Origin of the sequence: Streptomyces sp. S3(2020), assembly GCF_013044505.1 — a bacterium.
In the GTDB taxonomy this organism is placed as follows: domain Bacteria; phylum Actinomycetota; class Actinomycetes; order Streptomycetales; family Streptomycetaceae; genus Streptomyces.
In genome coordinates, this window is record NZ_JABERD010000037.1 from 1 (window position 1) to 56,108 (window position 56,108).

At 70.2% G+C, this 56,108-nt stretch carries 54 protein-coding genes; 33 read left to right on the forward strand and 21 right to left on the reverse strand.

Annotated elements, in window-relative coordinates; translation table 11 throughout:
• Window positions 1–13: 13 nt before the first annotated feature.
• The 7 genes from HLK59_RS14765 to HLK59_RS14795 form a co-directional block, all read right to left on the reverse strand.
• Window positions 14–1,159: a M48 family metallopeptidase gene (locus HLK59_RS14765; RefSeq protein WP_206327137.1), complete on the reverse strand. Its 1,146-nt coding sequence runs from the start codon at window positions 1,157–1,159 to the stop codon at window positions 14–16.
• A gap of 393 nt (window positions 1,160–1,552) precedes the next feature.
• Window positions 1,553–2,161, reverse strand: a complete 609-nt coding sequence (locus HLK59_RS14770; protein WP_171141871.1) for a Uma2 family endonuclease — start codon at window positions 2,159–2,161, stop codon at window positions 1,553–1,555.
• Between the two features lie 166 nt (window positions 2,162–2,327).
• Window positions 2,328–3,089, reverse strand: a complete 762-nt coding sequence (locus tag HLK59_RS14775; protein ID WP_171141872.1) for a succinate dehydrogenase iron-sulfur subunit — start codon at window positions 3,087–3,089, stop codon at window positions 2,328–2,330.
• Window positions 3,089–4,843: a succinate dehydrogenase flavoprotein subunit gene (gene sdhA / locus HLK59_RS14780; RefSeq protein WP_171141873.1), complete on the reverse strand. Its 1,755-nt coding sequence runs from the start codon at window positions 4,841–4,843 to the stop codon at window positions 3,089–3,091. The genes HLK59_RS14775 and sdhA overlap by 1 nt, the downstream gene beginning before the upstream one ends.
• Before the next feature lie 32 nt (window positions 4,844–4,875).
• Window positions 4,876–5,364, reverse strand: a complete 489-nt coding sequence (locus HLK59_RS14785; RefSeq protein ID WP_171141874.1) for a succinate dehydrogenase hydrophobic membrane anchor subunit — start codon at window positions 5,362–5,364, stop codon at window positions 4,876–4,878.
• A 5-nt stretch (window positions 5,365–5,369) separates the two neighbouring features.
• Window positions 5,370–5,750: a succinate dehydrogenase, cytochrome b556 subunit gene (gene sdhC, locus HLK59_RS14790; protein ID WP_171141875.1), complete on the reverse strand. Its 381-nt coding sequence runs from the start codon at window positions 5,748–5,750 to the stop codon at window positions 5,370–5,372.
• Window positions 5,751–5,982: 232 nt separating this feature from the next.
• The gene (locus HLK59_RS14795; protein ID WP_171141876.1) at window positions 5,983–6,522 is read right to left on the reverse strand and encodes a 2-oxo-4-hydroxy-4-carboxy-5-ureidoimidazoline decarboxylase; all 540 of its coding nucleotides are present in this window, start codon (window positions 6,520–6,522) and stop codon (window positions 5,983–5,985) included.
• A 209-nt stretch (window positions 6,523–6,731) separates the two neighbouring features.
• Here HLK59_RS14795 and HLK59_RS14800 point away from each other — a divergent pair, with 209 nt between their 5' ends.
• The 4 genes from HLK59_RS14800 (at window position 6,732) to HLK59_RS14815 (ending at window position 11,368) form a co-directional block, all read left to right on the forward strand.
• Window positions 6,732–8,354, forward strand: coding sequence for a glycoside hydrolase family 20 protein (locus HLK59_RS14800; RefSeq protein ID WP_171141922.1), 1,623 nt, complete (start codon window positions 6,732–6,734; stop codon window positions 8,352–8,354).
• A gap of 117 nt (window positions 8,355–8,471) precedes the next feature.
• Window positions 8,472–9,158 carry a DUF4328 domain-containing protein gene (locus HLK59_RS14805; RefSeq protein ID WP_171141877.1) on the forward strand — a complete coding sequence of 229 codons (687 nt, stop codon included), beginning with the start codon at window positions 8,472–8,474 and terminating at the stop codon, window positions 9,156–9,158.
• A 1,082-nt stretch (window positions 9,159–10,240) separates the two neighbouring features.
• Window positions 10,241–10,744, forward strand: coding sequence for a hypothetical protein (locus HLK59_RS14810; protein WP_171141878.1), 504 nt, complete (start codon window positions 10,241–10,243; stop codon window positions 10,742–10,744).
• A gap of 75 nt (window positions 10,745–10,819) precedes the next feature.
• Window positions 10,820–11,368, forward strand: a complete 549-nt coding sequence (locus HLK59_RS14815; protein WP_171141879.1) for a hypothetical protein — start codon at window positions 10,820–10,822, stop codon at window positions 11,366–11,368.
• Window positions 11,369–11,446: 78 nt separating this feature from the next.
• Here the strand turns inward: HLK59_RS14815 and HLK59_RS14820 are convergent, their stop codons facing one another.
• Window positions 11,447–11,932: a DUF1877 family protein gene (locus tag HLK59_RS14820; RefSeq protein WP_171141880.1), complete on the reverse strand. Its 486-nt coding sequence runs from the start codon at window positions 11,930–11,932 to the stop codon at window positions 11,447–11,449.
• Between the two features lie 201 nt (window positions 11,933–12,133).
• Here HLK59_RS14820 and HLK59_RS14825 point away from each other — a divergent pair, with 201 nt between their 5' ends.
• The 7 genes from HLK59_RS14825 to HLK59_RS14855 all read left to right on the forward strand — a co-directional run bounded on the left by HLK59_RS14825 (window position 12,134) and on the right by HLK59_RS14855 (window position 16,945).
• Window positions 12,134–12,541, forward strand: a complete 408-nt coding sequence (locus tag HLK59_RS14825; protein WP_240982420.1) for a hypothetical protein — start codon at window positions 12,134–12,136, stop codon at window positions 12,539–12,541.
• 119 nt (window positions 12,542–12,660) lie between these two features.
• Entirely contained in the window at window positions 12,661–13,107 is a 447-nt protein-coding gene (locus tag HLK59_RS14830) for a hypothetical protein (protein WP_171141881.1), read from the forward strand.
• 206 nt (window positions 13,108–13,313) lie between these two features.
• Entirely contained in the window at window positions 13,314–13,931 is a 618-nt protein-coding gene (locus HLK59_RS14835) for an RNA polymerase sigma factor (RefSeq protein WP_171141882.1), read from the forward strand.
• Window positions 13,932–13,996: 65 nt separating this feature from the next.
• Window positions 13,997–14,650, forward strand: a complete 654-nt coding sequence (locus HLK59_RS14840) for a hypothetical protein (protein ID WP_171141883.1) — start codon at window positions 13,997–13,999, stop codon at window positions 14,648–14,650.
• 20 nt (window positions 14,651–14,670) lie between these two features.
• Window positions 14,671–14,928, forward strand: a complete 258-nt coding sequence (locus tag HLK59_RS14845) for a hypothetical protein (RefSeq protein WP_171141884.1) — start codon at window positions 14,671–14,673, stop codon at window positions 14,926–14,928.
• A 284-nt stretch (window positions 14,929–15,212) separates the two neighbouring features.
• On the forward strand, window positions 15,213–15,875 hold the full coding sequence (locus HLK59_RS14850; RefSeq protein WP_171141885.1) for an RNA polymerase sigma factor: 663 nt from the start codon (window positions 15,213–15,215) through the stop codon (window positions 15,873–15,875).
• Entirely contained in the window at window positions 15,875–16,945 is a 1,071-nt protein-coding gene (locus HLK59_RS14855) for a hypothetical protein (RefSeq protein ID WP_171141886.1), read from the forward strand. The genes HLK59_RS14850 and HLK59_RS14855 overlap by 1 nt, the downstream gene beginning before the upstream one ends.
• Before the next feature lie 199 nt (window positions 16,946–17,144).
• Here the strand turns inward: HLK59_RS14855 and HLK59_RS14860 are convergent, their stop codons facing one another.
• Window positions 17,145–17,945: a L,D-transpeptidase family protein gene (locus tag HLK59_RS14860; protein ID WP_171141924.1), complete on the reverse strand. Its 801-nt coding sequence runs from the start codon at window positions 17,943–17,945 to the stop codon at window positions 17,145–17,147.
• Between the two features lie 139 nt (window positions 17,946–18,084).
• On the opposite strand from HLK59_RS14860, the gene HLK59_RS14865 reads away from it, so the two are divergent.
• Together HLK59_RS14865 and leuE are read left to right on the forward strand one after the other, a co-directional pair.
• Window positions 18,085–19,665, forward strand: a complete 1,581-nt coding sequence (locus HLK59_RS14865; protein WP_171141887.1) for a methylmalonyl-CoA mutase family protein — start codon at window positions 18,085–18,087, stop codon at window positions 19,663–19,665.
• 18 nt (window positions 19,666–19,683) lie between these two features.
• Window positions 19,684–20,334 carry a leucine efflux protein LeuE gene (gene leuE / locus HLK59_RS14870; protein ID WP_171141888.1) on the forward strand — a complete coding sequence of 217 codons (651 nt, stop codon included), beginning with the start codon at window positions 19,684–19,686 and terminating at the stop codon, window positions 20,332–20,334.
• Between the two features lies 1 nt (window position 20,335).
• On the opposite strand, the gene HLK59_RS14875 is transcribed toward leuE, so the two are convergent.
• Entirely contained in the window at window positions 20,336–21,742 is a 1,407-nt protein-coding gene (locus tag HLK59_RS14875; protein ID WP_171141889.1) for an FAD-dependent oxidoreductase, read from the reverse strand.
• Window positions 21,743–21,812: 70 nt separating this feature from the next.
• Between HLK59_RS14875 and HLK59_RS14880 the strand changes: the two genes are divergently transcribed.
• Window positions 21,813–22,469 carry a TetR/AcrR family transcriptional regulator C-terminal domain-containing protein gene (locus HLK59_RS14880; protein WP_171141890.1) on the forward strand — a complete coding sequence of 219 codons (657 nt, stop codon included), beginning with the start codon at window positions 21,813–21,815 and terminating at the stop codon, window positions 22,467–22,469.
• A gap of 253 nt (window positions 22,470–22,722) precedes the next feature.
• On the opposite strand, the gene HLK59_RS14885 is transcribed toward HLK59_RS14880, so the two are convergent.
• Window positions 22,723–23,817, reverse strand: coding sequence for an acyltransferase (locus HLK59_RS14885; RefSeq protein WP_346779731.1), 1,095 nt, complete (start codon window positions 23,815–23,817; stop codon window positions 22,723–22,725).
• Window positions 23,818–24,061: 244 nt separating this feature from the next.
• Here HLK59_RS14885 and HLK59_RS14890 point away from each other — a divergent pair, with 244 nt between their 5' ends.
• A complete protein-coding gene (locus HLK59_RS14890; protein WP_171141892.1) occupies window positions 24,062–25,525 on the forward strand; it encodes a glycosyltransferase family 29 protein in 1,464 nt (487 codons plus the stop codon).
• Window positions 25,522–27,840, forward strand: a complete 2,319-nt coding sequence (locus tag HLK59_RS14895) for a glycosyltransferase (RefSeq protein ID WP_171141893.1) — start codon at window positions 25,522–25,524, stop codon at window positions 27,838–27,840. Before HLK59_RS14890 ends, HLK59_RS14895 begins: the two co-directional genes overlap by 4 nt.
• 37 nt (window positions 27,841–27,877) lie before the next feature.
• On the opposite strand, the gene HLK59_RS14900 is transcribed toward HLK59_RS14895, so the two are convergent.
• From HLK59_RS14900 to HLK59_RS14915, 4 genes are all read right to left on the reverse strand, one after another.
• Complete coding sequence (locus HLK59_RS14900) at window positions 27,878–28,186, reverse strand: DUF6193 family natural product biosynthesis protein (protein WP_171141894.1); 309 nt, start codon at window positions 28,184–28,186, stop codon at window positions 27,878–27,880.
• Between the two features lie 19 nt (window positions 28,187–28,205).
• Window positions 28,206–29,183 (reverse strand): hypothetical protein, encoded by a 978-nt coding sequence (locus HLK59_RS14905; RefSeq protein WP_171141895.1) that lies wholly within the window; start codon window positions 29,181–29,183, stop codon window positions 28,206–28,208.
• A gap of 138 nt (window positions 29,184–29,321) precedes the next feature.
• Window positions 29,322–30,677: an alpha-2,8-polysialyltransferase family protein gene (locus HLK59_RS14910; RefSeq protein WP_171141896.1), complete on the reverse strand. Its 1,356-nt coding sequence runs from the start codon at window positions 30,675–30,677 to the stop codon at window positions 29,322–29,324.
• Window positions 30,677–31,663, reverse strand: a complete 987-nt coding sequence (locus HLK59_RS14915) for a glycosyltransferase family 2 protein (RefSeq protein WP_171141897.1) — start codon at window positions 31,661–31,663, stop codon at window positions 30,677–30,679. Before HLK59_RS14915 ends, HLK59_RS14910 begins: the two co-directional genes overlap by 1 nt.
• 198 nt (window positions 31,664–31,861) lie before the next feature.
• On the opposite strand from HLK59_RS14915, the gene HLK59_RS14920 reads away from it, so the two are divergent.
• The 4 genes from HLK59_RS14920 to HLK59_RS14935 all read left to right on the forward strand — a co-directional run bounded on the left by HLK59_RS14920 (window position 31,862) and on the right by HLK59_RS14935 (window position 36,607).
• On the forward strand, window positions 31,862–33,190 hold the full coding sequence (locus HLK59_RS14920; protein WP_171141898.1) for a DUF6716 putative glycosyltransferase: 1,329 nt from the start codon (window positions 31,862–31,864) through the stop codon (window positions 33,188–33,190).
• 140 nt (window positions 33,191–33,330) lie between these two features.
• Window positions 33,331–34,551, forward strand: coding sequence for an N-acylneuraminate cytidylyltransferase (locus HLK59_RS14925; protein ID WP_171141899.1), 1,221 nt, complete (start codon window positions 33,331–33,333; stop codon window positions 34,549–34,551).
• Window positions 34,552–34,565: 14 nt separating this feature from the next.
• Window positions 34,566–35,507 (forward strand): N-acetylneuraminate synthase family protein, encoded by a 942-nt coding sequence (locus tag HLK59_RS14930; RefSeq protein WP_171141900.1) that lies wholly within the window; start codon window positions 34,566–34,568, stop codon window positions 35,505–35,507.
• A gap of 32 nt (window positions 35,508–35,539) precedes the next feature.
• The gene (locus HLK59_RS14935; protein WP_171141901.1) at window positions 35,540–36,607 is read left to right on the forward strand and encodes a hypothetical protein; all 1,068 of its coding nucleotides are present in this window, start codon (window positions 35,540–35,542) and stop codon (window positions 36,605–36,607) included.
• Between the two features lie 17 nt (window positions 36,608–36,624).
• On the opposite strand, the gene HLK59_RS14940 is transcribed toward HLK59_RS14935, so the two are convergent.
• A complete protein-coding gene (locus tag HLK59_RS14940) occupies window positions 36,625–37,287 on the reverse strand; it encodes a class I SAM-dependent methyltransferase (RefSeq protein ID WP_171141902.1) in 663 nt (220 codons plus the stop codon).
• Window positions 37,288–37,297: 10 nt separating this feature from the next.
• The gene (locus HLK59_RS14945) at window positions 37,298–37,570 is read right to left on the reverse strand and encodes a hypothetical protein (protein WP_171141903.1); all 273 of its coding nucleotides are present in this window, start codon (window positions 37,568–37,570) and stop codon (window positions 37,298–37,300) included.
• Between the two features lie 403 nt (window positions 37,571–37,973).
• Here HLK59_RS14945 and HLK59_RS14950 point away from each other — a divergent pair, with 403 nt between their 5' ends.
• From HLK59_RS14950 to HLK59_RS14990, 9 genes are all read left to right on the forward strand, one after another.
• Window positions 37,974–39,194, forward strand: a complete 1,221-nt coding sequence (locus HLK59_RS14950; RefSeq protein WP_171141904.1) for an amidohydrolase — start codon at window positions 37,974–37,976, stop codon at window positions 39,192–39,194.
• A gap of 285 nt (window positions 39,195–39,479) precedes the next feature.
• The gene (locus HLK59_RS14955; protein ID WP_346779730.1) at window positions 39,480–40,517 is read left to right on the forward strand and encodes a BMP family ABC transporter substrate-binding protein; all 1,038 of its coding nucleotides are present in this window, start codon (window positions 39,480–39,482) and stop codon (window positions 40,515–40,517) included.
• 243 nt (window positions 40,518–40,760) lie between these two features.
• Entirely contained in the window at window positions 40,761–41,813 is a 1,053-nt protein-coding gene (locus tag HLK59_RS14960; RefSeq protein ID WP_171141905.1) for a BMP family ABC transporter substrate-binding protein, read from the forward strand.
• A 358-nt stretch (window positions 41,814–42,171) separates the two neighbouring features.
• Window positions 42,172–43,782 (forward strand): ABC transporter ATP-binding protein, encoded by a 1,611-nt coding sequence (locus HLK59_RS14965; protein WP_346779732.1) that lies wholly within the window; start codon window positions 42,172–42,174, stop codon window positions 43,780–43,782.
• Entirely contained in the window at window positions 43,779–44,897 is a 1,119-nt protein-coding gene (locus HLK59_RS14970; protein ID WP_171141906.1) for an ABC transporter permease, read from the forward strand. The genes HLK59_RS14965 and HLK59_RS14970 overlap by 4 nt, the downstream gene beginning before the upstream one ends.
• A complete protein-coding gene (locus HLK59_RS14975) occupies window positions 44,897–46,159 on the forward strand; it encodes an ABC transporter permease (protein ID WP_171141907.1) in 1,263 nt (420 codons plus the stop codon). The genes HLK59_RS14970 and HLK59_RS14975 overlap by 1 nt, the downstream gene beginning before the upstream one ends.
• A complete protein-coding gene (locus HLK59_RS14980) occupies window positions 46,156–46,557 on the forward strand; it encodes a cytidine deaminase (protein WP_171141908.1) in 402 nt (133 codons plus the stop codon). The genes HLK59_RS14975 and HLK59_RS14980 overlap by 4 nt, the downstream gene beginning before the upstream one ends.
• An 83-nt stretch (window positions 46,558–46,640) precedes the next feature.
• Window positions 46,641–47,918, forward strand: coding sequence for a thymidine phosphorylase (locus HLK59_RS14985; protein ID WP_171141927.1), 1,278 nt, complete (start codon window positions 46,641–46,643; stop codon window positions 47,916–47,918).
• Window positions 47,919–47,993: 75 nt separating this feature from the next.
• Window positions 47,994–48,587: a Uma2 family endonuclease gene (locus HLK59_RS14990; RefSeq protein WP_171141909.1), complete on the forward strand. Its 594-nt coding sequence runs from the start codon at window positions 47,994–47,996 to the stop codon at window positions 48,585–48,587.
• 1 nt (window position 48,588) lies between these two features.
• Here the strand turns inward: HLK59_RS14990 and HLK59_RS14995 are convergent, their stop codons facing one another.
• Complete coding sequence (locus HLK59_RS14995; protein ID WP_171141910.1) at window positions 48,589–49,509, reverse strand: AEC family transporter; 921 nt, start codon at window positions 49,507–49,509, stop codon at window positions 48,589–48,591.
• Between the two features lie 158 nt (window positions 49,510–49,667).
• On the opposite strand from HLK59_RS14995, the gene HLK59_RS15000 reads away from it, so the two are divergent.
• On the forward strand, window positions 49,668–50,054 hold the full coding sequence (locus tag HLK59_RS15000) for an STAS domain-containing protein (RefSeq protein WP_171141911.1): 387 nt from the start codon (window positions 49,668–49,670) through the stop codon (window positions 50,052–50,054).
• Here the strand turns inward: HLK59_RS15000 and HLK59_RS15005 are convergent.
• Together HLK59_RS15005 and HLK59_RS15010 are read right to left on the reverse strand one after the other, a co-directional pair.
• Window positions 49,956–50,951 carry a sigma-70 family RNA polymerase sigma factor gene (locus HLK59_RS15005; protein WP_171141912.1) on the reverse strand — a complete coding sequence of 332 codons (996 nt, stop codon included), beginning with the start codon at window positions 50,949–50,951 and terminating at the stop codon, window positions 49,956–49,958. The two genes, HLK59_RS15000 and HLK59_RS15005, sit on opposite strands and share 99 nt — an antisense overlap.
• Window positions 50,952–51,157: 206 nt before the next feature.
• On the reverse strand, window positions 51,158–52,423 hold the full coding sequence (locus HLK59_RS15010) for an MFS transporter (protein WP_171141913.1): 1,266 nt from the start codon (window positions 52,421–52,423) through the stop codon (window positions 51,158–51,160).
• 63 nt (window positions 52,424–52,486) lie between these two features.
• Between HLK59_RS15010 and HLK59_RS15015 the strand changes: the two genes are divergently transcribed.
• Window positions 52,487–53,449, forward strand: a complete 963-nt coding sequence (locus HLK59_RS15015) for a LysR family transcriptional regulator (protein WP_171141914.1) — start codon at window positions 52,487–52,489, stop codon at window positions 53,447–53,449.
• 115 nt (window positions 53,450–53,564) lie between these two features.
• Here HLK59_RS15015 and HLK59_RS15020 read toward each other — a convergent pair whose 3' ends face one another.
• Window positions 53,565–54,326, reverse strand: a complete 762-nt coding sequence (locus HLK59_RS15020; protein WP_171141915.1) for an alpha/beta hydrolase — start codon at window positions 54,324–54,326, stop codon at window positions 53,565–53,567.
• A gap of 113 nt (window positions 54,327–54,439) precedes the next feature.
• Here HLK59_RS15020 and HLK59_RS15025 point away from each other — a divergent pair, with 113 nt between their 5' ends.
• Together HLK59_RS15025 and HLK59_RS15030 are read left to right on the forward strand one after the other, a co-directional pair.
• Window positions 54,440–55,603: an adenosine deaminase gene (locus HLK59_RS15025; RefSeq protein ID WP_171141916.1), complete on the forward strand. Its 1,164-nt coding sequence runs from the start codon at window positions 54,440–54,442 to the stop codon at window positions 55,601–55,603.
• A 140-nt stretch (window positions 55,604–55,743) separates the two neighbouring features.
• The gene (locus HLK59_RS15030; protein WP_171141917.1) at window positions 55,744–56,103 is read left to right on the forward strand and encodes an ATP-binding protein; all 360 of its coding nucleotides are present in this window, start codon (window positions 55,744–55,746) and stop codon (window positions 56,101–56,103) included.
• The last annotated feature ends 5 nt before the right edge of the window (window positions 56,104–56,108 follow it).

Here is a 56,108-nt window from a genome sequence, read left to right on the forward strand (position 1 = left end):
TGTTCTCTTGTTCTTAATACCGAGCCGTCGCACGCCGCGCCCTGCACAATCCTCGGGGCCGGCAGCGTACGATGTGTATAAGACACAGTTCCGGGACCGAGCGCAGATGGGCGGCGAGCGCCTCCCACAGCCCCTCCGCGTCCTTCGCGCTCACCCGTCCCCGGCTGCTCATCTGCCGGGCGTTGACCTCTCGGTACAGGGTCGTGTCGATGGATTCCACGACCAGAAGGTGGTCCATCAGCGCGGCCGCGGCCTCGGCGGAACCGATACGGGCCGCCGCCGCGTCCGCGAGGTACTCGCTGCGCTGGGAGGCGCGTGTGGTCAGGAGGTCGAGCAGCGTCACGAGACCTGTGATCAGCCAACGGGGCGGGAGATAGCACAGGTTGACGAAGAGTTCGGGGACGGTCGGGTTGCCGATCGGGGACAGGTGGTAGCGCCAGGTGGTGAGCGAGCCGTAGGCGGTGCCCACGACCATGCAGTGCCGGGTGTCCCCGTGGGTGAAGTGGCCGAACTCGTGGCCCAGGAGGGCGATCCGTTCCTGTGGGGACAGGACCTCCCACAGAGGCAGGCCCAGCGTGAGAACCCGACGGCGGACACCGAGGTGTGTGACGCTCGCGTTGGCCTGCGCGTCGAGGACGATGGTGTCCACGCTCCGGGTGCCCAGGGCTTCCGCGACCTCGTCGACCAGGGCGTACAACTCGGGTGCGACACTCCTGGGCACGACGTGGGCGTCCGCGGGCAGCCGGTTCGGTCTCGGGCGGAGCGTCGCCGCCAGTCCCAGCAGGAACAGCCCGGGCACCATGCCGAAACCGCCCCAGTCGCCGATCAGCAGCCACAGCCCGCCGACGAGCAGGGCCAGGGTCACCCCGTGCACCAGGAGCGCGATGGTGTACGCCAGTGCACCGGCCGCCGACCGCCCGGGCCGCTCGCGCTGCGGGTGTCCGGCCTCGGTGGCCAGGTCTCCCAGCAGCCGTTCGCCGTACTGCTGGGCCATCCGGCGCCGCCGCCGCTCCAACCTGCCCTGCTTCTCCTCGGCCGCCTCCTGCGGATCCACGTTCCAGTCACAGGCCGCGCACCACACGGTGAACCGGCGGTCCCCACGGACCTCCACCCCGCACTGCGGACACGGCTGGACGACCTGTTCCTCGACGGCACGCATCGGCGCACCCTCCCCCCTCCCGGCAGCCCCTCCCCAGAGGCTGCTGTGTACATGACGGGGGCAGTTGATCACAGCCGGGCGGGCCTGGCGAATCCCGTTCGGCGAGGCCCCACGGCCTCAGGCTCCGCGACCACCTCGGGCTCCGCGACCACCTCAGGCTGCTCGATGCCGTCGACGTAGACCGTGCCGCGGTTGTCGATGGCGTTCAGACGGAACCCTCAGGCGCAGACGAGTCCAGTAGCGATCCGGAGTGCACGGCCGTGGCCGCAGTGCTGCTGGGGGCGACCGTCAGAGTGCCGTCAGAGGGCAGCGGCTTTCCTCAGGAAGGGCATGGGGTCAGTGTGCAACTGATGTCACACAACTCACGTGCACCACAGGAGAGCTGGCTGGATCTCAGTCGCTCTTAGGCTGGCCTGCCTTCAGGATCTCCGCGACATCGAGCTTGACCTGTGCCCCAATGGAATCGGGCAAGGTGACCATCTCACCAGGGGAGTACAAGCGGTGGGTTGTGTACTCGTCATCGGCAGGGTCGGTGAGGACGTGTAGACGCTGGTGCTTGCGGTCGACGATCACGTAGACGGGCACATCGGCGTCGGCGTAGGCGCCGACCTTGTTGTGCAGGTCGGTCTTCCAATTGCTGGAGGTGACTTCCAGGACCATTCGGAAGGCGATGGAGTCGTAGCAGTTGCGCTCAATGTGGTGGTTGTCGATGTCCGCGTCGACGATGCAGAGGTCGGGGGTAGCGAAGTCCTCGGGAGCGTCGGGCAGCCAGATGCTGACATTCTGGAGGACCGCGGTATCGCCCCCGTGAAGTCCGGCCATGGCGAAGGGCAGTACAAGGCTGGTCAAAGCCCAGGCGTGGGCAGCGTCCGGGGACGGGGTCACGAGGATCTGGCCTCCGATGATCTCGACGCGATACCCCGGATGGCGTTCCATGATCTCTTCGGCCAGGGCCGTCAGCGAGATGTCGTCGTGCGGCTGCTCGACGGCTGCTGTGGACATCGGTGCCTCCTGTGGGTGGTGCCGAGAGCATCATCGTAGGCCGACCACCACCGGTATGTCCTTGACGATCACGTTCACCCAAACGGGTGTCCGCACGCCAGAGGGCCCCGCTCCCAACGGAAACGGGGCCCTTACAGCCGTACGGAAAGCCGTACCGAGAACGACCTCAGAACCGGCGCGTGATCAGTGCCTTCTTCACCTCGGCGATCGCCTTCGTGACCTCGATGCCGCGGGGGCAGGCGTCCGTGCAGTTGAAGGTGGTGCGGCAGCGCCAGACGCCGTCGCGGTCGTTGAGGATCTCCAGGCGCTGTTCGCCCGCCTCGTCACGGCTGTCGAAGATGAAGCGGTGGGCGTTGACGATGGCGGCCGGGCCGAAGTACTGGCCGTCGTTCCAGAAGACCGGGCAGGACGACGTGCACGCGGCGCAGAGGATGCACTTCGTGGTGTCGTCGAAGCGCTCGCGGTCCTCCGCCGTCTGGAGGCGTTCCCGCGTCGGTTCGTTCGTGTCCTTCGTGATGAGGAAGGGCATGACGTCGCGGTACGCCTGGAAGAACGGCTCCATGTCGACCACGAGGTCCTTCAGGACCGTCAGGCCCTTGATGGGCTCGACCGTGATCGGCTTCTCGGGGTTGATGTCCTTGATCAGCGTCTTGCAGGCAAGGCGGTTCTTGCCGTTGATCCGCATCGCGTCCGAGCCGCAGATGCCGTGGGCGCAGGAGCGGCGGAAGGTGAGCGTGCCGTCCAGGTCCCACTTGATCTTGTGGAGGCCGTCGAGGACGCGCTCCTTCGGGTCGATCTCCAGCTGGAAGTCTTCCCACGTCGCCTCGGCCGAGATCTCCGGGTTGAAGCGGCGGACCCGGAAGGTGACCGTGATGTAGGGGGAGGCTGCCGCTTCCGCCTCGACCTTGTCCAGAACAGGGGTTGCCATCAGTACTTACGCTCCATCGGCTGGTAGCGGGTCTGGACGACCGGCTTGTAGTCGAGACGGATCGACTCGGCGCCGTCGTCGCCCACCTCGCGGTACGCCATGGTGTGGCGCATGAAGTTGACGTCGTCGCGGTTGGGGTAGTCCTCGCGGTAGTGACCGCCGCGGGACTCCTTGCGGGCGAGGGCCGACACCGCCATGACCTCGGCGAGGTCGAGCAGGTTGCCGAGCTCGATCGCCTCAAGGAGGTCCGTGTTGAAGCGACGGCCCTTGTCCTGGATCGAGACGTTCTTGTAGCGCTCGCGCAGCTCCGCGATCTTCTCGACCGCCGTCTTGATCGTCTGCTCGGTGCGGAACACCATGACGTTGGCGTCCATGGTCTCCTGCAGCTCCTTGCGGAGCGTCGCCACCCGCTCGGTGCCGGTGGACGCGCGCAGGTTCTCCACCTGCGCGACCACGAGCTCCGCCGGGTCCTCCGGCAGCTCGACGTAGTCCGCCGTCTGGCTGTACTCCGCCGCCGCGATACCGGCCCGACGGCCGAACACGTTGATGTCCAGGAGGCTGTTCGTGCCGAGGCGGTTGGCGCCGTGGACCGACACACAGGCCACCTCGCCGGCCGCGTACAGGCCGGGGACGACCGTCGTGTTGTCGCTCAGGACCTCACCCTCGACGTTCGTCGGGATGCCGCCCATGGCGTAGTGCGCGGTGGGCTGGATCGGGATCGGGTCCGTGTACGGCTCGATACCGAGGTACGTGCGCGCGAACTCCGTGATGTCGGGCAGCTTGGCGTCCAGCTGCTCCGGCGGGAGGTGGGTGAGGTCCAGGTACACGTGGTCGCCCTCGGGGCCACAGCCACGGCCCTCGCGGATCTCCGTGTAGATGGAGCGGGACACGACGTCACGGGACGCGAGGTCCTTCATGACCGGCGCGTACTTCTCCATGAAGCGCTCGCCGTCCTTGTTGCGGAGGATGCCGCCCTCACCGCGGGCGCCCTCCGTCAGCAGGATGCCCATGCGCCAGATGCCGGTCGGGTGGAACTGGAAGAACTCCATGTCCTCCAGCGGCAGACCGCGACGGTAGACCGCCGCCTGGCCGTCACCCGTCAGCGTGTGCGCGTTCGACGTCACCTTGAAGAACTTGCCGGTGCCGCCGGACGCGTAGATCACGGCCTTCGCCTGGAAGACGTGGATCTCACCGGTCGCGAGCTCGTAGGCCACGACGCCCGCCGAGCGCTTGACGCCGTCGACCTCGGTGATCAGCTGGTCCAGGACGTAGAACTCGTTGAAGAACTCCACGCCCTCCTTGACGCAGTTCTGGTACAGCGTCTGGAGGATCATGTGGCCGGTGCGGTCCGCGGCGTAGCAGGACCGGCGGACCGGGGCCTCGCCGTGGTTGCGCGAGTGACCGCCGAAGCGGCGCTGGTCGATGGTGCCGTTCGGGGTGCGGTTGAACGGCAGGCCCATCTTCTCCAGGTCGAGGACGGCGTCGATGGCCTCCTTCGCCAGGATCTCGGCGGCGTCCTGGTCGACCAGGTAGTCACCGCCCTTGACCGTGTCGAAGGTGTGCCACTCCCAGTTGTCCTCCTCCACGTTGGCCAGCGCGGCGGCCATGCCGCCCTGCGCGGCGCCCGTGTGGGAGCGGGTGGGGTAGAGCTTCGTGAGCACGGCGGTACGGCTGCGCTTCGTCGACTCGATCGCGGCGCGCATGCCGGCGCCGCCCGCGCCGACGATGACGGTGTCGTACTTGTGGATCTTCATCAGGAAATTCCTCAGTCCCTCAGTCCCGTGGCCTAGCGGATGTTCGGGTCGAAGGTGAAGATCACCAGCGTGCCCAGCAGGATGGTGAACACCGTGGCGGTGTAGAGCAGGCCCTTGAGCCACAGCCGGGTGTTCGCGCGCTCCGCGTAGTCGTTGATGACCGTGCGCAGGCCGTTGGCGCCGTGCAGCATCGCGAGCCACAGCATCAGCAGGTCCCAGACCTGCCAGAACGGGGACGCCCAGCGGCCGGCCACGAAGGCGAAGCCGATCTTGGAGACGCCGCCGTCGAGCACCAGCTGGATCAGCAGGTGGCCGAGGACCAGGACGACCAGCACGATGCCGGACAGGCGCATGAACAGCCAGGCGGCCATCTCGAAGTTGCCCCGGGTGGACCGGGGGGTCTTCTTGGTCCGCTTGCGCGGGGCCTCGATGAGGGGGGCCGGGTTGTCGACGTCGTAGAGGGAGTCGCCCTCGACGGGGCCGATGCCCGAGACGTCAGCGGTCTTCTCAGTGGTGGACATACGCGTCAGCTCCCGAACAGTTCACGAGCGGCGTGGCCGAGGACGGGGTAGATCGCCCCGATCATCAGCACGACCCACAGGCCGACGACCGTCCAGAGCATCTGCTTCTGGTAGCGCGGGCCCTTCGACCAGAAGTCGACGGCGATGACACGCAGGCCGTTGAGCGCGTGGAAGAGGATGGCGGCGACGAGGCCGTACTCCAGACACGCGACGAGCGGGGTCTTGTAAGAGGCTACGACCCTGTCGTAGTCCTCAGGGGAGACACGGACGAGAGCGGTGTCCAGCACGTGAACGAACAGGAAGAAGAAGATGAGGACGCCGGTGACTCGATGAGCCACCCAGGACCACATTCCTTCCCGGCCGCGGTACAGCGTTCCAGCCGGCACGGAAGTCCCTCCGGGAGCGGGGATCGGGGCCGCCGGCTTGTGCTGTCGGTCTGGCCCGGCCGGGTACGGTCCACCGGCCCCCAGCATCGTAGCGACGTGTTGTCGGGATGCTTACAGCGGCCCAACCGATGTGATCAAAGTGGCACGGACGGGCTAGAGGGGCGCCCGGTTCCGTCCTGTGCCGGGTGCGGGCGCGTTGTGGCTGGTCGCGCCCCGCGGTGGGCCGCCGATGTCACAGCCCCGCGTCCCTGGCGGCATGTGCCAGACGTCCTCTCGCCAGGCGCCGTAGTTCCTCCGCCGCCACCACCCGTTCGTCCTCCGGATCGTTCGTCAAACGTGACCGGATGCCCGCCAGTACGTGGTCCAGGGCCTCGCCCGGCGGCAGTCCGTCCAGGCAGATGACGAACGAATGGCCGAACTTCGACTCGTATGCCGCGTGTGCCGCGTTCAGTGCCATATGGGCGGCTTCGTACATGCCGTCCGGCAGTGCCGGCAGCGTCTCTCCCGCCAGCGCCTCCGACAGATCGCCCAGAGACAGGTCGTACGCCGCCTCGTCCGACGCGGCCTGCAAGGACTCCAGGTCCGGGTACGGGCGGTGGTCCGCCACCCGGCGGGCCCAGCGCAGGCTGCGCAGGCAGGTGAGAAGGAGGTCGTGGGCTTCTTCGGGGGACGCGGTGTTGAAGGCGTCCAGCAGATTCGGCGACCGTGGGGTGCGGGTCTGCTCGGGCAGGGCCGGTATGGCGACTCGGCCGGGAAGGTGTGTGGGCGTCACGTGTGTTTCGGCAGGGGAAGCTGTGTGAGGTGTTGCGTCACGTTATCGAGAGTGGGCATGACGTGTCTGACGGACAACCGAATTTCACTCGAACGGCAGAGTTTCGGAACGTCGGGTGGACACTTCCGGCCACTCCTCATGTCTAGGTTGGCGTCGTGAGCCAGCACAGGCGCCGGCCGTCGGCGGAGAAGGCACGGCAGACACGGCAGATGAGGACACGGGCGGTCGTCGTCGCGGCGGTGGCCGCGACCGTCGCCGCGGGGGTGGGGCTCGGGTTGTGGGCCTCCGGGGACGACGGTGACGGCGGGCCCGCGGGATCGGCGCGGCCGACGTCCCCCGCCGGGGCGTCGGCGGCCTCGCCCAGCGCCTCCCGGGAGACGCCGAGTCCGTCTCCCACCCGCTCCTACCCCCTCTCCAGGACCCCGCGCACGATTCCCGCCGTGCAGGCCCACACCCCGGCGCGCGGCCCCGGCTGGCGGCCGCAGCGCGGGGCGCGGGTCGTGGTGAGCGACGCGGAACTCGCCGAGGAGGGGCGGCTGGTCGCGGGCGAGCTGGGGCTGACGTACGCGGGGGAGCGGGCGGACGACAAGGCCGGGGACCTGCGGCTGGCCCTCGACGACGGTGAGGGGGGCGATCCGGAGTCGTACACCATGACCGTGCGCGACGGGCGGGTCGGCATCAGCGGGCCCGCCGACTCCGGGGTCTTCTACGGGACCCGCACCCTCAAGCAGGCGGTGCACGGCGGCGGTACGGCGCCGGAGGGCGTCGTACGGGACGGGCCGGCCAAGCCGGTGCGCGGGTTCTCCCTCGACATCGCGCGCAAGCACTTCACCGCGGGCTGGATCGAGGACCGGGTCCGGGAGCTGGGCGATCTGAAGTTCAACCAGCTGCAACTGCACTTCTCCGACGACCAGGGGTTCCGGATCGAGTCCGACTCGCACCCCGAGATCGTGTCCGCCCAGCACCTCACCAAGGCCGAGGTCCGGAAGATCGTCCAGCTCGCCGGGCAGCGGCACATCACGGTCGTACCCGAGATCGACTCGCCCGGGCACCTCGGTGCCGTGCTCGCCGCGCACCCCGAACTGCAACTGCGGAACGTGTCCGGCGTCGCCACGCGCGGCGCGATCGACATCTCCAAGGAGGGGTCCGCCACGATCGTCGACGACCTCCTCGACGAGTACGCCGGCCTCTTCCCCGGCGTGCCCTGGCACCTCGGTGGCGACGAGTACCAGGCGCTGGTGGTGAGCGACCCGGAGGCGTCGTACCCGCAGCTGGCCGCCGCCGCGAAGGAGGCGTACGGGTCCGGCGGGACCGTCGCCGACCTCACCACCGGGTGGCTCAACGACCGCGCCGACACCGTGCGCGCCCACGACAGGACCCCGCTGGCCTGGAACGACGGCTTCTTCCGCGGTACGTCCGTGCAGCCCGACGCCGACATCCAGGTCGCCTACTGGACCGGCAAGGAGATCGGGGCGCGGCAGCCCGTGGAGTATCTGAGCGCGGGGCGCGAACTGGTCAACTACAACGACGAGTTCCTCTACTACGTCCTCGGGCAGCCCAACAACTTCGTCTACCCGACGGGACAGCGGATCTACGAGCTGTGGACGCCGCGGGTGGTGCGCGGCACGCTCGCGGTCCCGGCGAAGTACGACGACCAGATCCTCGGCGGGTACTTCGCGGTCTGGTGCGACCTCGCGAACTCCCAGACGCAGGACCAGGTCGCGGCCGGTGTCCGGATGCCGCTGCGGGCGCTGGTGCAGAAGCTGTGGGACGCGGAGAAGCCGGATCAGTCCTGGACGGAGTTCAAGGCGCTGGCGGACCGGCTGGGCTGAGGGTGACGAGTGGACTTACGGCGCCGGTGAACCGTATGTTCCGCTTGCCGTGCGTGAGGCTCTGGGGAGGGCCGGGTGCGGTGTTCCGTATGTCTCAGTCCTCGGGGGAACCTCGCCGTGATCGAAAATCCGCATGCCCAGCTCAAGGCCGTACCTACCGTCTGGCTGCGGTCGCCGGTCGGGCTCGGGTGGGCCGCCGTCGCGGGGCTGGGTGCCGTGATCGCCGCCGACCTGTTCGCGGTCTGGGCGGACGTCGTCATGCGCGACGTGACCGGCGACCTCGCGAGCGGGGTGGCGGTCGGTGAGCGCGCCGACCGTGCGGACCGGCTCTACTCCGTCGCCGGCACCGTCCAGACGGTCGCGCTGCTCACCACCGCCGTCCTGTTCCTGTGCTGGTTCCACCGGGTGCGGGTCAACGCCGAGGTGTTCCGGCCGGACGGCCACAGCAAGACGCGGAGCTGGGCGGTCTGGGGCTGGATCGTGCCGGTCGTCAACCTCTGGTTCCCGCGCCGGATCACGCTGGACATCTGGGACGCCAGCAGCCCTTGGGGCGTGCCCCGGCCGCATGGGCTGGTCAACACCTGGTGGACGTTCTGGGTCGTCTCCCTGCTCTCCGGACGGGCCGCGTCCCGCGCGTACACCCGGGCCGAGAGCGCCGAGGAGATCCAGGACGCCGCGGGCCAGATGCTGTTCGCGGACGTCGTCGACATCGGGGCCGCCGCGCTCGCCATCGCCGTCGTGCTGCGGCTGACACGAATGCAGAACGAGAAGGCCCATCAGGGGCCTTCCGCCACCCTTGCCTGAGGCGCGCCCGCGTCGCCGTCTGAGGGTCGGGCCCGCGTCGCCGCCTGAGGGTCGAGCCCGCGTCGCCGCCTGAGGCGCGGGCCTACGTCGCCGTCTGAGGTGCGGGCCCGCGTCGCCGTCTGGGGGGCGGGCTCGTGCCGTCTGGGGGGTTCGTGTCGCCTTGGCCTGGGGCACCGGCCCTCGCCTCAGCCTTGGGGGGTGCTCCGGTCTGCGCCGGAGGGTGGGGTTCGCGTCGTCTGGTAGAGGGTCCGTTGGGCTTCCGCCTGGGGTGCTGGCTCTCGCTTCCGTCTTGGGGGGTGCTCCGGTCTGCGCCGGAGGGTGGGGTTCGCGTCGTCCGGGAGGGGGTTCGCTGGGCTTCCGCCTGGGGTGTCGGCTCTCGCCTCCGTCTTGGGGGCCGCTCCTGTCGCCGTCGGAGGGCCAGCCCGCGTGGTCGCCAGAGGGTGGGGTCCGCGCCGTCTGAGGGATTCGGTTCGCCTCGGCCTGGGGTGCCGGCTCTCGCTTCCGTCTTGGGGGGTGCTCCGGTCTGCGCCGGAGGGCGGGGTCCGCGTCTTCCGGGAGGGGGTCCGCCTGGCCTCCGTCTGGGGTGCCGCCGCTCGCCTCCGTCTTGGGGGTCGCTCCGGCCTGCGCCTGCGGGTGGGCGTGTCGTCTGAGGGGTTTGCTTCGCCTCCGTCTGGGTGTGGCTCTCGCTCCGTCCTGGGGGGGGCGCCCCTGTGTGCCGCCGGAGGGGCACCCGCGTTGCTGCTGGAGGGTGGGGCCGTGCCGTCTGAGGGGTTCGCTTTGCTTCTGTCTGGGGTGCTGGCTGTCGCCTCCGTCCTGAGGGGCGCCCCTGTGTGCCGCCGGAGGGGCACCCGCGTTGCTGCTGGAGGGTGGGGCCGTGCCGTCTGAGGGGTTCGCTTCGCCTCTGCCTAGGGCGCAGGCCCTCGCCCCGTCCTGAGAGTCGCCCCCGCCCCCGCCGGAGGAACCGAGCGGCCTGCACAGGGGTGCGGCTGAAGGGGTGGATTGTCCGATACGGCTGCGAACTGCCGTACGACTGTGGTGTATTCGGCCCCGAGCCGCAGCCGAGACGCCGGGGGGAGCCGGGAATGGGCTACTGGGGGTATTTCGTCGTGGGTCGCAGTGAGCGGCCGCTCGGGGAGTTGGACGCGCTGGCGGGGGCCGAGGGGCTGACCCTGCGGGCGGAGGCGTCCGGGGGATGGCAGGTGTGGGAGTACCCGAGCGGGGAGGGGGACGTCGGGTCCATGAACTCCCTGGCCCGGGAGACCGGGGCGCCCGCGCTCTTCGGGTACGTGATGGACAGCGACTGCGTGGTCGTGGAGGCGGCCGGGCCGCAGAGCGGGGCCTGGACGACCTGTCTGGCGCGGACCGCGATGGCCAGGTACATCGGCGCAGGCAACGAGGACCTCACCCTGGAGGACTACTTCCTGGAACCGCGGGACGCCGCCGAACGGGCCGTCTCCTGGGCCAAGGAGGCCGGGCACGCCGTCGTGGCCGAGCGGCTGGTGGAGGTACTGACCGCGGACCCCGACCCATTGGCCGAAAACCTGTTCTTCCGGCTGCTCGACCGACTCGCCGTGGTCCCGCTGTGACACTCCGGCGCCGTCGCACGCAGTAAGGGGAAGTGCGGGCTCCGTCAGGGAAGCCGCAGGCTAGGGAGGCGTGGGATGAGTCTGGTGGAGCTGATCGCACAGGCCGACGAACGCGGACTGGCCGCCAGCGGGTTGGCTTGTTTGGACCGGTGCGTGCCCCTGCTGGGCGGGGACGACGAACTCCTGCGACCGCTGTGGGCGAGCCTCGCCGACACCGGCGACTGGGGTGCGGGTCTGGAGGCCGCGCGCGGCAAACTCGGTGGCGGGGACGAGGCCGCCGAGGACGAGGCCGCCGTGCTCGCCCGCCGGATGCTCGACGCCGCGCCCGCCACACCGGACGCCGCCGAGGTACGGGTGTGGGCCGACGCCTGCTCCGTCGCCTCGCTCCAGATCCACCGCCTCCTCGACCCCGCCGCCGACGACGCCCCTCTCGACGCCCGCCGCGAAGGCCGCACGCAGGGCATGCCCCCGCTCGTCGCCGCCGAACTGCGCCGCCAGGTCACCGTCCTGGAGGTACTCGCCGGGCACGGCACGGCCGGGTTGCGGCGGGCGCTGGAGGTGTCGGTGGAGGGCCGGCGGGTGTTGCGGGCGGTGGTGTCACGGCGCGCTCGCGGGCGGAGTTGAGGGACCGGAGACGGGTCGGATACGGACCGGAGACGGACCGGAAGGTGAGAGGGGCGGCCCCCCGGGCCACTCCGCGGCTCACAGGACCAGCCACTTCACCACCGCGTCGCCGTACTGCGCCGTCTGCCCGTAGAACGCCGTGAGATCCCGGTGGGCCGCCGCGAACGCGCCGCGCACCTCCGGCTCCGCGTCCTGGCCCTCGTAGGGCTTCAGCAGGTCGGCGCGCGCGTTCCGCCACAGCGCCTCGAAGTCGGCGGTGGCGAGATACGCGGCGACGCGGTTCGTCTGGGCCGCGGTCAGCAGCTGGAACGGTGGTGACGACGGGTCGCGGTGCGGTATCCGCCGGCCCCCGAGGACCACCTGCGTGTGCGGGCCCTCGCCGGGCAGCGCGTCGGCGTACAGGTGCTCATGGTCGAGGTAGCCGCCGTCCAGCACCTCTTCCCGGTGACGGCCGATCCGCTCCCGTACGGCGTCCCAGCCGTCCTCGAAGAGCTTCTCCAGCCAGGCCGGGCTGTTGCGCAGTGCGGCGGGCGGAATGGCGCGGAAGTGGAAGTACATGCTCATCAGTGACAGGAGCGCACGGGAGCGGCGAACCGTCACTCCCGGGCAGAACGCGCACCTGGGAGCGGACTGTGACCGTCATGGGGCGGAGGTGGGGCGAAGGTGGGGCGGTCCTGCGCCGGTATCGGGATCGGGCCGGAAACGGGTGACGAACCGGCTCTCCCGCACGCTCTTGGGGATGTGACGACCCATGCGATGACACAGATGACACGGATGGCACAGACGACCCCGCAGTCGGCCAGGCCCCCCGCGGCGACGAAGCCGATGCGATGGGCGGCGGACGCGGTGGCGACGATGCGCGAGGGCGCGCGGGTACGGCTCGACTACTCGGCGCAGAGTCTGTGGCGCGTCGACCGGATGGTCGAGGACCTGCGGCGCGAGGGCACACCGTACGCCGCCGTCGAAGCGGTGCTGCGCGGCTTCGGCGCGTACGCGGGTGAGGTGATCGTCCGTCAGTCCGGTGCCGAATGGTGGGCGAGCGGGGGTGACCACTGGATCCGTACGCCCGACGGGCTGCTGTGGGATCCGATGGACGAGGCCCGGAGGTGCTTCGCCGGGCACGGTTCGCTGCGGTTGCTGTGCCGGGACGCGACAGGCGCCGCCCGGCCGTAGCACCGTTCCCGGCGTCCTCGTGCCGTACGGCGAAGAGTCACTCCCGTGACCTGTGATGTTCCCGGGGCGGCATCCGCTGGGACAGCGGGGAGTGCAAGCCGAACGAAGGGGTGGGGTCCATGGAGAAGCAGGCCGAACGGGTGCCGTGCGCGAGCGGGATGCGGGCACGGGCGGCGGAGTTCGTCGCCGGGATCACCGCCCGCAACCGGCTGCCGCTGGACTACTCCGTGGCCAGTCTGCGGGTCGTCGACTTCCTGGTCGACGGCTTGCGCAAGGGCGGCGCCGACCGGGAGCGGGCGCGCGGACCGCTGCTCGCGCTGGGTGCCTACGTCGGTGAGGTGCTGGTGCGCCGGGCGGGCGCGGTGTGGGTCGATCTGGACGAGGCGCAGCGCGGGTACTTCGGCCAGCCGGTCGGCGTCCGGATGCCCGACGGCCGGGTCTGGAACCCCCTCGGCAAGGTCCTCAACCGCTTCGAGGCGGGCGGCCCCGAGGAGTCCCTCCAGACCTTCTACCTGACCCTGCACGGGCGGGCCCGGCACCGCCGCGGCGTCCGGACCGCCACCTGACCGTGCCGTGGACGCGCTGCACGCGCTGCACGCGGTGGCCGAGGGGAAGCCCGCCGTCTTCGCGACACGCGGGGCGCAGTGACACATCCGTGGCGTCCGGCGCTGTTGACCGTGGGGGAACCCCGCAAGGGCGGCCATGCCGAACGGTGTCGAACATTGCCGAACGGTGACGGACCGCCACGAAACGGTACGGACGAGGACAGTTCTTGGGTCGAGGAGGGGAACCCCGCCGCGTGCAGGCGTACGACGGGGAGCTCGGCGCGGCGGTCGCGCGGGCCCAGGAAGGCGACGAGGCCGCCTTCGCGGTCGCGTACCGGCTCGTGCAGCCCGGTCTGCTCGGCTACCTCCGCGGGATCGTCGGCGACGACGCCGAGGACGTGGCCTCCGACGCCTGGCTGGAGATCGCCCGCGACCTCGGCCGCTTCAAGGGCGACGGGGCCGGCTTCCGCGGCTGGACCGCCACCATCGGCCGGCACCGGGCGCTGGACCATCTGCGCCGGCTGAGGGTGCGGCCCCGGTCGACGGCGCTGGAGCAGGACGTACTGGATCTGCCGGGCCCGCACAGCACCCACGACCAGGCACTGGAGTCGATCTCCACGGACCACGCCCTCGAACTGGTCCGGGGCCTGCCCCGCGATCAGGCGGAGGCCGTGCTGCTGCGGGTGGTCGTCGGTCTCGACGGTCCCGCCGCCGCCCGCGTCCTCGGCAAGCGGCCGGGCGCGGTGCGTACCGCCGCCTACCGGGGCCTGAAGCGTCTGGCCCAGCAGCTGGGCGTCGAGAGTGTGACGGATGACGATCCCCGAACGCTGGGGGAGTCGAAGTAGTGAGAGACGACGACGGCGGCGGCAGGCCGGACAGGAACAGGGCCGGGACAGGGACGGGAACGGGCATGGGTGAAGGGCGGAGCGGCGGCGGGGCCGACGGTCTGGAGACACTGCTCGCCGCCGCCATGCGCGAGGACGTCGCCTTGCGCGAGGACCGCGCCGGTGACGACGGCGAGCGCCAGGCCGTCGCCGCGTTCCGGGCCGCCCGTGACGCCGGGGCGCACCGGGCCCGCACCCGCCGCCGGGACGACTGGCGGCCCCGCGAGCAGCGCCGGCTGTCCCGCTCCCTGCGGACCACGCTCTCCGTCTTCCTGGCCAGCCTCACCCTCGGCGGCGTCGCGTTCGCCACGATCGGCACGGACGGCTCGTCGCCCGAGGCCGGGAAGAACGACACGCCCCGCCCACAGGCCTCCGCCCCCGTACGGCAGCCGAGCGCCCCCGCCACTGCCACCGAAAGCCCTGCCGCGCGGCCCGACCGCCCGGTCACCGCCCAGGACACCGAGGCCCACTGCCGTGCCTACGACAAGGTCCGAGGCCGCGGCAACGCGCTGGACTCCACGGCCTGGCAGCGGCTCGTGGCCGCGGCGGGTGGCGAGGGAAACATCGCGCAGTACTGCGCCGGCCAGCTGTCCCAGGACAAGAAGCAGGACCAGACGACGGACGCGCCCGGCAAGAGCGAGAAGAACACCGACAACCCGGCCGCCAAGAAGAAGCAGTAGCCCCATGCGAGAGATCTCCCATGAGTACGTTGCCGGATGACGCGGTGATGGTTCTCGACCGTGACGGAGCGCTGACGGCCTTTCGGTCCACGAGCGTGGCAGAGGAATGGCTTGAGGCACTCGACGTCGCGGACGACGAGTACCCGGAGGAGAAGACGGAACGGGCGGCCAGGGACGTGCTGGAACGGCAGGTCGCCGCCTACTGGGATCGGCAGGGACGGGGTCCGGGCGACGCGCCTGGAATCGCGGAGACGGCAGTGCTCCTGCTGCAGGCGTAGGTGGCACGCGGAGACGGCCGGGGCCGCCACCCCCCACAGGAGAGGCCCCGGCCGTCGCGCGGCACGGGCCGCGCGGCGACCCGTACTTCCTACAGCGCCATGGATGCGTTTTCTGTCACACCCGGGGGAGTACCCGCCCCGTCACGAGGTAGTTGCATCTTGTACGGACATGGACGAGCAGCGGTTTCAGGTCGTAACGTGCCTTTCGCGCCGAGCGCGGAAGCGAGAGATCACCGCAATCGCAGGCGGCCTCGGGGCCGCGACCATCGACTGAGGAACCATGCGTGCTGGGGGATGACGCGGAGCTGACCGCCGCGGTGCTTGCAGCACAGGACGGGGACGAGACCGCGTTCCGGACTGTGTACCGCGCCGTGCACCCACGGCTGCTCGGATACGTCCGGACGCTGGTCGGCGAGCCGGACGCCGAGGACGTCGCCTCCGAGGCGTGGTTGCAGATCGCGCGGGACCTGGAGCGGTTCAGCGGGGACGCGGACCGCTTTCGCGGCTGGGCCGCCCGTATCGCCCGTAACCGCGCCCTGGACCACATACGTATGCGCGGCCGCCGCCCCGCCATCGGCGGCGACGAGACCGAGCTGACCGGGAAGGCCGGCGAGTCCGACACCGCGGGCGAGGCCATCGAGGCGCTGGCCACCGACAGCACCCTCTCCCTCATCGCCCGTCTTCCGCAGGACCAGGCCGAGGCCGTCGTGCTGCGGGTGGTGGTGGGCCTCGACGCCAAGACCGCCGCCGAGACGCTGGGCAAGCGGCCGGGGGCCGTACGGACCGCAGCGCACCGGGGTCTGAAGAAGCTCGCCGAACTGCTCGGCGCCGATCTGGAGGCGGACGGTGTGCTCGACGCGCTCCCGCCCCAGCGAGAGCCGCACACGCGTGCGGTGTCGTCCGCGAGTGTGACGCATACGCGTCCGCGGACGCAGAAGGACATGTGATGGCCGACAAGCAGTACGGGTGGCTGGACCGCGAAACGGCGGAGCGTTTGCTGCGCGGCGAGTCACTGGACAACGCTGTCGATGCCGCCGCCCGCGACGACGCCGAGCGCCTGGCCAAGACCCTCGGCGCACTCTCCGTCGAACCCCCGATGAGCAGCGCCGAACTCCCCGGCGAGGCCGCCGCGCTGGCCGCTTTCCGCAAGGCCCACGCGGACCGCGCCCCGGCTGCCGCCGCCCTCCACGCATCCTCCGCCACCTCCGGCCACACCCCCTCCACCGACGCCGGACTCATCCGTATCGGCGTCCCCGGCCACCGCACCCCGCCTCCCCGGCACCGGCGGCCCGTGCGGCTCGGGCTGGCTGCCGTGGTCGCCTTCGGGATGGTCGGCGGAGTGGCCGTGGCGGCCGCGACGGGAGTTCTGCCGAAGCCGTTCGGGAAGGACGAGCCGCGGCCCGGTGCCTCGGTGTCGGCCGCCGTGACCCCGGACCGTCCGGTGGTGTCGCCGTCGCCGGACGACGCGGCGCAGGGCGAGCCGTCGCCCGACGGCTCCAGCGGCGCCTCCCCCGATCAAGGCAGCCCGCGTACCGACGCGGGCGCCACGCCGGGCGCCGACCCGGGCTCCGGCGGACACGGCCGTACGGGCGGCTTCGGTGCCTGGTGGGACGGGGCCCCGGCGGCCTGCCGCGACCTGCGCGACGGCAAGCAGCTGTCCACCGACCGCAGACGCGCCCTGGAGGGGCTGGCGGGCGGCTCCACGCACGTCGGGAAGTACTGCAAGGGCGTACTGAAGACCTCGGACGCTCAGGCCGGTCCGGGAGACGACCGCAAGGACTCGGACCAGGACTCGGACAACGACCGGGACGGCGGCGGCGGTCAGGGCGGTGACGACGAAAGCCACGACGGGGCCCCCGGCGGCAATGGGAACGGCCACGGCAACGGCGGCGGCCACCACCCGAACGGGGGCCTCTCCACTCCCGAACCGTCCCCGTCGGACGAGACCACGCTGCAACCGAAACGGGCCGCAGCCGTCCCCGAACCGTCCCCCAACCCCTCGTACTCCGCCCTCTGAAACCCTCTGAACTGCATTTTCGCGGGGCGTTGAACTTTTTCCGCGACGGGTGTGACATTTTCGGCCGCGGCGGCGCTGAGATGAGTGAGCCGACTGGTCATCGGCCGTCGCACAGAGCCGGGGTTCCCCCCGTACTCACGGCTCGTGCACCTCGGCGCGGGCGGGACACGTTCCCCCGGTCCCGCCCGCGCCCCACAGGTCACCAGTACACGACGACCTTGTCGCCACTGCGCACCTCGTCGAACAGCTCCGCGATCGCCGCCTCGTCCCGCACGTTGACGCAGCCGTGCGAGGCACCCGCGTAACCCCGGGCCGCGAAGTCGGACGAGTAGTGCACCGCCTGGCCGCCGCTGAAGAACATCGCGTACGGCATCGGTGAGTCGTAGAGCGTCGAGACGTGGTGGCGGGACTTCCAGTAGACGCTGAAGACGCCTTCCCTGGTCGGTGTGTACTCCGAGCCGAACCGCACCGGCACGGTCATCTCCGTGCGCCCGTCCACCATCCAGCGCAATGTGCGGCTCGACTTGCTGATGCACAGCACCCGGCCGGTCAGGCAGCGCGCGTCCGGCTTGTCGGCCGGCTGCCCGCCCATCAGATACAGCTCCCACTTGCCCGGCTCGTGCGTCATCTTCAGCAGCCGCTGCCAGGTGACGGTGTCGGTCTCGCCGGTCCTCGGCAGCCCGCGCTTGCCCTGGAACCCCTTGACGGCCTCCTCGGTCGTCCCGTCGTACGTCCCCGTCGGCCCCTCGAAGATCCAGGCGACCTGCCGCAGCCGGGCCTGGAGCTCACGGACGTCACGGCCGGTGTCGCCGGGAGCCAGGAGCACCTTGGGCGGGGTCTTCGACGGCTGGGCGCTGGGCTTTTCGTCCTCCGTGCTGGGGGCGGGGGAGCTCTTGGGCAGCTCGATCCGCACCGGGCTCTTCCCGTCGTTCTCCGCCGCCTGCACGGTGCAGCCGCCCACGGCCGCCACCGCCACCAGCGCGGCGATCACTCTCCCCATGCCCTCTGTACGCATCCGCGCCCCCGCCTTCTCACCACCGGTGTCACCAGAGATGGTTTCCCGCGGATGACTGGTTGCGAACAGCGCGGCATTGTTATGAGGAACCCACGGGTCGGTACTCAGCGGGAGGCGGCACACCATGGCGCGCGAGTCGGAGTCCGGACTGCCCATCGCACCGGTCTACGGTCCCGGGGACCTGGACGGCTGGGACCCCGCGGAGAAGCTGGGCGAGCCGGGCGCGTACCCCTTCACCCGGGGCGTCTACCCGTCGATGTACACGGGCCGCCCCTGGACCATGCGCCAGTACGCGGGCTTCGGTACGGCGACGGAGTCCAACGCCCGCTACCGGCAGCTGATCGCCCACGGCACGACGGGCCTGTCGGTCGCCTTCGACCTCCCGACCCAGATGGGCCACGACTCCGACGCCCCGATCGCCCACGGCGAGGTCGGCAAGGTGGGCGTGGCCGTCGACTCGGTCGACGACATGCGGGTCCTGTTCGACGGGATCCCGCTGGACCAGGTCTCGACGTCGATGACGATCAACGCGCCCGCGGCCCTGTTGCTGCTGATGTACCAACTGGTGGCGGAGGAGCAGGGCGTCCCGGCGCGGCAGCTGACGGGCACGATCCAGAACGACGTGCTGAAGGAGTACATCGCGCGCGGGACGTACATCTTCCCGCCGAAGCCGTCGCTGCGGCTCATCGCCGACATCTTCAAGTACTGCCGGACCGAGATCCCGAAGTGGAACACCATCTCGATCTCCGGCTACCACATGGCGGAGGCGGGGGCCTCGCCCGCGCAGGAGATCGCCTTCACGCTGGCCGACGGCATCGAGTACGTCCGTACGGCGGTGGCGGCCGGAATGGACGTCGACGACTTCGCCCCGCGGCTCTCCTTCTTCTTCGTGGCCCGTACGACGATCCTGGAGGAGGTCGCCAAGTTCCGTGCGGCCAGGCGCATCTGGGCTCGTGTGATGCGGGACGAGTTCGGCGCGAAGAACCCCAAGTCCCTCATGCTGCGCTTCCACACCCAGACGGCCGGGGTGCAGCTGACGGCCCAGCAGCCGGAGGTGAACCTGGTCCGGGTCGCCGTCCAGGGCCTCGCGGCGGTGCTCGGCGGCACGCAGTCCCTGCACACGAACTCCTTCGACGAGGCGATCGCGCTGCCCACGGACAAGTCGGCGCGGCTGGCGCTGCGTACCCAGCAGGTGCTGGCGTACGAGACGGACGTGACGGCGACGGTCGACCCGTTCGCGGGCTCGTACGTGGTCGAGCGGATGACGGACGACGTGGAGACGGCCGCGCTCGGCCTGATGCGCAGGGTCGAGGACCTCGGAGGCGCGGTGGCGGCCATCGAGCACGGCTTCCAGAAGAACGAGATCGAGCGCAGCGCCTACCGCATCGCGCAGGAGACGGACGCGGGCGAGCGGGTCGTCGTGGGCGTCAACCGCTTCCGGCTCGACGCGGAGGAGCCGTACGAGCCCCTGCGCGTCGACCCGGCCATCGAGGCCCGGCAGGCACAGCGCCTGGCCCGGCTGCGCGCCGAGCGCGACCGGCGGGCGGTGGACTCGGCCCTGGCGGCCCTGAAGAAGGCCGCCGAGGGCGAGGACAACGTCCTGTACCCGATGAAGGAGGCGTTGCGGGCCCGGGCCACGGTCGGCGAGGTGTGCAACGCGCTGCGGGAGGTCTGGGGGAACTACGTTCCGTCGGATGCGTTCTAGCGTGCGACACTCGCTTTCATGTTCGGCGTCATCGATCTCCCCACCTATCTCGCAGGCCTTGTCCTGATCGTCCTCCTCCCCGGGCCCAACTCCCTGTACGTGCTCTCCGTCGCCGCCCGGCGCGGGGTGCGGTCGGGGTACACGGCGGCGGCCGGGGTGTGGTGCGGGGACGCCGCGCTGATGACGCTGTCGGCCGCGGGGGTCGCCTCGCTGCTCCAGGCCAACGCCGTGCTGTTCGGGATCGTGAAGTACGCGGGCGCCGGGTATCTGACCTGGCTGGCGTTCGGGATGCTGCGGGCCGCGTGGGGGATGTGGCGGACGCGGGGGGAGACGGCCGCGGCCGTCCCGGAAGGGGGCGTCGCCCATGAGCGGCCCTTCCGGCGTGCGCTGGTCGTCAGCCTCTTCAACCCCAAGGCGATCCTGTTCTTCGTCGCCTTCTTCGTGCAGTTCGTCGATCCGGGGTACGCCTATCCCGCGCTGTCGTTCGTCGTGCTCGGCGTGTTCGCGCAGGTGGCGAGTGTCCTCTACCTCAGTGCGCTGATATTCAGCGGGACGCGGCTGGCGGAGGCGTTCCGGCGCCGGAGGCGGTTGTCGGCGGGGGCGACGTCGGCGGCGGGGGCGTTGTTCCTCGGGTTCGCGGTGAAGCTGTCGCTGGCCGGCAGCGTGTGACCTAGTGTGACCAGAGGCCCAGGCGCTCCATGTACGCCCTGAGCCCGTCGGCCGTCGTGCCCGCCCAGCCCACATAACCGTCCGGGCGTACCAGGAAGAGGGCCGTTCCGTACGACTCCTGTGCCTCTCCGCGTACGACCCTGACCGCCCCCGGCACCTCCGGCGCCTCGCTCCCCACCGCCACCAGCGTCCAGTGCGGCCCCCGGAACGCGTCGAAGAGCCGTGTCCCGCCCAGCAGCCCGTCCGGAGCCCGGTCGCCTGCCCGTAGCCCGGTCACCGTCCCCCGGGACTCCTGGGTGAGGGTCGAGTCCCGGTACCCCAGCCCCAGCTGACGGGTCGCGTCACCGCGCCGGACCTCGCCGCGGTGGACGCCGGCCGACAGGCCGAGCATGTCCGCGGCGATGGGGCGCCGCTCCTCCTCGTAGGTGTCCAGCAGCGTCGCCGGGGCGTCGCCCCGCAGGACCGCGCCCAGCTTCCAGCCAAGGTTGTAGGCGTCCTGGACGCTGGTGTTGAGCCCCTGGCCGCCCGCCGGGGAGTGGATGTGGGCCGCGTCGCCCGCGAGGAAGACCCTGCCCGCGCGGAAGCGGTCCGCGAGGGCCATGCGGGGGCGGAAGTCGGAGGCCCAGCGGACCTCCGTGACGTCCGAGGGGTCGAGGTGGGAGCGGGCGGCGACCACCTTGCGGACGCCGTCCGTGGACACGTCCACCGCCGTGTCCGCCGGGAACTGGGCCGCGACCTGGAAGTCCTCGGTGCCCGCGAGGGGGCAGATCGCGAGGAAGCCGTCGCCCTCCCCGCTCGGCGGGAAGACATGCCAGTGGTCGCGGTCCAGGCCGGTCAGGCGTACGTCCGCCACCAGCATCGGCTGCGGGTCGACCGTCTCGCCCGTCATGGCGATGCCGAGCGCGCGCCGCACCGCCGAGCGGCCGCCGTCCGCCGCCACCAGATACCGGGCGCGGATGTCCTCGCCGTCCGTGAAGCGGGCCGTCACGCCCTCCTCGTCCTGGGTGAGACCGGTCAGCTCGCGTCCGAAGGCGACCTCGCCGCCGAGCTCGGTCAGCCGCGCCCCCAGGATCCGCTGGGTCCGCCACTGCGGCACCATCCACGGCTCGTTGTAGGGGGAGTCCTCCGTCGCCTCGGCCGGGTCGAACATCTGGTGCTCGCCGACCCGCTCGCCGTTCTGCCAGACCATCCCGACCGGGTAGCCGCCGCCGGCGGCGTGGATCGCGTCGAGGACGCCGAGGTCGTCGAAGACCTCCATGGTGCGGGGCTGGATGCCCTTGCCCCGTGAGCCGGGGAAGAGCTCCCCGGCCTTCTCCACCACCAGGGCGTCCACCCCGCGCCGGGCCAGGTCGATACCGAGGGCGAGGCCGGTCGGGCCCGCGCCGACGATCAGTACGTCCGTATTCACGCGAATCTCCTTAACGCTGTTAAGTGCCGTCGCCCATGAGCGTGCCCTTAACGGCGTTAAGCTGTCAAGCGTGACTACGGAACGACGCGCCCCCCTCGACCGCACCCGGGTCGCCGACACCGCCCTGAGGCTCCTCAACGAGACGGGCCTGGACGGTCTGACCCTGCGCGCCATCGCCAGAGAACTCGACGTCAAGGCACCCGCCCTGTACTGGCACTTCAAGGACAAACAGGCGCTGCTCGACGAGATGGCGACGGAGATGTACCGCCGCATGGTCGCCGGGACCGCCCTCGACGCCGCCGACACCTGGCAGGAACGGCTGCTGAAGGCCAATCGCGGGCTGCGTGCCGCCCTGCTCGGCTACCGCGACGGCGCGAGGGTCTTCAGCGGCTCACGCTTCACGAGCCTCGTGCATGTGGAGGCCATGGAGGACAACCTGCGCTTGTTCACGTCCGCGGGCTTCACTCTCGCCCAAGCGGTCAGGGCCTCGTCGACGACGTACCTCTACACCCTCGGCTTCGTCATCGAGGAGCAGGGCGTCGAACCTGTGCCGGGTGAGCGCCGCGAAGGCTACGACATCGACGAACGCGCCCGCCTGATGGCCGACTTTCCCCTGTCGGCGGCGGCGGGCGCGGAGATCTTCGCGGACTACGAGAGGCACTTCGAGGAGGGGCTGGGGCTGGTGATCGCGGGAATCGAGGCGAGGTACGTCAAAGGCGCCGGGTGAGGTCGCGCCCCGAAAGGGGCGCGGGGAACTGCGCGACCAGCCACAAGGGACCCGCGGCCGAGGCGAGGCGGCACTTCAGGGCGCGCGACCTCGGAGGAGATCACCGAACTCGGCGCCTCGATCACTCTGCTGGGAGAGGGAGGCGTACGACTTCGCGGTCTCGGAGCTCCAACAGGTCCCCCGGCTCATCCTGCCGTTCGAGGAACCAGGTGAGCAAAACCTGGTGCCCGCGCTGAACGTCCGGTGAACAACCTCAGCGAGCCTTGGCCAAGGCCGAACGCAGCTTCGGGGTCAGGGGCTTCTCGACGTACCGGTTCATCAGCCAGGCCAGCAGCAGCATCGAGGCCACCGTCAGCGCGAACGTCTCCGCGGACGGCAGTCCGAGCCCGATGTGCAGCGCGTGGATCACCACCCAGCCGAGATGCTCGTGGACCAGGTAGAAGGGGTACGTCAGCGCCCCGGCCACCGTCAGCCAGCGCCAGTTCACCCGGTTCAGCCAGCCCAGCGCGATCGCGGTGACGGCGAGGAAGCCGAAGGCGACGACGGCCACGATCCCGAGGGTGGTGCGGTGCGCGAAGGCGTTCGGGTCGGCGGCGTTCCACAGACCGCGGACCGCGTAGTGCTGGCCGATCAGGAAGCTGACGGCGACGATGCCCCACGCGTAGACGTCCCGCCGGTCCCGGTGGACGAGGTACAGGCCGACACCGCCGATGAAGAAGGGCGCGTACTCGGGCATCAGCACGATGTCGAGCAACGGCTCCTTGGAGGCCTGGGCGATCGCCGCGGCCAGCGTCCAGCCCGCGCAGAACATGACGACCCGCCGCCGGGAGGCCCCGGGCAGGACCACGCACAGCGCGAACAGGACGTAGAAGCGGACCTCCGCCCACAGCGTCCAGCACACGCCCAGCACCCGGTCGACGCCCAACGGCTGCTGAAGCATCGTCATGTTGACCAGGGCGTCGCTCGGCGCGACCGCCTTGAAGGCGACCATCGGCAGCGCGAAGACCGCCGTGACGAGCAGGACCGCCACCCAGTACGCGGGCAGCAGCCGGGACGCGCGGGACGCGAAGAACGACTTCAGCGGTCTGCCCCAGCCGCTCATGCAGATCACGAATCCGCTGATCACGAAAAAGACCTGCACACCGAGACAGCCGTAGGCGAAATACCCGCTCAGCGTCGGGAACTGGTCTTTCGGGGAACTCCCCCAGGCCGCGGTGACCTCGCCGCCCCGGCCGCCGTAGTGATAGGCCGCCACCATCAGCGCGGCCACCAGACGCAGTCCGTCCAGGGCTCTCAGACGGGTCTCACGGGGAGCGGTCCGGTCCGGCCGCCGGGGCGTCTCGATCACCTGGCGGACCGTCGTCGTGGTCACGGATATCCCCTCGATACAGCTGTTCCTACGGATGCACACAGGGACATTAGTCCGAATCACAGGGATGTCTTGGCCGGCGAGCCAACGATTGGCCGCACGGTCCCGGTGAGTTCACCTGAATGTCGTTTTGGCTTCCTAAATTCGCTCAGAATCCCCCCGTGCAAGCGGTAAAGCCCAAGAACTCGCCTCAGCTTTGGTAAGAAGACAAAACAGGAGTGCCATGACGACGGTCCAGAAGAGACGTGCACGTGCGCGTGGAGGGGAGCTGGACGACTGCCTGCGCGCCTGCGCGGTGCACAGCGGAAAGGTCGTCGGCAGCATCGACCGGCGCCGCGTCGAACTCGCCGAGCAGCTGCGCAAACTGCTCGTCGCGTGGGGCACGACCGCCACGTCCGCCTCCGGTCCCGCCCCGGCCGGCGGCGCCACCGCCCTGCTCAAGCGAGCCGTCAAGGGTGCCGCCACCCCGGCCTCCGCCATCCCGGGCGAACTCCTCGACGCGCTGCTCGCCGTCGCCAACAAGGCGCTCGAATGCGGCTACGACGACGAACTCGACCTCGCCCTCGTCATCAGCGACACCGTCCTCGCCCAGCGCAGGAACTCCCGCGCCGGCTGGCGGCTGCGCGCCCGGCTCCTGGAGGCCCTCGGCGAGGAGACCGAGGCCGTCGAGGCGTACGAGAAGTACCTCGCCCTCACCGACGACGACGGCTTCGGCGTCCGCGCCAAGATCGCCGGTCTGCGGGTCGCGGCCGACAAGGAGCGGGAGTTGCTGGCACTGCTGAAGCGGCAGAGCCCGCGTGCCGCGGAGTTCACCCGCCGCCCCGCCACCGACGTCTGGGCCGAGGGTCTGGCCGCCCACGCGGTGGGGGACTGGACCGAGGCCGAGCCGCGCCTCGTGGGAGCGCTCCTGACGCTGGCCGCCGAGGGCGCCCCGGTCGCCGACCGGCAGGAACTCCTCAGCCAGTACCTGGACCTGCGGACCACCGAGTCGACGGACCTCGCCGCCCTCACCGAGGCCCTCGCCCTCTACTCCGAGCAGCGCCGCAACCGGATGCGCGGCCCCGTCGCCGACCCCACCGTCGGCGGAGTGCAGTGGATCAGCCTCGGTGAGTTCCGCAACCGGATCGCCGGGAAGTCGATCTGTCTGATCGCCAACTCCGGGCGCGTCGGCGCGAGTTCGATGGGCGCCGAGATCGACGCGTACGACCTCGTCGTGCGCTTCAACTCGTACCGGATCGACCCGAAGCACACCGGCAGCCGCACCGACATCCACGCCACCATCCACAAGCACGGCTTCAACTGGGACCAACAGGTCGACACCCGGCTCGTGTTCGGCGGTATCTCCGGCGACTGGAAGTACTCGCTGCGCAACCGGCTCGTCCCCGGCGCCCAGGCCTTCCTCGGCGACGAGTCGCTGCGCTGGCCCGTGCGCAACATCGGCAGGCTCTCCACCGACGTCTGGTCCGGCATCCCCACCACCGGCTTCAACATGCTGTACCTGCTGGACTTCCTGGACGTCAGCCCGACCCTGGACCTGATCGGCTTCGACTTCTACGAGAGCGGCGCCTACCGCGTCCAGGAGGCGATGAAGCTCGCGATCACGTCCGTGCACGAGTACACCAGCGAGAAGGCATGGGTCATGCAGCGGGCCCAGAGCGTGACCGACATGAGGATCTCCCTGCGATGACCCAGACCACTCTCACCGCGGCCCCCGCCACCGACGCCCACGCGCTCACCGGCAAGCGCCGCATCGCCTTCGCGTCCTACGTCGACGAGAACTACCTGCCCGGGTTCCTGACCCTCCTGCGCAGCCTCGCGCTCTCCAACCCCGGCGTGTGCGAGGACTTCGTCGTCCTCTACGACGATCTGCGCCCCGGCTCGATCGCGCGGATCCGCGCCCTGCACCCGCGGATCGTCCTCAAGCGCGTGGGCGACACCCACTACGACTCGTACAAGAAGGGCGACCAGGACAACTACCTGGTCCGCAAGGCGTACTTCATCCTCGACGTGTTCAGGATCCGCGAGTACGACACGATCATCACCCTCGACACCGACATGGTCGTCCTCGGCGACCTCGGTGAACTCCTGCGGCTGCGCGAGGGGCTGGCGGCCGTCCCGCAGTTCTTCTACGGACAGCACAAGCTCAACTCGGGGCTGCTCGTCATCCAGCGCGAGTACCTGAGCGACGAGTTCTGCGCCAGGCTCGACCGGTGTGGCCGCAGCGGCGACTACGAGCTCGACAAGCACGACCAGGGCATCCTCAACGCCGTCCTGGACGGCGACTTCGTGCGCGTCGACCCGCGCTACAACTTCGTCAAGCGGCGCCTGTCCGGCGACCTCCCGGTCCCCGAGGACACCGCGATCCTGCACTTCACCGGCCGCCACAAGCCCTGGCAGGGCGGCGAGGCCGGGTACAGCCAGGCCGAGGACCGCTGGCGCGAGTTCGAGCTGTCGGACGCCGACTTCCAGGCCGCCTACCTCGCGTCGAACGGTGGCCTCCACCACGACCTGGTCGTCCACTTCGGCACCCCGCACGTCAAGCGCACCGGCGATGTCGAGGTGGCCCGCAAGGTCGCCGCCGCGCACATCGCGTCCGGCGACTACCAGGACGCCGTCGACGTCCTCACCAGCGTCCGGATCCCGCTCGACGAGGCCTGGCCGCACGAGGTCCTCGGCCACGCCCTGATGAGCGTCTCCCGCCACGAGGAGGCCAAGGCCCAGCTGCTCCTCGCCACCGCCGCCCCCAACCGGGCCGCCACGGCGTACGCCCGCCTCGCCCAGATGGCGTGGGTGCACGGCGACAACACGGAGTCCCTGAGGCACGCCACCGCCGGTATCACCGTCGACCCGACCCACCGCTCCAGCCGGCTGTGGGCGCAGCGCGCGGCCGCCGTGCCCGCGCAGGAGCGGGGCAGCGCCGAGGACCAGCTCGCCCACGTCGCCTTCTACATGGACCGGCAGGGCAACGCGGGCGACAAGCTCCTCCCGGAGACCGTCCGGCTCGCCTTCGGCCCCGACGTCACCTCGCGGCGCTGGCACTCGGTCCACGCCCACCGCCTCTTCGACGAGGCCGCGTTGGAGCGCGTCAACGCCCGCCGGGGCCTGGTCATCGGCGGCGGAGGGCTCTTCATCCCGGACACCATGCCCAACGGCAACAGCGCCTGGCAGTGGAACGTCCCGGACGGGCTCCTGAACCGCATCGACGTACCGATCGCGGTCTTCGCCGTGGGCTTCAACGCCTTCGACGGCCAGTCCTACCGTGCGAACCGCTTCCGCGACTCGCTCCTCCAACTCGTCGAGCGCTCCGCCTTCTTCGGACTGCGCAACCACGGCTCGATCGAGAAGGTCCGCGCGATGCTGCCGTCGCACCTGCACGACAAGGTGCGCTTCCAGCCCTGCCCCACCACGGTCATGCGCCAGCTTGTCGCGGGCTGGCAGGACCCGGTGCGGCGCGAGAACACCATCCTCGTCAACGCGGCGTACGACCGCGCGGGTCTGCGCTTCGGCCACGACTACGGCTACTTCCTCGCCCAGATGGCCCAGGCCGTACGGGACCTGGGGGAGCTCGCCGAGGTGCAGTGCGTGGCGCACTCGCTCGACGACGAGAAGATCGCCTTCGATCTGCGCCGCGAGCACGGCATCTCGCTGCCGGTCATCCCGATGTACGACTTCGAGAACGACCAGATCCGCGAGCTGTACGCCCGCACCAAGCTGGTGATCGGCATGCGCGGCCACGCCGGGATGATCCCGTTCGGCGTCGGCACGCCCATCATCAGTCTGATCTCGCACCCGAAGATGGCGTACTTCCTGCGGGACATCGAGCGCCCGGAGTGGGGCGTCTCGGTCCATGACCGCCACCTCGCGGCCCGGCTGGTCGAGCGCTCCAAGGAGCTGCTCGCCGACCACGCCAAGACGGTCGCCGACGTCCACGGCCGCCAGCAGGAACTGTGGAAGGTCACCGAGGCCAACGCGGCCGACCTCCGGGTGATCCTGGGGGGTTGAGGGACCGCGGGCCCCCACGGCACAGGGGGCCCGCACCTCACTCGTCCGGCAGGTGCTCCAGCACCAGGTCGACGGCCTCCCGCGCCGTCGTCACCCGTCCCACCGACTCCTGCCGGGACGGGCCCATCACGAAGTAGGTGCCCCCGTACTCGGACAGGACGAAGGGGATGTCCCAGGTCCACGGCTGCTCCGTGGTACGGCTGAAGTGCAGCTCCCCCATCCCGACCCAGGGGAACCGGCGCCGCAGCCGGGGTTCCGCGTAGGCCAGGTCCAGCAACTCCGGCCGTACGCGCCCGTCGTCCCGCGCCTTCTGCCAGCCCGCCTCTATTGCCGCGTCCGTGTCCATGGGCCCATCATGCGACAGCTCAGCGGCCGACGGCCTTGTGCAGCAGCCGGGTGAGCTTCGAACCGCCCGGCTGCTCCTTCCCGTACGCCTTCCGCAGCTGCTCGAAGTGGTCGGCGCGGGTGCGGCTCAGATACTCGTCCGAGGTCAGCGGCCTGGCGATCGACCAGGCCCGCCGGTGCTGGCCGTCGTAGTGGGCGACGTACGCCTTGGACAGTTCGAGGACGGACTTGAAGGGGATGCCGCCGGTGTGGTCGCGGTCGATCCTCTCCTGGACGGCGGAGATCAGGGCGAGCTTCTCGTCGACCGTGTAGTCGTCGTCGGTGACGCGCTTGAGGACGTCCGCCGGGATCGGCTTCGTCACCTCGAAGGCGAGGGTGGAGCGGATCGGCGGCCCGGCGATCTCGATGTACGGCAGCAGGGCGCCCGTGCTGTGGTGCAGCCACGGCAGCCGGGGTCCGGCGAAGTCCTGGTGCAGGACGACCGTGCCGGGCCGCATCCGGGTCAGGAACCGCTCCGACACACACCGGAACACCCGGGCCGTCTTGGCGATGTCGATGTGCAGGAACTCCACGGGGCTGGTGTCCCCGGGGTCCGAGGTCTGCCACAGATCACCGGCGTGGATCTCCAGGAACGGCAGGAAGGGCTCCAGACGCCCCTTGAAGTCGTCCAGGAAGGAGTTGTCGTCGGCCGGTTTGTGACCGGAGTCGAAGAACTTCTCCGAGGCGAAGGTGCCCTTGCCGACCCGGAAGAAGTCGTAGGCGTGCAACCGCCCGCTCTTCCGGTCGAACACGGGGCTCTCGCTCAGGCCGAGCCCGAGCGCGTACGTCGATCCGCCGCCCCCCGAACCCAGTTCGACGATCCGGTCCCGGCCCGTGAGGTGATGCCGGCCCACCAGGTACAGGAACTGGAGCTCCCAGGTGCTGCACTGGGTGTAGGGCAGGTTCTCCGGCAGCGTGACGCTGTCGAAGAGGGAGTAGAGCCGGCCGAGCTTCGTCATGAGTGCCTCACGGGATTCGGATAGGCGGTGCCCGTGATCCTAGGGACACGGACACCGCTTCACCATTGAATCAACGGAGTAGCTCGATGGTTGGGCTGTATTTCCACGGCCTTTCCGGGGAGTTCATCCCTCATTCGCTCAGCGCTTCACGGCCTTCCTCAGGGCCCGCGCCTGTCGTACGACCCGCCGCGCCGTGGAGTTGTGCGGCAGGAACGCCAGCCGCTCCGGGATACCGCCGGGCAGCCCCAGGGACGTGAGGCGCTTCTTCCGGAAGTACCGCCGGGTGCGCGGGCGCAGCCGCTCGGCGAGGTACTTCTCCGCCGTCCCGCGCCGGCCCGGGTAGATCCGGTCCTGCATGGTGAACCCGACCGCGGTGACCAGAGCGTTCAGCTCGTCCGCGGGCAGCGGGTCCTCGCCGTCCCGCCGCTCCAGGTCCGGCAGCACCGCGTCGGCCAGCACCGCCGGGACCCGGTTGCTGTTCTGGTACGGCGTGAGCCGGTCCAGGAGCGGCCCGGTGCCGATACGGGCGACGGGAAGCCCGTAGAAGACGGACGCCGTGAACAGCGCCGTCGAGAAGCAGCCGACGACCAGCCCCGGCCGTGCCCTCTCGAACAGCACCTCGGCGAGGACGGGGGTGTCCAGGACCGTCAGGTCGACGCCCAGCTTCCCGGCCTCGGTCTCCAGGACGCGGCTGAAGCGGGCCGGTGCGGTGGGGTGCGGTTTGAAGACGATGCTGCGATGCCCGCGCTCGACCGCGCCGCGCATCATCCGTACGTGCAGTTCCTCCTCCTCCCCGGCGGAGAGGATGTTCAGCGCGGACAGGTACTGGCCAAGCAGCAGCGCCGAGTTCTCCGGCAGCGCGGGCAACTCCGGTACGGCCTCGCCGAGTTCGCCCAGCACCTTCAGGAACGCGCCCGTCGGCACGACCTGCGCGGGCACGTCGAACTCGGTCAGCAGCATCGGCGTGAGGCCCGGCACCAGGTCCAGGTGGAGCAGCCGGCGCACGCGCGTGCCGACCAGCGGGTCGAGCTTGTTGCGGGTGGGGCCGTAGCTCATCAGGCCGTCCGCGTAGACATGCACGGGGGCGCCGGTGAACAGCTGGGCCACCGTGAGCGCGGGGGTGACCTGGATGGACTCCAGGACCAGCTCGACACGGTCGTCGCCGAGGCCCCACAGCAGCCGCAGATAGCGCTCGAAGAGCGGGATGTCGTCGGTGCGCGGTGTCCAGGAGCCGGGGTGGAAGGGGTGGATGGCCTCGTTCCACGACAGCACGCCGTCGAAGTGGTCGCGCAGCGGGTCGAAGCCGGGCATCTCGTCGAGAGCCGGAGTGGTCTCCGGGGTCGCCGCGTTGTTGAACACCAGCAGCACCCGCCGCTCCGCCTCCTCGAAGAGGTCGGACTCGATCGCGGCGGCCAGGGTGGCCACCCCGTACAGCGTGGAGGCGCAGAAGATCTGGGTCGTACGACGAGTGGCACGAGCACTGTTCGGGGACATCAGGCGGCCGCCTTCGCTGTGGTGACCCGGCGCCGCAGCCGCCGCAGTCTGGACGAGCGGCGCAGGTCCATCGTGTCGAGCACGTCGCCGAGGGCGTCCTGCGGCATCCGCTTTATGGCCGCCGCGCTCAACGCCTGGAGCTGCTTGGCCACGCCGGGCTCCCACTTGGCCTCGTCGGAGAGGTGGTGGGCGATGATCGCGCAGTAGGTGCGCACCGCCTTCGGGAGCAGCCGGGCGGCGTCCCGGTCCGTCGCCGTCTCCTCGACGACCTGGTCGAAGGCGCGGATGAAGTCCAACTGGCGGGCGTCGCCGATCTGGGTGAGCGAGGAGGCCACCCCGCGCCGGTAGAACACCCCGAGCAGGCTCACCACGGCGAACGACTCCGCCTCGCGGTGCAGCTTCCAGATCCACGGCCGGTCCTCGGCCGTGCGCAGCCCGTCGGTGAAGTGCAGCAGGCCCTTGTCCAGGAGCCGGCGGTGGTAGGCGCCGGCCCACGCGTACGCGTAGTCCACGGAGGTCGTCCGGTCGGCGGGCAGGATCGCCTCGCGCGGGTTCAGCACCTCCCCGCGCAGACCCACCGGCGCCCGGTGGACGGACCGGGCGCGGGCGGTCGCCTGCACATGGTCGGTGCGGATGAAGTCGCAGCCCAGATCCTCGATGGCCGCCACCAGTTCGGCGAGATAGCCCGGCGCGAGCCAGTCGTCGCCGTCGAGGAAGGTGAGGTACTCGCCCGTCGCCGCGTCCAGTCCGGTGTTCCGGGCGGTGGCGAGACCTCCGTTCTCCTCATGGCGGATATATCTCACCTGTGCGACATCCGAAAGCGACTCGGCCGCCCGTTCGAGAATGGCCGGTGTTTCATCCTTGGATTTGTCGTCGACGAGGATGAACTCGAAGTCGCTCCGGGCGTTGAGCCGCAGAGTTCTGAGGGTGTCCGGGGCGTATTGCTGCACGTTGTAGAACGGCACGATCACGGAAAGCTTTGGCACCCGCGAAACGCTAGAAGGCCGCTCGGCAGGGGAACTGGACGGTGATCGTACGGGGGGTGAACTCAATGTGTCGGAACGGTGCATCCCCTGTACTTCCCGGGCTTCGGCGAGCCAGTTCGGCTCTCGGTGGGCTGTTGTTAACTTTTCGTTGATTCGCGGTTGGGCCATACCTAGGAATTGCTTCCTAGCGTCTTGGACGTGCCAGCAAGTACGCCAGCAACCACAACGACGCCGACGCGAATCGCGGTCCTAGCGGACTCGGACACCCGCTGGAAATGGGGTGCCCTCACATCTCATCGCATCGCCCCGCGCGAGGATGCGCAAGGGCCCCTCGCCCTCAGCGGTTTCCTGCTGCGCGGACGCGCCACCCCCACCCCGCGCCAGCTGGCGGAGGTCGGGGTGCCCGCCGACTCGCTCCGGGAGGTCACGTCCGTCGAGTTCCTGCGCGCCATGGCGGAGGAGCCGTACGACATCGTGGTCATCGCCCTCGTCGGCGGCGGCGTCCAGGCCATGCTGCACGGCCTGAAGCGGGTGTGGGAGGGCCGCTCCGAGCGCCCTGTCGTCGTCACCGGCTACGTCGGTGTCGTCTACGAGAAGCTCGCCGACGGCCTGCTGCTGAGGCACGGCGCGGACCTGGTCCTCGCCAACTCCCGCCAGGACGCGGACCGTTTCCGGACCGTGTACGAAGGGGTGGGCGCCGACGCCTCGTCGGTCACGGAGGTGGCGCTGCCGTTCCTCGGCGGGGCCGCGTACGAAGGCGAACACGACCCGTACACCGTCGTGTTCGCCGTCCAGCCCTCCGTCCCTGACAGCCGCAAGGACCGTACGTATCTCCTGAACCGGCTCATCCAGCACGCCCGGCTGCATCCCGAACGCGAGGTGCTGCTGAAGCTGCGCTCCAAGCCCGGCGAACACACCACGCACATCGAGGAGCAGCCCTACCAGAAGCTGGTCCAGAAGCTCGATCCGCCGGCCAACTTCCGTCTGGTGTACGGGAACATGGGCGAGGTCCTGGACCGTACGGATCTGCTGGTCACGATCTCGTCGACGGCCGCGCTGGAGTCGCTGCACCGGCGGATCCCCACGGTGGTGCTCACCGACCTGGGTGTGCGCGAGGTGCTGGGCAACCACCACTTCGTCGGGTCCGGGTGCCTCGCCTCCTGGGACCAGCTGGACGCGGGGTACCTGCCGGCGGCTGACCCGGAGTGGGTTTCCCGGCAGGGTGTCGCGGCGGACGGATCGTACGGGACCGCGTTCGATGCTGCGCGGGAGCGGATCGCGAAGCTCCTCGGGGGTGACCGGCCGCCGTTGACGCCGTATTACACACCCGCCACCGCGCGGGGCTATCTGCCTGGCATCCTCGCCCGCCATCATCTCGGCCCCGACGGCAGTCCATTGCCGGGGGCTCCCGCTGCTGACAGGGAGCCCGGGCCTGTGCGGCAGATCGTGCGGCGGGCCGCGCGGGGGGCGTACCGGCACGGGGTGCAGCGGGTGGCGCCGGTCATCCGGCGGATGGGGGAGCTGTGAGCGCCTTCGAGAGTGCCGCGATGGGTCGCTTCGCGGCTGCGGCGCCGTCCGGGCTGGTCGCGCAGTTCCCCGCGCCCCTAGGGGGCGGCTTCGCCGACCCCCTCCCTACCTCTGTGAACCCTGCACAAGGAGTGCGACCCATGTCCGACTCCCCGGCGGTGCGTCGTGTGCTCGCCGTCATTCCTGCCCGCGGTGGCTCCAAGGGTGTGCCCGCGAAGAACCTCGCCCCCGTCGGGGGCGTGCCGCTGGTGTCCCGGGCGGTGCGTGAGTGCCTCGCCACCCGGCTGGTCACCGATGTCGTCGTCTCCACCGACGACCAGGCCATCGCCGCCGCGGCCCGCGAGGCCGGTGCCGAGGTCGTGCTGCGGCCCGCCGCCATCGCCGGGGACACGGCGACCTCCGAGGCCGCGGTGCTGCACGCGATGGACACCCACGAGGCGCTGCACGGGGCGGCGGTCGACGTGGTGGTGTTCGTGCAGTGCACCAGCCCGTTCCTGGTCCGCGAGGACATCGACGCGGTGGCGGGCGCAGTCGTCGAGACCGGTGCCGACACCGCGGTGACCGTGGCCCCCTTCCACGGCTTCGTCTGGCGCGACGAGGCCGACTCCGCCGAGGAGAGCGGCGGCTTCGGCGTCAACCATGACAAGTCCTACCGCCCGCGCCGCCAGGACCGCCCCCAGGACCTCCTGGAGACCGGCGCCGCCTACGCGATGGACGCGGCCGGCTTCCGCGAGCACCAGCACCGCTTCTTCGGCCGCACGGAGCTCGTACGCACCGACGCCGCGCGCGTCCTGGAGATCGACGACCCGCACGACCTCGCCAGGGCGCGGGCGCTCGCGCCCCTCTTCGACGCCGACCGGCCCGGCGCCCTTCCCACCTACGACGACATCGACGCCGTAGTCCTCGACTTCGACGGCACCCAGACCGATGACCGGGTGCTGATCGACGCCGATGGAAAGGAGTTCGTCTCCGTGCACCGCGGAGACGGCCTCGGCATCGCCGCCCTGCGCAACAGCGGTCTGGAGATGCTGATCCTCTCCACGGAGCAGAACCCGGTCGTCGCCGCCCGGGCCCGGAAGCTCAAGCTCCCGGTCCTGCACGGCATCGACCGGAAGGACCTCGCACTCAAGCAGTGGTGCGAGGAGCAGGGCATCGCGCCCGAGCGCGTGCTCTACGTCGGCAACGACGTCAACGACCTCCCGTGCTTCGCCCTCGTGGGCTGGCCCGTGGCGGTCGCGAGCGCCCACGACGTGGTACGCGGCGCCGCCCGTGCGGTCACCACCCTCCCCGGTGGCGACGGCGCGATCCGAGAGATCGCCAGCTGGATCCTCGGCCCCTCTCTCGACTCCCTCAACAGGTAAGGAACGTTCCCCTCATGTCTGTCAACTCCCGTCTGCGCACCTTCGGCACCGAGCGCATCGCCGGCCCCGGCCAGCCCGTCTACATCTGCGGCGAGATCGGCATCAACCACAACGGCGAGCTGGAGAACGCGTTCAAGCTCATCGACGTGGCCGCCGAAGCCGGCTGCGACGCGGTCAAGTTCCAGAAGCGCACCCCCGAGATCTGCACCCCGCGCGACCAGTGGGACATCGAGCGCGACACCCCCTGGGGCCGCATGACCTACATCGACTACCGCCACCGCGTGGAGTTCGGTGAGGACGAGTACCGCCAGATCGACGAGTACTGCAAGGAGAAGGGCATCGCCTGGTTCGCCTCCCCGTGGGACACCGAGGCCGTCGCCTTCCTGGAGAAGTTCGACATCCCCGCCCACAAGGTGGCGAGCGCGTCCCTCACGGACGACGAGCTGCTGCGCGCCCTGCGCGCCACGGGCCGCACGATCATCCTGTCCTCGGGCATGTCGACGCCGAAGCAGATCCGCCACGCGGTCGAGGTCCTGGGCAGCGACAACATCCTTCTCTGCCACGCCACTTCGACCTACCCGGCGAAGGCCGAGGAGCTCAACCTCCGCGTCATCAACACCCTCCAGGAGGAGTACCCGAACGTCCCGATCGGCTACTCCGGCCACGAGACGGGCCTCCAGACCACGCTGGCCGCCGTCGCGCTGGGCGCCACCTTCGTCGAGCGCCACATCACCCTCGACCGCGCGATGTGGGGCTCCGACCAGGCCGCCTCCGTCGAGCCCCAGGGCCTGACGCGCCTGGTGCGCGACATCCGCACCATCGAGGCCTCCCTCGGCGACGGCGTCAAGAAGGTCTACGACTCCGAGCTCGGCCCGATGAAGAAGCTGCGCCGGGTCTCGGGCGTCGTCGCCGAGGCGGAGATCGCCGCGGCCGCGGGCGAGCCGGTCTCGGTCTGAGGTCGAACCCTTTAGGAGACGGTCGTACGTCGATGAGCCGCCGCGCCGGGTCCACCGGCAGCAACTCCACTCTCGCGTTCGTCGAGAGCCCGGTACAGCTCCTGAACGTGCTGGAGTGGGCGCATGCCCACGCACCCGGCGCGGGGCTCACCGTCGTCGTGCTGTCCCCGACCGACCCCATGACCCGCGGCCAGCTCCGCCGGATGGCCGAGCTGGCCAGGGACGAGGGTCACGCGGTCCGCTGGGAGGAGGCCCGGGGCGGCCCCGCGGCCCCCTTCCAGACCATCGGCGGCCTCGCGGGCATGCTCCGCAGGGCGGACCGGGTCGTCCTGGGCGACCCCTTCTCCCGCTACGTACAACTGCTGCTGACCATCACCCGGGCCGCCGACCTGGTCGTCGTGGACGACGGCACGGCCACCATGGAGTTCGTCACCCAACTCGCCCGCGGCGAACGCCTGGTGCGCTGGCACCGCAAGGGCGGCCGGCCCGGCCCCCGCGACCTGGTCTTCGCGCCGGTGTCCTCCTCGGCCCGCCGGCGCCTGACCCCGAGCGAGCGTCGCCGGGTGCAGATCTTCTCCTCCATGCCGATGGAGGAGACCCCGGCGGGCGTGACCGTCTCGCCCCACACCTTCGCCTGGACCCGCGCCCGCTTCGGACCGCCCCGCATCACCAAGGGCGCCGACATGGTCGGTACGTCCCTGGTGGAGACGGGCGTGGTGGACGGCGACCGCTACCTGGAGGCCGTCCGCTCGCTCGCCAAGGCGCACGGCACCACCCGCTACTTCGCCCACCGCCGCGAGAGCACGGACAAGCTCCACCGCCTCGCGGTCGAGACGGGCCTGGAGATCGTCCGCCCGGACCTCCCGCTGGAGCTGATCGCCCGCCGCGGCCCGATCGGCCGCACCATCCTGAGTTTCCCCTCGACCGTCGTGCACACCCTGCCCCTGGCCCTGGTGGGCACCGACGTCCGCGTCGCGGTCTGCGACATCGACCCCGACTGGCTCACGGAGACCGCCTCCCCGCGCGCCCAGGGCTTCCTGTCCGGCGTGACGGGCAAGGCGAGGGACGTGCACCGGCTGTCTTCGGTCACCGCGGTGTGAGCCCGCCGCGCGCCCTGTCAGCCCTCCTTGCGGGCGAGCAGAAAGGCGCGCGGCCGCACCTCGCCCTCCTGTGCCTCGCGTACGACCCGGCTGTACAACCGGAAGCCCGCCTCGCCGAGCCGCTCGGCGACGGCGTCCGGGTCCCGCCAGTAGTAGTCGAGCGCGATCTCGTGCCCGAACCGCTCGGCGAGGTGCAGACGTTCCTCGGCACCGGTCTGGAAGGCGAGGAGCAGCTGCCCGCCCGGCTCCAGCACCCGGTGGAGCTCGGCGAACGTCGCGGGCAGATGCCCGTCGGGGACGTGGATGATCGAGTACAGGGCGGTGATCCCGCCCAGCGTCGCGTCCGGCAGGTCCAGGGCGGTCATCGACCCCACGTGGAACCGCAGGCCGGGATGGTTGCGCCGGGCCAGCTCCACCATCCGGGGCGAGACGTCGACGCCGAACACGGGCAGGCCCAGGCCGTGCAGCAGCGCGGTCACGTGCCCGGGTCCGCTGCCGAGGTCGGCGACGGGGGCGCGGGTGCCGCTCGCCCGGACCAGCTCGGCGAAGGCACCGAAGAGCGCGCGCTCCAGGACCAGGCCGTCCAGACCGTCGGCGGGGAACCGCTGGTCGAAGTCGTCGGCGATCGTGTCGTACGAGGTGCGGGTGTTCCGTATGAATTCCGGGGTCTCGGCGGTCACGGGCCGCACCCTAGCGGGGCCTGTCGTCCGTCAGGTGTTCGTCGGCCGTCCAGGTGAAACCCGACAGGGAGCCGGGCGGGGAGTCCTCGGCGGTCACCGACGGTCGCCGGCGGCGGATCAGCCAGACCGCCGTCGCGAGCAGCCAGCCCGCCAGGAGCATGATCACCAGCATGGCCAGGAGCAGGCCCGTCGTCCCGAGGAGACCGACTCTCGCCAGCAGCCCCGGGATGTGCTCCTCGCCGCAGCCGCACGCCTGCCAGTCCTGTACCCCGTGGATCGCCATACGGGAAGCCTGCCCGCCGCCGGCCCGGCCGTCGCTCCGCGTGGCGGAAAAGTCACGCGGCGGTGATGATTCCGGGACCGGAACAAGCGTCTCAGTGGAGGCGGGGTGGATAACCGGGGCTGTGCGGTCCCGACAGGTGAACAGAGCCGACGGGGCGGGCACCGCGCGTGGTATCCGTGGAGGGAGGAGTGGATGAGTGACGGATGTGGCCGGATGTCCACGGTCGGTCCCTCTCCGCGGATTTCATGATCCACTCGACCGGAAAAGCGGGCGAGTTTACCCATCCCAGTCGATACGTATGCGTCGAGCGGCCAGATTTTCTTCCCCTAACGGGTTGAACTTTTGTTGATCGAGGGGCAGTTGGTCGGCCTGGCGTCCTACCCTTCAGAGGGTGAAGCAATTGATGTCCCTAGAGTCCGAGGCCGGTCTTCCCGCGGAAGCTCCGCTTCCCGGCACGCTGCCGGAGTCGCTGCGTGCCGAACTTGTCGCGTTCCGACGTGACTTGCACATGCATCCGGAGCTCGGCAACCAGGAGTTCCGTACGACCGCCGCCATCAAGGCACGGCTGGAGAAGGCCGGCCTGCGGCCGCGTGTGCTCGCGGTGGGTACCGGGCTCGTGTGTGACATCGGGGACTGGGACGCGGGGCTTCCCGCGCTCGCCTTGCGGGCCGACATCGACGCCCTTCCCATTCCGGACACGAAGAGTGACTGCGCGTATCGCTCGACCGTGCCGGACCGGGCCCACGCGTGCGGGCACGACGTGCATACGACGGTCGTGCTCGGGGCCGGCCTCGTACTGGCCGATCTTCATCGGCAGGGACGGCTGCCGCGGCCCGTGCGGCTGGTCTTCCAGCCCGCCGAGGAAGTGCTGCCCGGCGGTGCCGCCGACGCCATCGAGTGCGGGGTCCTCGACGGGGTCGGGCGGATCATCGCCGTGCACTGCGATCCCCGGGTGGACGCCGGGCGGATCGGGCTGCGGGCCGGTGCCATCACCTCCGCGTGCGACCGGCTGGAGATCTCCCTCGGCGGACCCGGCGGACACACCGCGCGCCCGCATCTGACGACGGACCTGGTGACGGCCGCCGCGCGGGTCGTCATCGACGTGCCCGCGATCGTCGCCCGGCGCATCGACACCCGGGCCGGGCTCGCCGTGACCTGGGGCCGGATCGAGTCCGGACACGCGCCCAACGTCATTCCGCAGCACGCCGAGCTCTCCGGCACCGTGCGCTGCCTGGACATCGAGGCCTGGCGCCAGGCACCCGACGTCGTGGTCGCCGCGATCGACGAGGTGGCCAACCTGCATCGCGCCAAGTCGGAGATCACCTACGTGCGCGGTGTGCCGCCCGTCGTCAACGACCCCGCGGTCACCGACCTGTTGCGTGACGCCATGACCGCCCGGCGCGGTGCCGCCTCGGTCGAGGGCACCGAGCAGAGCCTCGGTGGCGAGGACTTCTCCTGGTATCTGGAGCATGTGCCGGGAGCCATGGCCCGGCTCGGCGTCCGCACACCGGGGGAGCGGACCGTACGCGATCTCCACCAGGGCGACTTCGACGCCGACGAGTCGGCGATCACGGCGGGCGTGGAGCTGTTCACCGCCGCCGCGCTGCTCGATGGAGCTTCCTGAGACACCTGAAGAAGATCTTGTGAAGGGGTGGCCGGTTTGGCACCCCTTCATCCCCTTGTGTCACCCGGGCGTAACCCGCGAGCGGCGAACGTAACCCGATGTCGGCACGGTTCGATAACGGCCGCGAGAAACCCCGTTCCCCTCCTCTTCTACGCGCGTTACTGTGCGCCGAAATGGCCACCAGAGGCGGCGCATTGGGGAAGCGGGCCGTTCGACGGGCCGTGGGATGAAGGGGTGCTTGCTGTGCGTTCCATATCTCGGAGGACCAGGTTCTCCCAAGCAGTGGTGGCCGTTTCGGTCATCGCGCTCGCGGCCGTCGGCTGTGGCGAGTCCAGCACGAAGGCCGGCAGTGACAAGGCATCGGCGTCGGAGTCCGGCAAGTACACCGGCAAGGGCATCGGCCTGGCGTACGACATCGGCGGCCGTGGCGACCAGTCGTTCAACGACGCCGCCTACGCCGGCTTCGAGCAGGCCGACAAGGAATTCAAGATGGGCGGCCGGGACGTCCAGCCGAGCGACGGCGAGTCCGACGCGGACAAGATCCAGCGTCTGACCGAGCTCGCCAAGGCCGGCTACAACCCGGTGATCGGCGTCGGCTACATCTACGCGCCGGCCGTCAAGGAGGTCGCCGCCAAGTTCCCGAACGTCACCTTCGGTGTCATCGACGACGAGCAGGTCAAGGCCGACAACGTCGCCGACATGGTCTTCTCCGAGGAGCAGGCCTCCTACCTCGCGGGCGTCGCCGCCGCCAAGGCCTCCAAGGCCAAGCACGTCGGCTTCATCGGCGGTGTGGACATCCCGCTGATCCACAAGTTCGGCGCGGGCTTCGAGCAGGGTGTCAAGTCCGTCGACCCGAGCATCAAGATCGAGTCGCAGTACCTGACGGAGACCCCCGCCGAGGGCGGCTTCTCCAGCCCGGACAAGGGCAAGGAGGCGGCCAGCGGCCAGATCGAGAAGGGCGCCGACGTCATCTACCACGCCGCCGGCCTGTCCGGTCAGGGCGTGATCTCCGAGGCCGCCGCCAACAAGATCTGGGCGATCGGCGTCGACTCCGACCAGTACAACCAGTCCGCGCTCAAGGACTACAAGGACTACATCCTCGGCTCGGCGCTGAAGAACGTCGGCGGCGCGGTCTACGAGCTCGCCAAGTCGGTCTACGAGGGCAAGCCGCTCACCGGTGTCGTCCGCGGCGACCTGAAGTCCGGCGGCGTGGGCTTCGCCGACTCCAACCCGAAGTACAAGGCGATGACGGACGTCGTCGCGGCGGTCGACGCGGCCAAGCAGGACATCATCGACGGCAAGGTGACGGTGAAGACCTCGTAAGGCCGGAAGTGAGGCGGAGGTGAGGCCGTAAGAGGCCTTTCGTACGCCCTCTCGGGCAGCGTTGCAGCTCGTACGCCCCTTGCTTCCCGCAAGGGGCGTACTGCTGTCCGTAGTCTGTCCACCAACTGTGGCCACAGCTCGGTAACGGACCGGACAGAAGGGGTTTTCCGTCTGGTCTACGCGCGTTACGCTGCGGCGGAACCAGCGCCTGGTTTGGGCGCTTGCACAAAGGAGTCTCGTTCCATGCGCCGGGTGTCCCGTATCGCGGTTGCAGGCGTTGCAACCGCAGCTCTTGCCGTGACCGTTTCCGCTTGCGGAAGCTCGTCCACCTCCTCGTCCTCCTCCTCCAGCAGCGACAAGAACCTGGGCCTCGCCCTGGCGTACGACGTCGGCGGCAAGGGCGACCAGTCCTTCAACGACGCCGCGACCGCCGGTCTGGACAAGGCCGACAAGGAGTTCGGCTACAAGTCCACGGCCGTCGAGCCGCAGGACGGCGAGTCGGACGCGGACAAGGTCCAGCGTCTGGAGAACCTCGCCAAGCAGGGCTACAACCCGGTCATCGGCGTCGGCTTCGCCTACGCGCCGGCCGTCAAGGAGGCCGCGGCCAAGTACCCGAAGACCACCTTCGGCATCGTCGACGACGAGCAGATCAAGGCCGACAACGTCGCCGACCTCGTCTTCCACGAGGAGCAGGCCTCCTACCTCGCCGGTGTCGCCGCCGCGCTGTCCACCAAGTCCGACGTCGTCGGCTTCGTCGGTGGTGTGGACGTGCCGCTGATCCACAAGTTCGGCGCGGGCTTCAAGCAGGGCGTCGAGGACACCAAGAAGGGCGTCACGGTCAAGGAGCAGTACCTGACCGAGACCGCCGCCGAGGGTGGCTTCTCCAGCCCCGACAAGGGTGAGAGCGCCGCCGAGGGCATGATCGACGACAAGGCGGACGTCATCTACGCCGCCGCCGGTCTGTCCGGCCAGGGCGTCATCAAGGCCGCCAGCGCCGCCAAGATCTGGGCGATCGGCGTCGACTCCGACCAGTACAACCAGGACGCGCTGAAGGCGTACAAGTCCTCGATCCTCACCTCGGCCATGAAGAACGTCGAGGGCGCGGTCTACGAGCTCGCCAAGTCCGTCAAGGACGGCAAGCCGGAGACCGGCGTCGTCCGCGGCAGCCTCTCCAACGGCGGCGTGAGCGTCTCGAACTCCAACCCGGAGTTCGCGGACAACACCAAGATCCAGGACGCGATCAAGAAGGCGTCCGAGGGCATCATCGACGGCACCATCACCGTGAAGACCTCCTGACCCTTCCGGGTAGAGGCCTTGGCCAAAAGAACGCTGTAATGGCAGCGTTACGGCCACGGAACGGGGCGCGGAGAGGATTCGCCCCTGGCATCGCTCCCGCGTCTGCCGGGTGGCGTCCGGAACGCATGTCCGGACGCCACCCGTCCCGCCCTCCGGGCGGACGGCGCGGGATCGACGCCAGGGGTGCCGCGCCCCGTTCGCGCGGCAGAATGCTCGGAACGGATCGTCCGTCAGAAAAGAACGATCAGGTCCGGGCACTATTTAAAGCAGGGGCGCTACGCGCGTAGAGCGGCCCCTTTTCCAGGGAGAGTGCGCCATCGAAGCGACCAGCAGCCCTCCGCTCACAGCTCAGTCGCCGATCGCGGTGGAGCTGGCGGGGATCACCAAACGATTCCCGGGTGTCGTCGCCAACCACGACATCCACCTGACGGTCCGCAAGGGCACCGTCCACGCCCTCGTCGGCGAGAACGGCGCCGGCAAGTCGACCCTGATGAAGATCCTCTACGGCATGCAGAAGCCGGACGAGGGCACCATCGCGGTCGGCACCGAACAGGTGACCTTCTCCAGCCCCGCCGACGCGATCTCCCGCGGCATCGGCATGGTCCACCAGCACTTCATGCTCGCGGACAACCTCACGGTCCTGGAGAACGTGGTGCTCGGCAGCGAGAAGCTGTACGGCATCGGTGGCAACGCCCGTAAGAAGATCAAGGAGATCTCCGACCGCTACGGCCTCGGCGTCCGCCCCGACGCCCTGGTCGAGGACCTCGGTGTCGCCGAGCGCCAGCGCGTGGAGATCCTCAAGGTCCTCTTCCGCGGCGCCTCCACCCTGATCCTCGACGAGCCCACCGCCGTCCTGGTGCCGCAGGAGGTCGACGCGCTCTTCGACAACCTGCGCGAGCTCAAGTCCGAGGGCCTGTCGGTCATCTTCATCTCCCACAAGCTCGGCGAGGTCCTCTCCGTCGCCGACGAGATCACCGTCATCCGCCGCGGCACGACGGTCGGCACCGCCGTCCCGTCCGAGACCACCCCGCGCCAGCTCGCCGAGATGATGGTCGGCAGCGAACTCCCCACCCCGGAGACCGCCGAGTCGACCGTCACCGACCGGGCCGTCATCGAGGTCAAGGACCTCACCGTCTACGCGTCCGGCGGCGCCTCCCTGGGCGTCGAGGCCGAACCCTCCGGCGGTGTCGGTCTCGCCGCGGAGGGCGGCGAGGTCAAGCGGGTCCTCGACGACGTCTCCTTCACCATCCACGCCGGTGAGGTCATGGGCATCGCCGGTGTCGAGGGCAACGGCCAGACCGAGCTCATCGACGCCCTCATCGGCACCAGGAACGCCGACTCCGGAGCCATCTTCTTCGAGGGCACGGACGTCACCTCCTGGGCCACCCGCAAGCGCCGCGAGTCCGGCGTCGGCTACATCCCCGAGGACCGCCACCGCCAGGGCCTGCTCCTGGAGGCCCCCCTCTGGGAGAACCGCATCCTCGGCCATGTCACCGAGACGCCCAACGCCAAGGGCTTCTGGCTGACCCCGAAGGCGGCCCAGGCCGACACCCGCCGCATCGTCGAGGAGTACGACGTCCGTACCCCCGGCATCGACGTCACCGCGGCCTCCCTGTCCGGCGGCAACCAGCAGAAGCTGATCGTCGGCCGCGAGATGAGCCACAGCCCCAAGTTCCTGATCGCCGCCCACCCCACCCGCGGTGTGGACGTCGGCGCGCAGGCCCAGATCTGGGACCGCATCCGCGACGCCCGCCGCGAGGGCCTCGCCGTGCTGCTGATCTCCGCCGACCTGGACGAGCTCATCGGCCTGTCGGACACCCTGCGTGTGATCTACAACGGCAGGCTGGTCGCCGACGCCGACCCGGCCACCGTGACCCCGGAGGAGCTCGGCTCCGCCATGACGGGTGCCGCCACCGGACACCTTGAGCACGTCGAGGACGAGAGCGCCCCGGAGGACGAGGCCCGATGAAGAAGTTCGACAAGGAGCGCCTGCTCCTCGCCGTGGCCGGACCGGCCCTGGCGCTCGTCGCGGCGATCCTGCTGACCTCGGTCGTGCTGATCGCCTCGGGCAAGAGCCCGATCGAGCCGTACACGCTCATGCTGGAGCAGGCCGGCTACTCCGACGTCCAGGTACTGATCGTCAACCAGGCGTCGATGTACTACATCGCCGCCCTCGCGGTCGCCCTCGGCTTCCGGATGAACCTGTTCAACATCGGTGTCGACGGCCAGTACCGCCTCGGCGCCATGATGACCGCGGTGGTCGGCGCCCACGTGGCACTGCCGTCCTTCCTCCAGGTCCCGCTGCTGCTCCTGGTCGGCGCCCTCACCGGCGCCATGTGGGCCGGTATCGCCGGCATCCTGAAGGTGACCCGGGGCGTCAGCGAGGTCGTCGCGACGATCATGCTGAACTCCATCGCCACCAGCGTCATCGGCTACCTCACCCTCACCGACAACTGGGGCGTCCCGCTCGGCGACAACGTCACCACCGGTGTGATGAAGGAGTCCGGCTGGGTCCCCGGCATCGACCTGGGCTCCGACGTCGGCGAGATCTACGGTCTGGTCTTCCTCGCCGTCGCGATGGGCATCGGCTACTGGGCCGTCCTCAACCGCACCCGCTTCGGCTTCGACCTGCGGGCCACCGGCGAGTCCGAGACCGCCGCCGCGGCCTCCGGCGTCAACGCCAAGCGCATGGTCCTCACCGCGATGCTGATCTCCGGCGCGGTCGCCGGCATCTCCGGTCTGCCGCTGCTGCTCGGCGACACCCACACCTACAGCCTCAGCTTCCCGGCCGGCCTCGGCTTCACCGCCATCGGCATCGCACTGCTCGGCCGTAACCACCCCGGTGGCATCGCGCTCGCCGCACTGCTGTGGGCCTTCCTCGACAAGGCGTCCCCCGCTCTCGACTACGCGACCCCCGAGCCGTACGAGAAGGAGATCGCCACGATCATGCAGGGCCTGATCGTCTTCGCGGTCGTCATCTCCTACGAGGTCGTCCGCACCTGGGGCCTGCGCCGCCAGCAGAAGCGCGTCGGCGAGGAGCTCGCCGCGGCCGCCGCCAACACCAAGAAGGAGGTGGCGGTCTGATGACCACCGCGACCATCGTCAAAGCGCTGGCCAAGAAGCCCGGCAAGGGCAGTCGCCGCATGTCGCTGCCCGTCCTCCTCCTGATCATCTCGGGCGTGCTGATCCTGACGTCGATCGTGCGCCTGATCACCGGCGCCGACGGCATCACCTCCACCGGCCAGATGTCCACCGCCCTGCGCGCGGCCGTCCCGATCGGTCTCGCGGGCCTCGGCGGTCTGTGGGCCGAGCGCGCGGGCGTCGTCAACATCGGCCTCGAGGGCATGATGATCCTCGGCACCTGGTTCGGCGCCTGGGCCGGCTACCAGTGGGGCCCCTGGACCGGCGTGATCGTCGGCATCATCGGCGGTGCCCTCGGCGCCGTCCTGCACGCAATCGCCACGGTGACCTTCAACGTCAACCACATCGTCTCCGGTGTGGCCCTGAACATCCTGGCCCTCGGCACCACCCGCTATCTGTCGAAGTTCACCTTCGAGGAGGCCCCGCAGGGCTCCTCCAAGCAGTCCCCGCCGATCGAGTCGCTGGGCACCTTCGACGTCCCGGGCCTCTCCAGCTGGCTGGAGACCCTCAACGACAAGCACTGGTTCCTGATCTCCGACATCGCCGGTCTCGTCGGCGGTCTGATCACCAACCTGTCGCCCCTGACCGTCGTCGCCGTGGCCCTCGTACCCGCCTCCTGGTACATCCTGTGGCGCACGCCGTTCGGTCTGCGGCTGCGCTCCTGCGGTGAGAACCCGATCGCGGCGGAGTCCCTCGGCGTCAACGTCTACAAGTACAAGTACATCGCCGTGATCATCTCCGGCGGCTTCGCCGGCCTCGGCGGTGCCTTCCTGTCGATCGTCTCGTCCAACGTGTACCTCGACGGCCAGACGGCGGGCCGCGGTTACATCGGTCTCGCCGCGATGATCTTCGGCAACTGGATGCCGGGCGGACTCGCCCTCGGCGCGGGCCTGTTCGGCTACACCGACAGCCTCAAGCTGCGCGGCGGCACGACCAACGTCCACGCGTTGATCCTGCTGATCGCGATCCTGCTGGTGTTCGGCGCCGCGTACCTCGCCTGGAAGAAGAAGTACGTCCCCGCCGCCATCACCGCCGCGATCTCGGCCCTCATGTTCATCTGGTACACCACCACGAACGAGGTCCCGAACCAGGTCGTGACGGCCAGCCCCTACGTCATCACCCTGCTGGTGCTCTCGCTGTCCGCACAGCGCCTGAGGATGCCGAAGGCGGACGGACTGCCCTACCGGAAGGGGCAGGGGAAGTGACCTCCGCCGACTTCGACTGGGACGCCCTGCGGGAGGTGGCACGCGAGGCGATGAGCCACGCGTACGCCCCCTACTCGGGCTACCCCGTCGGCGTCTCGGCCCTCGTCGACGACGGCCGTACGGTCTCCGGCTGCAATGTCGAGAACGCCTCCTACGGACTCGGCCTGTGCGCCGAGTGCGGGCTGGTCTCGGAGCTGCAGCGCACCGGCGGCGGCCGCCTGACGCACTTCACGTGCGTGGACGGCCGCGGTGAGGTCCTCGTCCCGTGCGGCCGCTGCCGGCAGTTGTTGTACGAGTTCGGCGGCCCCGATCTCCTGCTGGAGACCCCGGCGGGCATCCTGCCGCTCTCGGAGATGCTGCCCCAGGCCTTCGGGCCGGGTCATCTCACCACCAAGTAACTCCCGTGCGGCCCCTCTGAATCGGAATCGGTCAGGGGGGCCGCGCACTTCCTGGACCCTCGGAAGGAATGCTTCACATGGCCATGGACGCCATCTCCGTCATCCGCACCAAGCGGGACCGCGGTGAGCTCAGCGACGAGCAGATCGACTGGGTCATCGACGCGTACACCCGCGGGGAGGTCGCCGACTACCAGATGGCCGCGCTGAACATGGCCATCCTCCTCAACGGCATGAACCGCACCGAGATCTCCCGCTGGACCGCCGCGATGATCGCGAGCGGCGAGCGGATGGACTTCTCGTCGCTGTCCCTCCCGACGGCGGACAAGCACTCGACGGGCGGCGTCGGCGACAAGATCACGCTCCCGCTGGCTCCCCTGGTGGCGGCGTGCGGCGCGGCGGTACCGCAGCTGTCGGGCCGCGGCCTCGGCCACACGGGCGGCACGCTCGACAAGCTGGAGTCGATCCCGGGCTGGCGCGCACTGCTCTCCAACGAGGAGATGCTGCACGTCCTCGACACCACCGGCGCGGTGATCTGTGCCGCCGGCGACGGTCTGGCCCCCGCCGACAAGAAGCTGTACGCCCTGCGCGACGTCACCGGCACGGTGGAGGCGATCCCCCTCATCGCCTCCTCGATCATGTCGAAGAAGATCGCGGAGGGCACGGGTTCGCTCGTCCTGGACGTGAAGGTGGGCTCGGGCGCCTTCATGAAGACCATCGAGGACGCTCGCGAACTGGCCTCGACGATGGTCGGCCTCGGCACGGACCACGGTGTGAAGACGGTCGCGCTCCTGACGGACATGTCCACCCCCCTCGGCCTCACGGCGGGCAACGCCCTGGAGGTCCGCGAGTCGGTGGAGGTCCTGGCGGGCGGTGGCCCGGCGGACGTGGTGGAGCTGACGATCGCGCTGGCTCGCGAGATGCTCGAAGCGGCGGGCGTCCGCGACGCCGACCCGGCGAAGGCCCTGGCCGACGGCTCGGCGATGGACGTCTGGCGCCGCATGATCGCGGCCCAGGGCGGCGACCCCGACGCGGAGCTGCCGGTCGCCAAGGAGCAGCACGTCGTGAAGGCGGGCGCCTCCGGCGTCCTGACCCGCCTCGACGCCTACGACATCGGCATCGGCGCCTGGCGCCTCGGCGCCGGCCGCGCCCGCAAGGAGGACCCGGTCCAGGCGGGCGCGGGCATCGAGATGCACGCCAAGCCCGGCGACACGGTGACCGAGGGCCAGCCCCTCCTCACCCTCCACACGGACACCCCGGAGCGCTTCGAGTACGCCCTGGAGGCGGTCGAGGGTTCCTACGACATCGCGGCGACGGGCACGGACTTCACGGCTTCGCCGGTGGTGCTGGAGCGGATCGCCTGACCAGGCTGTTTCCCTTTCGGGTGAACGGGATCGGTGCTGCGGCGCCGGTCCCGTTCGGCGTTGTTGGATGCGCCCATGGGTCACGTGATCGAGGGCGACTACATCCTGGCGGACAACGAGTGGGACGAACTGGCGTGGGTCTGGGGGCAGACGGACGTCCCCAAGGGCTGCAAGGTGGAGATCATCGATGGCCTGATCATCGTGACGCCCTATTCCGCCCAAGCGCACCACGGCATCGTCGAGCCCGCGCAGCGGCGCCTGTACGAGGTGACCCCCGAGGGCTGGGGCATCTACCAGCGGCTGGGCATGGCAGTGCCGTCCCGGCTCGGGCTCTACGTCCCCGATCTGGCCGTGGTGCCGGAGGAGGCGCTGCGGACGCGCGACGATCACTTCATCCCGGCGTCGGCGGCGGAACTCGTCGCGGAGGTCACCTCGAACGCCACCGCCCACCACGACAGGACGACCAAGGCGGTCGGCTACGCCGAGGCCGGGATCCCGCTCTACCTCCTCATCGACCGGCTGCATCCGGACGGACCGGCGATCACCCTGCACAGCGAGCCGGCGGGGGGCGTCTATCGGGTCATGCGCCCGGGGCGGTTCGGCGACCCGGTGATGCTGCCCCGGCTGTTCGACCTCACCCTCGACACCAGGGAGTTCCGCGGAGTCTGACTCATCCGAGCAACGCCGCGACCACCACCAACACCGGCACCGCCAACACCGTCGACACCAGGATCGAATCCCGCGCCAGCCGCTCGCCCACCCTGTAACTCGACGCGTACGTATAGAGGTTCTGCGCGGCGGGCAGCGCCGACGTCACCACCACGTCCAGGAGCTGGTGGCCCCGCAGCCCGAACACCCCCACCGCCAGCGCCCACGCGGCCACCGGCTGGCCCACCGACTTCAACGCCACCGACAGCAGGACCAGCTGACGGTCCGGCCCCCGCCCCGGCATCGTGCTGCCGCACAGGGAGATCCCGAAGGCGAGCAGGACGGCGGGGACGGACATGTTGCCGATCAGGGTCACCGGGTCCATGACCGCCGAGGGGATGTGGAGACCGGTCGCCGAGACCGCCACCCCGGCCAGCGAACCCACCGCGATGGGGTTGCGCAGGGGTGTCAGGAGGCGCAGCCACAGCGGGTCCTTGCCGTCCCTGGCCGCCAGGTCCAGGACGGTCAGCGCGACCGGGGTCAGCAGGAGCAGCTGGAACAGCAGCACCGGCGCCACCAGCGAGGCATCGCCCAGGACGTACACGGCGATCGGGATACCGAGGTTCCCGGAGTTGACGTAGCTGGAGCACAGCGCGCCGATGGTCGTACGGCCCACGCCCCACCCCCGTACGGCACCCACCGCGATGAAGACACCCGCCATCGCCGCCGTGCTCAGCGCGGTCACGACCAGACGGCTGGAGAAGACCACCGACAGGTCGGCCCCCGCCAGCGTCGTGAAGAGCAGGGCCGGGGAGGCGACATGGAAGGCGAGCTTCGTGAGGACCTCGCGCCCGTTGTCACCGAGGTAGCCGCGCCGCCCGATCAGATACCCGACCGCGATCACCACGGCGATGACGGCGAAGCCGGTCAGCACTCCCTGCACGGAACCTCCTCGGCGGTGAGGAGCGCAGGGGATATCCAGGGCGGTGCTGATCCGTGGGGCATACAGCCAACCCTCCGGGGAAGGCGGTGCCCAGGTCAATGTGATCTCGGTCGGTGGACCCGCAGGGACCGGGTCCCGCCGCGATGGACTCCGCCGCGATGAGTTCCGCCCGCCCGCCCGGTCTACCGATCGTGGACGCCATGACACCCGCCGTGCTCGTACTGGCCGGCCCCGTCACCCGGGACGAGGTGGCGGGGCTCTGCGACGACGTGCGGGCGCTGCTGGAGGCGACCGGAGCCGGGGCGGTCGTCTGCGATGTCGGAGGGCTCGGGCCGCCGGGGCTCGGCGCCGTCGATCTGCTGGCACGGCTGGAGCTGGCCGCCCGGCGGGCCGGGGGCCGGATCCGGCTCAGAGACCCCGCCCTCGCGCTACAGGCTCTTCTCGACCTAGTCGGCCTCCGCTTCGAGATGGAGGGGGAGATCGAACAGGGGGAACCAGCGCTGTGTGTCGAGGAAGCAGTGGAACCCGGTGATCCGCCCGTCTGAGATCTCCAGGATCTGCACCGCCCAGGGGGTGTAACCGCCCTTCTCCTCGTCCGGCTTGTAGTGCGCGAAGCCGGGCAGGCCGTTGGCCTGGACGGGCACCAGATGGGAGTTGGCGCAGGAGGCGCCCAGCGTCGTCATGAAGCCCGTGATGTCGTCGTGGCCCGTCAGCCACAGGTCGAACGGCGGCATCGTCATGATGGCGTCCTCGTGCAGCAGCGCCGTCAGCGCCGCCATGTCGTACCCCTCGAACGCCGCCATGTAGCGGTCCAGGAGCTTCTTCTGCTCCTCGTCCAGCGGGTCGGACACCGTCGCCTCCGCGCCGTGTCCGTCCCGCTCGGCGAGGGTCGCGCGGGCCCGCTGGAGGGCGCTGTTGACCGACGCGACCGTGGTGCCGAGCAGCTCGGCGACCTCGCTCGCCTTCCAGGCCAGCACCTCACGCAGGATCAGCACCGCGCGCTGCTTGGGCGGGAGTTGCTGCAGGGCGGCCATGAAGGCGAGCCGTACGGATTCCTTGGCCACGGCAGCCTCCGCCGGGTCCTCGACGGTGGGCAGGACGCGGGCGTCCGGCATCGGCTCCAGCCAGGTGTGGTCCGGGCGGGGGGAGAGGGCGGCCTGGGCGAGGGGCGTCGAATCGGTGAGGTCCATCGGCCTCGCGCGTTTGTTGCCGGCCGTCAGCATGTCCAGGCAGACGTTGGTCGCGATGCGGTAGAGCCAGGAGCGGAGGCTGGAACGGCCCTCGAACTTGTCGTAGCTGCGCCAGGCGCGGACCATCGTGTCCTGCACCGCGTCCTCCGCCTCGAAGGACGAGCCGAGCATGCGGTAGCAGTACCCGGTCAGCTCGACCCGGTGCTTCTCCAGCCTGACGTCGAGGTCCGCTGTCGTCGTGCTGTCCGTCATCGTCCACCCACCCCTGTGGCCGTTCTGTGTCGCGCCTTTGCGCCCAGCACGTTCGAAGCTATCGCAGGGCACTGACAATGGCGTGCCGAGTGATGGAACGCGCAGGTCAGACACCTTTCGCTCTCGCCGGGGCGAGGAAAGGCAGTCCCCCTGGTCGACCGACCTCGACCAGGGGGAAGCAGGGGGAAGCAGGGGGAACGTGCGGCTCAGGCCACGGCGAGCCGCTGCCGGGCCCGAGCCGCACGCGTTCCGAGGACGGTGATCGTCACGACACCGAGCACCGCCAGCAGGCCGACCGCGACGGTCCCGGCCCAGCCACCCGCGTGGAAGGCCAGCGCGCCGACCGTGCTGCCCACGCTGGAACCGATGTAGTACGCCGACTGGTACAGCGCCGAAGCCTGCGCGCGCCCCTCCGTCGCCGCCTTGCTCACCGACGAGGACGCCACCGCGTGCCCGGCGAAGAAGCCACCGGTGATCAGCACCAGGCCCAGCAGGACGAACGGCAGCGAGTCCGCCAGGGACAGGACCAGACCCGTCGCCGTCGTCGCGCCCGCCGCGTACAGCGCACCCCGGCGACCGAGGCGGCCCACCAGACGGCCCGCCGTGGACGCCGACACCGTGCCCACCAGGTAGACCAGGAAGATCGAGCCGACGATGCCCTGCGGCAGATCGAACGGCGCCTCCGTGAGCCGGTACCCGATCACCGTGTACACACCGCCGAACACCGTCATGAACAGCGCGCCGATCGCGTACAGCCGGCACATCAGCGGGTCGGACAGATGATCACGGACCGTCCGCACCAGCACCCGCGGCTTCAGCGACCCGGCGACGAAGTGCCTCGGCGCCGGCAGCAGCAGCCGGAACGCCACCGCGCACCCGACCGCGATCGCCCCGATCACGCCCAGGGCCACCCGCCAGCCCCACTCCTGCGCCACCCAGCCGGTGATGACCCGGCCGCTCATCCCGCCGACACTGTTGCCCGCGACGAACAGACCGATCGCCGTGACCAGTGCCTTCGGCCGGACCTCCTCCGCCAGATACGCGGTGGCGGAAGCCGGAAGACCGGCCAGCGCCGCCCCCTGCAACGCCCGCAGCGCCACCAGCACCGGCAGCGAGGGAGCCAGCGGGACCAGCAGCCCGACCGTCACCGCGACCGCCAGCGAGCCCGTCATGACCGTGCGCCGTCCGTACCGCTCCGACAGCGCGCTCATCGGGAGCACGAACAGGGCCAGTCCGCCCGTCGCCGCCGCCACCGTCCAGCTCGCGTCGCTCGCCGCCACCCCGAAGTCGCCGGAGATCAGCGGCAGAAGGGCCTGCGTGGAGTAGAGGAGGGCGAAGGTCGCGACCCCGGCGAGGAAGAGGGCGAAGCTCATCCGGCGGTAGCCGGGACCGCCCGGGGTCATACGGGAGTCGAGAGCAGGAACAGCGGATACGGCGCCCATGGTCATGGACGCCTCGGTACTGGCAGGCATGCCTCGAAGTTACGTACACCTCGGCTCATGCGTCCAATGCACGGACTCGTCATAATCGTTCCCATGGTGCATCAACACAGCTCACAGCCTCGCCTGTCACCATCCAGTGACACAGAAGACATGTCAGAGATGTCGATGGTGCTGGCCCCGCGACTGGCGTACTTCGCGGGTGTCGCCCGCACCGAGCACATCACCCGGGCCGCCCGGGAGATGAACGTCCCGCAGTCCACGCTGTCCCGCGCGATGGTCCGCCTCGAACAGGACCTGGGCGTCGACCTGTTCGCCCGCATCGGCCGCACCGTCTCCCTCACCCCGGCCGGGCGCGCCTTCCTCGGCCACGTCGAACGCGCCCTCGCCGAGATCGACCGCGCCGCCGAGGAGGTCCGCGCGGACGCCGACCCGGCGACCGGCAAGGTCGCGTTCGGCTTTCTGCACACCATGGGCTCGGAGACGGTCCCCGGCCTCATCCGCGCCTTCCGCGCCGACCACCCCCGCGTCCGCTTCAGCCTCGTCCAGAACTACGGCGAGGCGATGATCGAACGCCTCCGCGCGGGGGAGCTGGACCTGTGCCTGACCTCCCCGGTCCCGGACGCCCCGGACCTGGTCGGCCGCCGCCTCGACGAGCAGAAACTGCGCCTGGTCGTCCCGGCCGACCACCGGCTCGCGAGCCGCAAGCGGGTCCGTCTCGCCGAGGCCGCCGACGAGACCTTCGTGACCCTGGAACCCGGCTACGGCATGCGCCGCATCACCGACGACCTGTGCCAGGAGGCCGGGTTCAAACCGAGGATCGCCTTCGAGGGGGAGGAGGCCGAGACGCTACGGGGCCTGGTCGCCGCCGGTCTCGGGGTCGCCCTCCTCCCGCCGCCCGCAGTGGCCCGCCCCGGCGTCGTCGAGCTGACGGTCACCGCCCCGCGCGCGGTGCGCGAGATCGCCGTCGCCTGGCTCGACGGCCACCCGGACACCCCACCGGTGGCGGCCTTCAAGAAGTTCCTGCTGGCCCAACGCGGCCACCTCCTCCCGGACTGACACGGCCCCGAGACGAGCGGCACGATCCCGAGCACCGCCCGCGTCAGCGTCGTCAGCGTCGTCCTCCCGGCCCCGTCGGCCCGCTCGGCAAGGCATGCACTCACCGTGCTGTCGGCTACCGCCGCAGTGACCGCCCGAAGCCCGCCGCCAGCGGCATCCGCAGGCCCAGTGGCGGCGGGGCGGCCAGGGCGTCCTCGACGGGGCGGGAGTACGCCCGGCCGAACAGTGAGCCGATCACGAAGTCCTCGGCCAGCGCGTGGACTTCGTCGCGGTGCTGGCGCAAGGCGTGGCCGTCGGAGTGGACTTCGAACCGGCAGACGTCCCGGTTCGCCTTCTTCGCCCGTGCCGCGAGCCGGAACGACAGCTCCGGGTCCGTGCGCGCGTCGTTCGTGCCGTGCACCATCAGCACCCGCCGGCCCGCCAGCTGCTTCACCGGTTCGGGGGGCGCCGCCACATCCTCCTCGGGCAGCCAAGGGGCGATGGCCAGCACGGAGTTGACGGCCTCGTGTCCGCCCGCGTGCAGTGCGGCCCGGGCGCCCATGTCGACGCCGGCCAGGCATACGGGGACGTCCCCGTAGCGCCGTACGATCTCCTCGGTGGCCCAGCCGGCGTCCCGGGCGAGATGCGCCTCGGTGCCGTTCCAGCCGCGATAGCGGTAGTGGACGACATGCGCGGCCAGTCCCTCCTCCCGGCCCGCGCGCGCCAGCCGGCGGCCCAGGCCGCGGACGGACGCGGTCGCCATCATGGGGGACGGCCTGCGGCCGGAGCTCTCCTCGCCCCCGGGGAGCAACAGCACCACCCCGCTCACCGCCGTCGGCTCCGGACCAAGTGCCCGCCCCAGCCGGGCCGCGCGAACCGGAATTGCTTGCTGTGCCATGACAGAACAGTGTCAGAAGCGTCCGTGTACTCCACCCGTCGGGGCGGTCACCGTTACGTATCGACGGAGTTGTACAAGGAGCGATCTACGCGCGTAGGAGTTAGAGTGCGGAAATGACGAGCAAGACTGACCGGACGGGAACCACCCCGAGCTCGGACCAGATCCGCCGGGCGCCCAAGGTTCTGCTGCACGATCACCTCGACGGCGGGCTGCGTCCCGGTACCGTCGTCGAGCTGGCCCGGGCCACCGGGTACGCCCAACTCCCCGAGCACGACGCCGACAAGCTCGGCGTCTGGTTCCGTGAGGCCGCCGACTCCGGTTCGCTGGAACGGTACTTGGAGACCTTCTCCCACACCGTCGGTGTGATGCAGACCCGCGAGGCGCTGGTCCGGGTCGCCGCCGAGTGCGCCGAGGACCTCGCCGCCGACGGGGTCGTCTACGCCGAGGTGCGGTACGCCCCCGAGCAGCACCTCGAAGGCGGGCTCAGCCTCGAAGAGGTCGTCGAGGCCGTCAACGAGGGCTTTCGCGAAGGGGAGCGGATCGCCCGCGAGAACGGCCGGCGCATCCGCGTCGGCGCCCTGCTCACCGCGATGCGGCACGCGGCCCGCGCCCTGGAGATCGCCGAACTCGCCAACCGCTACCGGGACCTCGGCGTCGTCGGCTTCGACATCGCCGGTGCTGAGGCCGGCTTCCCGCCCACCCGGCACCTCGACGCGTTCGAGTACCTCAAGCGCGAGAACAACCACTTCACCATCCACGCCGGCGAAGCCTTCGGGCTCCCCTCCATCTGGCAGGCCCTCCAGTGGTGCGGCGCCGACCGGCTCGGCCACGGTGTGCGCATCATCGACGACATCCAGGTCCAGCAGGACGGCTCGGTCAAGCTCGGCCGGCTCGCCTCCTACGTCCGGGACAAGCGGATCCCGCTGGAGCTGTGCCCGAGCTCCAACCTCCAGACCGGGGCCGCCGACTCCTACGCCGAGCACCCGATCGGGCTGCTGCGCCGGCTGCACTTCCGGGCCACCGTGAACACCGACAACCGGCTGATGTCCGGCACGAGTATGAGCCGGGAATTCGAGCATCTGGTCGGAGCATTCGGCTACACGCTCGACGACATGCAGTGGTTCTCCGTCAATGCGATGAAATCAGCGTTCATTCCTTTCGATGAACGACTGGCCATGATCAATGACGTCATCAAGCCCGGCTATGCCGAGCTGAAGTCCGAATGGCTGTTCCAGCAGACCGCCTCCACCAGCGGTTCTGTGGCCGAAGAGGGCTGATCGGGGGATCTCCCGGGAATCGGAATGCGGACGGGTATTCACAATCCGTCCGCATTTCGATGTTTGCGGCGGATGCCGGTGCGTGTTTACGGTCATGGACCGCTCACATCACCGTCACCCCATTTCGAGGACGCACTTTCATGAAGCAGTCTGCTGCCAAGACCCTCGGTGTCGCCGCCCTCGGTGCCGCCTTCGCCGCCGTCGGCGCGGGTGCCGCGAACGCCGCGCCGGCCGTTCCGGACGCCTCCCAGGCCCTGGACACCGTCACCAAGACGCTTCCGGCGGAGAACGTCACCAAGGCGCTGCCGGGTGCCGGTGACGCCCTGTCGCAGGCGCAGCCGGCCGTCGCCGCGAGTCTGGCCGCCGTGACTCCTGCCGCCCAGAGCGCGCTCGCCGACGGTCCGACCAAGCCGGTCGCCGGTCTGCTCGGCGGTCTGCCGATCGGCCAGACCGGGCTGCCCACCAAGGGTCTGCCGGTGAACGGGATCCCGCTCGGCTGAACCCC

Bases quoted from the DNA above. Each gene is read 5' to 3' on its own strand.
- HLK59_RS14810 (WP_171141878.1), top strand. From the start codon at position 10,241: ATGGGCTACTGGGGGTATTTCGTCGTGGGTCGCAGTGAGCGGCCGCTC.
- HLK59_RS14770 (WP_171141871.1), bottom strand. From the start codon at position 2,161: ATGTCCACAGCAGCCGTCGAGCAGCCGCACGACGACATCTCGCTGACG.
- HLK59_RS14860 (WP_171141924.1), bottom strand. From the start codon at position 17,945: ATGGGGAGAGTGATCGCCGCGCTGGTGGCGGTGGCGGCCGTGGGCGGC.
- HLK59_RS14865 (WP_171141887.1), top strand. From the start codon at position 18,085: ATGGCGCGCGAGTCGGAGTCCGGACTGCCCATCGCACCGGTCTACGGT.
- HLK59_RS14785 (WP_171141874.1), bottom strand. From the start codon at position 5,364: ATGTCCACCACTGAGAAGACCGCTGACGTCTCGGGCATCGGCCCCGTC.
- HLK59_RS15030 (WP_171141917.1), top strand. From the start codon at position 55,744: ATGAAGCAGTCTGCTGCCAAGACCCTCGGTGTCGCCGCCCTCGGTGCC.
- HLK59_RS15020 (WP_171141915.1), bottom strand. From the start codon at position 54,326: ATGGCACAGCAAGCAATTCCGGTTCGCGCGGCCCGGCTGGGGCGGGCA.
- HLK59_RS14930 (WP_171141900.1), top strand. From the start codon at position 34,566: ATGTCTGTCAACTCCCGTCTGCGCACCTTCGGCACCGAGCGCATCGCC.
- HLK59_RS14890 (WP_171141892.1), top strand. From the start codon at position 24,062: ATGACGACGGTCCAGAAGAGACGTGCACGTGCGCGTGGAGGGGAGCTG.
- HLK59_RS14830 (WP_171141881.1), top strand. From the start codon at position 12,661: ATGGAGAAGCAGGCCGAACGGGTGCCGTGCGCGAGCGGGATGCGGGCA.
- leuE (WP_171141888.1), top strand. From the start codon at position 19,684: ATGTTCGGCGTCATCGATCTCCCCACCTATCTCGCAGGCCTTGTCCTG.
- HLK59_RS14775 (WP_171141872.1), bottom strand. From the start codon at position 3,089: ATGGCAACCCCTGTTCTGGACAAGGTCGAGGCGGAAGCGGCAGCCTCC.
- HLK59_RS15010 (WP_171141913.1), bottom strand. From the start codon at position 52,423: ATGCCTGCCAGTACCGAGGCGTCCATGACCATGGGCGCCGTATCCGCT.
- HLK59_RS14925 (WP_171141899.1), top strand. From the start codon at position 33,331: ATGTCCGACTCCCCGGCGGTGCGTCGTGTGCTCGCCGTCATTCCTGCC.
- HLK59_RS14990 (WP_171141909.1), top strand. From the start codon at position 47,994: ATGGGTCACGTGATCGAGGGCGACTACATCCTGGCGGACAACGAGTGG.
- HLK59_RS14935 (WP_171141901.1), top strand. From the start codon at position 35,540: ATGAGCCGCCGCGCCGGGTCCACCGGCAGCAACTCCACTCTCGCGTTC.
- sdhA (WP_171141873.1), bottom strand. From the start codon at position 4,843: ATGAAGATCCACAAGTACGACACCGTCATCGTCGGCGCGGGCGGCGCC.
- HLK59_RS14950 (WP_171141904.1), top strand. From the start codon at position 37,974: ATGTCCCTAGAGTCCGAGGCCGGTCTTCCCGCGGAAGCTCCGCTTCCC.
- HLK59_RS15015 (WP_171141914.1), top strand. From the start codon at position 52,487: ATGGTGCATCAACACAGCTCACAGCCTCGCCTGTCACCATCCAGTGAC.
- HLK59_RS14985 (WP_171141927.1), top strand. From the start codon at position 46,641: ATGGACGCCATCTCCGTCATCCGCACCAAGCGGGACCGCGGTGAGCTC.
- HLK59_RS14905 (WP_171141895.1), bottom strand. From the start codon at position 29,183: ATGACGAAGCTCGGCCGGCTCTACTCCCTCTTCGACAGCGTCACGCTG.
- HLK59_RS15005 (WP_171141912.1), bottom strand. From the start codon at position 50,951: ATGACGGACAGCACGACGACAGCGGACCTCGACGTCAGGCTGGAGAAG.
- HLK59_RS14800 (WP_171141922.1), top strand. From the start codon at position 6,732: ATGAGGACACGGGCGGTCGTCGTCGCGGCGGTGGCCGCGACCGTCGCC.
- HLK59_RS14975 (WP_171141907.1), top strand. From the start codon at position 44,897: ATGACCACCGCGACCATCGTCAAAGCGCTGGCCAAGAAGCCCGGCAAG.
- HLK59_RS14910 (WP_171141896.1), bottom strand. From the start codon at position 30,677: ATGTCCCCGAACAGTGCTCGTGCCACTCGTCGTACGACCCAGATCTTC.
- HLK59_RS14945 (WP_171141903.1), bottom strand. From the start codon at position 37,570: ATGGCGATCCACGGGGTACAGGACTGGCAGGCGTGCGGCTGCGGCGAG.
- HLK59_RS14960 (WP_171141905.1), top strand. From the start codon at position 40,761: ATGCGCCGGGTGTCCCGTATCGCGGTTGCAGGCGTTGCAACCGCAGCT.
- HLK59_RS14970 (WP_171141906.1), top strand. From the start codon at position 43,779: ATGAAGAAGTTCGACAAGGAGCGCCTGCTCCTCGCCGTGGCCGGACCG.
- HLK59_RS15025 (WP_171141916.1), top strand. From the start codon at position 54,440: ATGACGAGCAAGACTGACCGGACGGGAACCACCCCGAGCTCGGACCAG.
- HLK59_RS14820 (WP_171141880.1), bottom strand. From the start codon at position 11,932: ATGAGCATGTACTTCCACTTCCGCGCCATTCCGCCCGCCGCACTGCGC.
- HLK59_RS14900 (WP_171141894.1), bottom strand. From the start codon at position 28,186: ATGGACACGGACGCGGCAATAGAGGCGGGCTGGCAGAAGGCGCGGGAC.
- HLK59_RS14895 (WP_171141893.1), top strand. From the start codon at position 25,522: ATGACCCAGACCACTCTCACCGCGGCCCCCGCCACCGACGCCCACGCG.
- HLK59_RS14845 (WP_171141884.1), top strand. From the start codon at position 14,671: ATGAGTACGTTGCCGGATGACGCGGTGATGGTTCTCGACCGTGACGGA.
- HLK59_RS14815 (WP_171141879.1), top strand. From the start codon at position 10,820: ATGAGTCTGGTGGAGCTGATCGCACAGGCCGACGAACGCGGACTGGCC.
- HLK59_RS14765 (WP_206327137.1), bottom strand. From the start codon at position 1,159: ATGCGTGCCGTCGAGGAACAGGTCGTCCAGCCGTGTCCGCAGTGCGGG.
- HLK59_RS14825 (WP_240982420.1), top strand. From the start codon at position 12,134: ATGACACGGATGGCACAGACGACCCCGCAGTCGGCCAGGCCCCCCGCG.
- HLK59_RS14855 (WP_171141886.1), top strand. From the start codon at position 15,875: ATGGCCGACAAGCAGTACGGGTGGCTGGACCGCGAAACGGCGGAGCGT.
- HLK59_RS15000 (WP_171141911.1), top strand. From the start codon at position 49,668: ATGAGTTCCGCCCGCCCGCCCGGTCTACCGATCGTGGACGCCATGACA.
- HLK59_RS14840 (WP_171141883.1), top strand. From the start codon at position 13,997: ATGGGTGAAGGGCGGAGCGGCGGCGGGGCCGACGGTCTGGAGACACTG.